General features: G+C 68.7%; 51 protein-coding genes and 1 tRNA gene. 19 read left to right on the top strand and 33 right to left on the bottom strand.

Annotated elements, in window-relative coordinates:
- Nucleotides 1-551: 551 nt before the first annotated feature.
- A complete protein-coding gene (gene murA / locus BR31_RS0122970) occupies nt 552-1,823 on the bottom strand; it encodes a UDP-N-acetylglucosamine 1-carboxyvinyltransferase (RefSeq protein WP_027503034.1) in 1,272 nt (423 codons plus the stop codon).
- 82 nt (nt 1,824-1,905) lie between these two features.
- Between murA and BR31_RS0122965 the strand changes: the two genes are divergently transcribed.
- Entirely contained in the window at nt 1,906-2,499 is a 594-nt protein-coding gene (locus BR31_RS0122965; protein ID WP_027503033.1) for a cob(I)yrinic acid a,c-diamide adenosyltransferase, read from the top strand.
- Between the two features lie 48 nt (nt 2,500-2,547).
- On the opposite strand, the gene BR31_RS0122960 is transcribed toward BR31_RS0122965, so the two are convergent.
- From BR31_RS0122960 to argS, 22 genes are all read right to left on the bottom strand, one after another.
- Nucleotides 2,548-2,970, bottom strand: a complete 423-nt coding sequence (locus BR31_RS0122960) for a DUF2550 domain-containing protein (protein ID WP_231496677.1) — start codon at nt 2,968-2,970, stop codon at nt 2,548-2,550.
- 54 nt (nt 2,971-3,024) lie between these two features.
- On the bottom strand, nt 3,025-3,393 hold the full coding sequence (locus BR31_RS0122955; protein ID WP_027503031.1) for a F0F1 ATP synthase subunit epsilon: 369 nt from the start codon (nt 3,391-3,393) through the stop codon (nt 3,025-3,027).
- Between the two features lie 6 nt (nt 3,394-3,399).
- Nucleotides 3,400-4,848, bottom strand: a complete 1,449-nt coding sequence (atpD, locus tag BR31_RS0122950; RefSeq protein ID WP_027503030.1) for a F0F1 ATP synthase subunit beta — start codon at nt 4,846-4,848, stop codon at nt 3,400-3,402.
- Between the two features lie 4 nt (nt 4,849-4,852).
- On the bottom strand, nt 4,853-5,824 hold the full coding sequence (locus tag BR31_RS0122945) for a F0F1 ATP synthase subunit gamma (protein WP_027503029.1): 972 nt from the start codon (nt 5,822-5,824) through the stop codon (nt 4,853-4,855).
- A 49-nt stretch (nt 5,825-5,873) separates the two neighbouring features.
- Nucleotides 5,874-7,517, bottom strand: coding sequence for a F0F1 ATP synthase subunit alpha (gene atpA / locus BR31_RS0122940; RefSeq protein ID WP_027503028.1), 1,644 nt, complete (start codon nt 7,515-7,517; stop codon nt 5,874-5,876).
- Between the two features lie 67 nt (nt 7,518-7,584).
- Nucleotides 7,585-8,409, bottom strand: coding sequence for a F0F1 ATP synthase subunit delta (locus tag BR31_RS0122935; protein WP_037177931.1), 825 nt, complete (start codon nt 8,407-8,409; stop codon nt 7,585-7,587).
- Nucleotides 8,410-8,414: 5 nt separating this feature from the next.
- Entirely contained in the window at nt 8,415-8,975 is a 561-nt protein-coding gene (locus tag BR31_RS0122930; RefSeq protein ID WP_027503026.1) for a F0F1 ATP synthase subunit B, read from the bottom strand.
- A gap of 7 nt (nt 8,976-8,982) precedes the next feature.
- On the bottom strand, nt 8,983-9,231 hold the full coding sequence (locus BR31_RS0122925; protein ID WP_027503025.1) for an ATP synthase F0 subunit C: 249 nt from the start codon (nt 9,229-9,231) through the stop codon (nt 8,983-8,985).
- Nucleotides 9,232-9,301: 70 nt separating this feature from the next.
- Entirely contained in the window at nt 9,302-10,027 is a 726-nt protein-coding gene (atpB, locus tag BR31_RS0122920) for a F0F1 ATP synthase subunit A (protein WP_027503024.1), read from the bottom strand.
- A 413-nt stretch (nt 10,028-10,440) separates the two neighbouring features.
- Nucleotides 10,441-10,929, bottom strand: a complete 489-nt coding sequence (locus BR31_RS0122915; protein ID WP_027503023.1) for a Cg1360 family ATP-synthase-associated protein — start codon at nt 10,927-10,929, stop codon at nt 10,441-10,443.
- A 19-nt stretch (nt 10,930-10,948) separates the two neighbouring features.
- The gene (locus tag BR31_RS0122910; protein ID WP_027503022.1) at nt 10,949-12,139 is read right to left on the bottom strand and encodes a glycosyltransferase family 4 protein; all 1,191 of its coding nucleotides are present in this window, start codon (nt 12,137-12,139) and stop codon (nt 10,949-10,951) included.
- Between the two features lie 16 nt (nt 12,140-12,155).
- Complete coding sequence (glyA, locus tag BR31_RS29795) at nt 12,156-13,508, bottom strand: serine hydroxymethyltransferase (protein WP_051637674.1); 1,353 nt, start codon at nt 13,506-13,508, stop codon at nt 12,156-12,158.
- Nucleotides 13,505-14,173 carry an L-threonylcarbamoyladenylate synthase gene (locus tag BR31_RS0122900; protein ID WP_027503021.1) on the bottom strand — a complete coding sequence of 223 codons (669 nt, stop codon included), beginning with the start codon at nt 14,171-14,173 and terminating at the stop codon, nt 13,505-13,507. The genes glyA and BR31_RS0122900 overlap by 4 nt, the downstream gene beginning before the upstream one ends.
- A gap of 73 nt (nt 14,174-14,246) precedes the next feature.
- Nucleotides 14,247-15,146: a peptide chain release factor N(5)-glutamine methyltransferase gene (gene prmC, locus BR31_RS0122895; RefSeq protein ID WP_027503020.1), complete on the bottom strand. Its 900-nt coding sequence runs from the start codon at nt 15,144-15,146 to the stop codon at nt 14,247-14,249.
- Between the two features lie 60 nt (nt 15,147-15,206).
- The gene (gene prfA, locus BR31_RS0122890) at nt 15,207-16,286 is read right to left on the bottom strand and encodes a peptide chain release factor 1 (protein WP_027503019.1); all 1,080 of its coding nucleotides are present in this window, start codon (nt 16,284-16,286) and stop codon (nt 15,207-15,209) included.
- A gap of 150 nt (nt 16,287-16,436) precedes the next feature.
- A complete protein-coding gene (rpmE, locus tag BR31_RS0122885) occupies nt 16,437-16,670 on the bottom strand; it encodes a 50S ribosomal protein L31 (protein ID WP_027503018.1) in 234 nt (77 codons plus the stop codon).
- 232 nt (nt 16,671-16,902) lie between these two features.
- The gene (gene rho, locus BR31_RS0122880; protein ID WP_027503017.1) at nt 16,903-18,981 is read right to left on the bottom strand and encodes a transcription termination factor Rho; all 2,079 of its coding nucleotides are present in this window, start codon (nt 18,979-18,981) and stop codon (nt 16,903-16,905) included.
- 365 nt (nt 18,982-19,346) lie between these two features.
- A complete protein-coding gene (thrB, locus tag BR31_RS0122875) occupies nt 19,347-20,279 on the bottom strand; it encodes a homoserine kinase (protein ID WP_027503016.1) in 933 nt (310 codons plus the stop codon).
- A gap of 29 nt (nt 20,280-20,308) precedes the next feature.
- On the bottom strand, nt 20,309-21,397 hold the full coding sequence (thrC, locus tag BR31_RS0122870; RefSeq protein WP_027503015.1) for a threonine synthase: 1,089 nt from the start codon (nt 21,395-21,397) through the stop codon (nt 20,309-20,311).
- Nucleotides 21,390-22,703 carry a homoserine dehydrogenase gene (locus BR31_RS0122865; protein WP_027503014.1) on the bottom strand — a complete coding sequence of 438 codons (1,314 nt, stop codon included), beginning with the start codon at nt 22,701-22,703 and terminating at the stop codon, nt 21,390-21,392. The genes thrC and BR31_RS0122865 overlap by 8 nt, the downstream gene beginning before the upstream one ends.
- Nucleotides 22,696-24,123, bottom strand: coding sequence for a diaminopimelate decarboxylase (gene lysA / locus BR31_RS0122860; protein WP_027503013.1), 1,428 nt, complete (start codon nt 24,121-24,123; stop codon nt 22,696-22,698). The genes BR31_RS0122865 and lysA overlap by 8 nt, the downstream gene beginning before the upstream one ends.
- Entirely contained in the window at nt 24,120-25,772 is a 1,653-nt protein-coding gene (argS, locus tag BR31_RS0122855; protein ID WP_027503012.1) for an arginine--tRNA ligase, read from the bottom strand. The genes lysA and argS overlap by 4 nt, the downstream gene beginning before the upstream one ends.
- A gap of 122 nt (nt 25,773-25,894) precedes the next feature.
- Between argS and BR31_RS0122850 the strand changes: the two genes are divergently transcribed.
- Entirely contained in the window at nt 25,895-26,809 is a 915-nt protein-coding gene (locus BR31_RS0122850) for a DUF3105 domain-containing protein (RefSeq protein ID WP_027503011.1), read from the top strand.
- 1 nt (nt 26,810) lies between these two features.
- Nucleotides 26,811-27,578: a DUF305 domain-containing protein gene (locus tag BR31_RS0122845; protein WP_027503010.1), complete on the top strand. Its 768-nt coding sequence runs from the start codon at nt 26,811-26,813 to the stop codon at nt 27,576-27,578.
- A 19-nt stretch (nt 27,579-27,597) separates the two neighbouring features.
- Here BR31_RS0122845 and BR31_RS29790 read toward each other — a convergent pair whose 3' ends face one another.
- Nucleotides 27,598-30,012, bottom strand: a complete 2,415-nt coding sequence (locus BR31_RS29790) for a phosphoketolase family protein (RefSeq protein WP_037177906.1) — start codon at nt 30,010-30,012, stop codon at nt 27,598-27,600.
- A 136-nt stretch (nt 30,013-30,148) separates the two neighbouring features.
- Between BR31_RS29790 and BR31_RS0122835 the strand changes: the two genes are divergently transcribed.
- Nucleotides 30,149-30,224, top strand: a tRNA-Arg gene (locus tag BR31_RS0122835).
- Nucleotides 30,225-30,352: 128 nt separating this feature from the next.
- Here the strand turns inward: BR31_RS0122835 and BR31_RS0122830 are convergent.
- The 6 genes from BR31_RS0122830 to BR31_RS29785 all read right to left on the bottom strand — a co-directional run bounded on the left by BR31_RS0122830 (nt 30,353) and on the right by BR31_RS29785 (nt 36,837).
- The gene (locus BR31_RS0122830; RefSeq protein WP_027503009.1) at nt 30,353-30,721 is read right to left on the bottom strand and encodes a nuclear transport factor 2 family protein; all 369 of its coding nucleotides are present in this window, start codon (nt 30,719-30,721) and stop codon (nt 30,353-30,355) included.
- A gap of 97 nt (nt 30,722-30,818) precedes the next feature.
- The gene (locus BR31_RS0122825; protein ID WP_027503008.1) at nt 30,819-31,850 is read right to left on the bottom strand and encodes a TIGR03617 family F420-dependent LLM class oxidoreductase; all 1,032 of its coding nucleotides are present in this window, start codon (nt 31,848-31,850) and stop codon (nt 30,819-30,821) included.
- A gap of 7 nt (nt 31,851-31,857) precedes the next feature.
- Nucleotides 31,858-32,985 carry a 3'(2'),5'-bisphosphate nucleotidase CysQ gene (locus tag BR31_RS0122820; protein ID WP_027503007.1) on the bottom strand — a complete coding sequence of 376 codons (1,128 nt, stop codon included), beginning with the start codon at nt 32,983-32,985 and terminating at the stop codon, nt 31,858-31,860.
- Complete coding sequence (gene cysN, locus BR31_RS0122815) at nt 32,982-34,844, bottom strand: sulfate adenylyltransferase subunit CysN (protein WP_027503006.1); 1,863 nt, start codon at nt 34,842-34,844, stop codon at nt 32,982-32,984. The genes BR31_RS0122820 and cysN overlap by 4 nt, the downstream gene beginning before the upstream one ends.
- Nucleotides 34,844-35,770: a sulfate adenylyltransferase subunit CysD gene (gene cysD / locus BR31_RS0122810; protein WP_027503005.1), complete on the bottom strand. Its 927-nt coding sequence runs from the start codon at nt 35,768-35,770 to the stop codon at nt 34,844-34,846. The genes cysN and cysD overlap by 1 nt, the downstream gene beginning before the upstream one ends.
- 95 nt (nt 35,771-35,865) lie before the next feature.
- Entirely contained in the window at nt 35,866-36,837 is a 972-nt protein-coding gene (locus tag BR31_RS29785; protein WP_051637673.1) for an IclR family transcriptional regulator, read from the bottom strand.
- A gap of 91 nt (nt 36,838-36,928) precedes the next feature.
- On the opposite strand from BR31_RS29785, the gene BR31_RS0122800 reads away from it, so the two are divergent.
- The 3 genes from BR31_RS0122800 to BR31_RS0122790 are packed head-to-tail and all read left to right on the top strand — an operon-like array spanning nt 36,929 to nt 40,085.
- Entirely contained in the window at nt 36,929-38,113 is a 1,185-nt protein-coding gene (locus BR31_RS0122800) for a hypothetical protein (protein ID WP_027503004.1), read from the top strand.
- Nucleotides 38,114-38,120: 7 nt separating this feature from the next.
- A complete protein-coding gene (locus tag BR31_RS0122795; protein WP_027503003.1) occupies nt 38,121-38,903 on the top strand; it encodes an SDR family oxidoreductase in 783 nt (260 codons plus the stop codon).
- Between the two features lie 45 nt (nt 38,904-38,948).
- Nucleotides 38,949-40,085, top strand: a complete 1,137-nt coding sequence (locus BR31_RS0122790) for a sulfotransferase family protein (RefSeq protein WP_027503002.1) — start codon at nt 38,949-38,951, stop codon at nt 40,083-40,085.
- A gap of 64 nt (nt 40,086-40,149) precedes the next feature.
- Here the strand turns inward: BR31_RS0122790 and BR31_RS29780 are convergent, their stop codons facing one another.
- The gene (locus tag BR31_RS29780) at nt 40,150-40,641 is read right to left on the bottom strand and encodes a MarR family winged helix-turn-helix transcriptional regulator (RefSeq protein ID WP_051637672.1); all 492 of its coding nucleotides are present in this window, start codon (nt 40,639-40,641) and stop codon (nt 40,150-40,152) included.
- A 108-nt stretch (nt 40,642-40,749) separates the two neighbouring features.
- On the opposite strand from BR31_RS29780, the gene BR31_RS0122780 reads away from it, so the two are divergent.
- Nucleotides 40,750-41,100: a rhodanese-like domain-containing protein gene (locus tag BR31_RS0122780; protein WP_027503001.1), complete on the top strand. Its 351-nt coding sequence runs from the start codon at nt 40,750-40,752 to the stop codon at nt 41,098-41,100.
- Between the two features lie 24 nt (nt 41,101-41,124).
- Here the strand turns inward: BR31_RS0122780 and BR31_RS29775 are convergent, their stop codons facing one another.
- Complete coding sequence (locus BR31_RS29775; RefSeq protein ID WP_081830643.1) at nt 41,125-41,673, bottom strand: arsenate reductase/protein-tyrosine-phosphatase family protein; 549 nt, start codon at nt 41,671-41,673, stop codon at nt 41,125-41,127.
- 146 nt (nt 41,674-41,819) lie between these two features.
- Nucleotides 41,820-43,916, bottom strand: coding sequence for a membrane dipeptidase (locus BR31_RS0122770; RefSeq protein WP_027503000.1), 2,097 nt, complete (start codon nt 43,914-43,916; stop codon nt 41,820-41,822).
- 754 nt (nt 43,917-44,670) lie between these two features.
- Between BR31_RS0122770 and BR31_RS0122765 the strand changes: the two genes are divergently transcribed.
- The 11 genes from BR31_RS0122765 to BR31_RS0122715 all read left to right on the top strand — a co-directional run.
- Entirely contained in the window at nt 44,671-45,909 is a 1,239-nt protein-coding gene (locus tag BR31_RS0122765) for an ATP-grasp domain-containing protein (protein WP_231496676.1), read from the top strand.
- Nucleotides 45,906-46,754 (top strand): hypothetical protein, encoded by an 849-nt coding sequence (locus BR31_RS0122760; RefSeq protein ID WP_027502998.1) that lies wholly within the window; start codon nt 45,906-45,908, stop codon nt 46,752-46,754. Before BR31_RS0122765 ends, BR31_RS0122760 begins: the two co-directional genes overlap by 4 nt.
- Nucleotides 46,751-47,824: a PLP-dependent cysteine synthase family protein gene (locus BR31_RS0122755; protein WP_027502997.1), complete on the top strand. Its 1,074-nt coding sequence runs from the start codon at nt 46,751-46,753 to the stop codon at nt 47,822-47,824. Before BR31_RS0122760 ends, BR31_RS0122755 begins: the two co-directional genes overlap by 4 nt.
- Nucleotides 47,821-48,849 (top strand): dipeptide epimerase, encoded by a 1,029-nt coding sequence (locus BR31_RS0122750; protein ID WP_027502996.1) that lies wholly within the window; start codon nt 47,821-47,823, stop codon nt 48,847-48,849. The genes BR31_RS0122755 and BR31_RS0122750 overlap by 4 nt, the downstream gene beginning before the upstream one ends.
- The gene (locus BR31_RS0122745; RefSeq protein ID WP_027502995.1) at nt 48,846-50,102 is read left to right on the top strand and encodes an MFS transporter; all 1,257 of its coding nucleotides are present in this window, start codon (nt 48,846-48,848) and stop codon (nt 50,100-50,102) included. Before BR31_RS0122750 ends, BR31_RS0122745 begins: the two co-directional genes overlap by 4 nt.
- Nucleotides 50,099-50,935 carry a class I SAM-dependent methyltransferase gene (locus BR31_RS0122740; RefSeq protein WP_027502994.1) on the top strand — a complete coding sequence of 279 codons (837 nt, stop codon included), beginning with the start codon at nt 50,099-50,101 and terminating at the stop codon, nt 50,933-50,935. The genes BR31_RS0122745 and BR31_RS0122740 overlap by 4 nt, the downstream gene beginning before the upstream one ends.
- Before the next feature lie 47 nt (nt 50,936-50,982).
- On the top strand, nt 50,983-52,572 hold the full coding sequence (locus tag BR31_RS0122735; RefSeq protein WP_027502993.1) for an ABC transporter substrate-binding protein: 1,590 nt from the start codon (nt 50,983-50,985) through the stop codon (nt 52,570-52,572).
- Nucleotides 52,560-53,519 carry an ABC transporter permease gene (locus tag BR31_RS0122730; protein ID WP_231496675.1) on the top strand — a complete coding sequence of 320 codons (960 nt, stop codon included), beginning with the start codon at nt 52,560-52,562 and terminating at the stop codon, nt 53,517-53,519. The genes BR31_RS0122735 and BR31_RS0122730 overlap by 13 nt, the downstream gene beginning before the upstream one ends.
- Nucleotides 53,516-54,325, top strand: a complete 810-nt coding sequence (locus tag BR31_RS0122725; RefSeq protein WP_027502991.1) for an ABC transporter permease — start codon at nt 53,516-53,518, stop codon at nt 54,323-54,325. Before BR31_RS0122730 ends, BR31_RS0122725 begins: the two co-directional genes overlap by 4 nt.
- The gene (locus BR31_RS0122720; RefSeq protein WP_037177901.1) at nt 54,322-55,800 is read left to right on the top strand and encodes an ABC transporter ATP-binding protein; all 1,479 of its coding nucleotides are present in this window, start codon (nt 54,322-54,324) and stop codon (nt 55,798-55,800) included. The genes BR31_RS0122725 and BR31_RS0122720 overlap by 4 nt, the downstream gene beginning before the upstream one ends.
- A gap of 122 nt (nt 55,801-55,922) precedes the next feature.
- The coding region (locus tag BR31_RS0122715) for an MspA family porin (protein WP_037177913.1) at nt 55,923-56,270 on the top strand (348 nt) is incomplete at its 3' end.

The following is a 56,270-nucleotide window of genomic DNA, read 5'->3' as shown; positions in this document are numbered from 1 at the left end:
GCGAACCTGCTAATCAGTCATAGACATCGAGTCAAATCACTAGCATTCAAAAACTCAAACTAGCTTCAAACACTGACCCCTCTCCGACGGAAGAAGGAAAAGAGCCAGCAAATACCCACACCAAATGGTGTGGAGTACCAAAATTTGGCACTGACATTCATCGGCACACTGTTGAGTTCTCAAAGAACACGCACACACCATCACCACCGAGAAACACGTTCTCGGCCGCTCCGGGGCAACTGTTCCAGCCTAGCTCATCGAAGCCTCCCGGTCAAAACCGGGCTGATTGATCAAGCAAGCTTTGGGATTGTCTGGCGCCTTCGTCCAACCTCGTGTCCCGCGCCTCTCGGCCGGGTCGGTGTCCGTGTCGCTCTGACTCGACAAAAGTTACGCGGCGGCGAACGCTGTGGCAAATCGCCATGTCGCGACCCGTTCGCCTCAGAAATTGCCAGGTCAGGGCGCTCAAGTCGGCGGACCAACCGGCACTTTCGGGGGAAATCGATCATTGTGACGCCGAACACTCTCGGCGCTCCCCCGGTGCGACGGCTCGCTCAGCCGGCCACCGCAGGGGCTGGCACCCGCTCGATCATGCCGCCGAGACCCGTCAGGTTCTCGACGAATCTCGGGTACCCACGGTCGATGTGGAAGACGTCGTGGACCTCGGTGACGCCGTCCGCCACCAGGCCGGCCAGCACCAGGCCGGCCCCGGCCCGGATGTCCGAGGACCACACCGGCGCGCTCGAGAGCCGCGGGATCCCCCTGACCACCGCGTGGTGTCCGTCTGTGCGGGCATCGGCACCGAGCCGGATCATCTCCTCGACGAACCGGAACCGCGCCTCGAAGACGTTCTCGGTGATCATCGACGTGCCGTCCGCGACAGCGGCCAGCCCGATCGCCATCGGCTGCAGGTCGGTGGGGAATCCCGGGTACGGCAGGGTCGCGTAGTTCACCGCGGTGGGGCGGCCCTCCTGCACGATCCGGAATCCGTCCGGCTCCATCGTCACCTGCGAGCCCGCGGACCGGAGCTTGTCGAGCACGAGCGAGAGGTGCTTCGGGTTGACCCCGCGCACCCGCACATCGCCCCGGGTCATGGCCGCCGCGATCCCCCACGTCGCCGCCACGATCCGATCACCGATCACCCGATGGGTGGTCGGCTGCATGGTCTTGACCCCCCGAATGGTCAGGGTCGTCGAACCCGCACCCTCGATCTGGGCACCCATCCGCCTGAGCATGTTGCACAGGTCGACGATCTCGGGTTCGCGAGCGGCGTTGTCGATGACGGTCTCGCCCTTGGCCAGCACCGCGGCCATCAGGATGTTCTCGGTGGCACCGACCGAAGGGAACGCCAGGCGGATGGTGGCGCCGTGCAGGTCGTCCGCCTCCGCCACCACGCACCCGTGCTGGATCTCGCTGCGCGCGCCGAGCAACTCCAGTCCGGACTGGTGCATGTCCAGTGGGCGCGACCCGATCGCGTCGCCCCCTGGGAGCGCGACGACGGCGCGCCTGCATCGCGCGACCAGGGGTCCGAGGACACACACCGATGCGCGGAACTGGGTCACGGCGGGGAAATCGGCGTGGTACTTCGGCTCGGCCGGTGTCGTGATGCGTGCCTCGTCCCCCTCGAGCACCACCTCGCAACCGAGTCCGCGCAGTACCTCCGCCATCAGCGGCACGTCGAGGATGTCCGGGCAGTTGGTGATGGTGGTCGTGCCCTCCGCCAGGAGGGCAGCCGCCATCAACTTCAGGACGCTGTTCTTCGCGCCGCCCACCGAGACCTCACCCGTCAGCCTGTTGCCGCCGGTGACAAGAAAGCGTTCACTCACAGTGCGACAGCCTAGTCAGCCGCGACCGGCTCCCGACCGCTAGCGGTCCCGATTCGATCAGCGCGAGCGGTACCGTGACGTCATGTCCGTACACCTGACCCGCATCTACACCCGTACCGGCGACGACGGGACCACCGGTCTCAGCGACTTCTCACGGGTGTCGAAGAACGATCCGCGGCTGATCGCGTACGCGGACTGCGACGAGGCCAACGCCAGCCTCGGCGTGGCCCTCGCGCTGGGCCGGCCGGGACCCGAATTCGTCGCGGTGCTGCGTCAGATCCAGAACGATCTCTTCGACGCGGGCGCGGACCTGTCCACCCCGGTCGTGGCGGATCCCAAGTACCCGCCGCTGCGGGTCACGGCCGGCTACATCGAGCGACTCGAGGGCTGGTGCGACGAGTACAACGAGCCGCTGACGCCGCTGAACTCCTTCATCCTCCCCGGTGGCACGGCCCTGGCGGCGCTTCTGCACGTGGCGCGGACCGTGGTGCGACGGGCCGAACGCTCCGCGTGGGCGGCGGTGGACGCCTCCCCCGAGGACACCAGCGTGCTGCCGGCCAAGTACCTGAACCGGCTCTCCGACCTGCTGTTCATCCTGAGCCGCGCGGCGAACCCCGAGGGCGACGTGCTGTGGAAGCCAGGGGCGGGCGGCACCGAATCCGCGGGCGGGCACTGAACGAAAAAGACCCCGGCGATGAGCCGGGGTCTTCGATATGGGTGCGTGTCAGGCCGGACGGCCCCGCATGGAACGTCCCGACGGCCGCGATTCCACCCAGGACAGGAACGCGGTGAGGGCGCCGGAATCGAGCGCCACCTCGTAGCCGTGATCGCCGTCCTGCACCGACAGGATCACGATCTCGTCGGTCATGATGTCGAACTCGGTGTCGCGTGGCCCGCGCCGATCCCCCACCTCGATGCCCTGCCTGCTGATCCGCGAGTCGGGTCCCGGCCGGAGGCTGGAGAGCTTGTAGAAGACGAGGTCCTCCTCGCCGTACCGGATGACACCGTGCCGCCAGCCCTGGCCCGCGGCAGCGGGGGTGGCCCGGACGATCGCCGCCGTGCCTCCGCGGCGCAGCACCCCCAACCGATACACGAAAGCCGCGACGAGCGCCGCGAGCAGGACAACCAGAACGAATAGAACTGTCACTCCGGTTGTCACTGCTCGTCGGCCTTGCTCGTCGCGGCTATCGGTTGGTACCGGTCAGGCGCGCTCTACGGCGCGGAGCTGACCCTTGGCGATCGCGATCGCCTCGAGATCCTCGGTCGTCTCGGCCAGGACCGCCTTGGCGGCCTCGACGTCGACGTCGCCCGCGAAGTCCGCGGACTCCGCCAGGATCGTGACGGTGGTGCCCGTCACCGAGAGGAAGCCACCGTGCACCGCGGCGACGACGCGCTCGCCGTCGGCGGTGGTGATGGCCACCACGCCTGCCTCGATCAGCTGTCCGAGGACCGGCTCATGTCCGTACATGATGCCGATCTCGCCCTCGGTGGTCTGAGCGCTGACGAGCGTCGCCGAACCCGACCACAGCCGCTGCTCGACGGCAACAAGCTCAACAGTCATCTCAGCCATTGTCGACTACTTCCCGGCGATCTTCTTGGCAGCGGCCTCGACGTCGTCGAGTCCACCGCAGCTGTTGAACGCCTGCTCGGGCAGGTGATCGAACTCGCCCTTGCAGACGCGGTCGAACGCCTCGATGGTGTCGCGCAGCGGCACAACCGAACCGGCCTCACCCGTGAACTTCTCGGCCACGATGAAGTTCTGGCCGAGGAACTTCTGGATACGGCGCGCGCGGCCGACGAGGATCTTGTCCTCTTCCTGCAGCTCGTCCATACCGAGGATGGCGATGATGTCCTGCAGTTCCTTGTACTTCTGCAGGATCCGCTTGACCTCGTTCGCGACGCGGAAGTGCTCCGCACCGACGATGCCGGGCTCGAGGATGCGCGAGGTCGACGTCAGCGGGTCCACAGCGGGGTAGATACCCATCTGCGAAATCGGACGCGAGAGCTCGGTCGTCGCATCGAGGTGCGCGAAGGTGGTCGCGGGCGCCGGGTCGGTGTAGTCGTCGGCGGGGACGTAGATCGCCTGCAGCGAGGTGATCGAACGGCCACGGGTCGAGGTGATGCGCTCCTGGAGCTCACCCATCTCGTCCGCCAGCGTCGGCTGGTAACCAACGGCGGAAGGCATACGACCCAGCAGGGTCGAGACCTCGGAGCCGGCCTGCGTGAAACGGAAGATGTTGTCGATGAAGAGCAACACGTCCTGGTTCTGCACATCGCGGAAGTACTCCGCCATGGTCAGCGCCGACAGGGCGACGCGCATACGCGTTCCCGGCGGCTCGTCCATCTGACCGAACACGAGCGCGGTGTCCTGGAGAACGCCCATCTCGGCCATCTCGAGGTGGAGGTCCGTGCCCTCACGGGTGCGCTCACCGACGCCTGCGAACACCGAGGTGCCGGAGAACTCGCGGGCGATACGGGTGATCATCTCCTGGATCAGAACGGTCTTGCCGACGCCGGCACCACCGAACAGACCGATCTTGCCGCCCTTGACGTACGGGGTCAGCAGGTCGATGACCTTGATGCCGGTCTCGAGGATCTCGGTCTTGCCCTCGAGCTGATCGAAGGCGGGGGGCTTGCGGTGGATGCCCCACTGCTCGCCGTCGCGACCGAGGCCCGGGGTGTCGAGGCAGTCACCGAGGGCGTTGAACACGTGGCCCTTGACGACGTCACCGACGGGAACCGAGATCGGCTTGCCGGAGTCGACGACCGCCGCGCCGCGGACCAGGCCGTCGGTCGGCTGCATCGAAATGGTGCGCACCAGGTTGTCGCCCAGGTGCTGCGCCACCTCGAGGGTCAGGGTCTTCGCGACCGTCGGCAGAGTGACCTCCGCGTTCAGCGCGTTGAACAGGGAGGGAACGGCGCCACGCGGGAACTCAACGTCCACAACGGGACCGATGACCCGCACGACCCGGCCGGACGTGGTGCCCGAGCCGTTCGCGTTGGTTTGGGTTACTGCTGCGGTCATGTGTCTAGTCACTTCCTGCGCTCGAGGCGAGCGCATTCGCGCCACCGACGATCTCGCTGATTTCCTGGGTGATCTGGGCCTGGCGAACCTGGTTGGCCTGGCGGCTCAGGGTGTTCACCAGCTCGTTTGCGTTGTCCGTCGCCGCCTTCATGGCGGTACGGCGTGAAGCCGACTCCGAGGCCGCCGCATCGAGCAGCGAGGAGTAGATACGGGTGCTGATGTACTTCGGCAGCAGCGCCGAGAGCAGCGTCGCGGCCTCCGGCTCGAAGTCGTACTGCGCCGTCGGCTGAGCACCGTTCGAATCGGAGAGCATGTCCTCCCCGAGTTCGAAGTTCTCGTCCTTGTACTCGACCTCGAGCGGAGCCATCCGCCGGACCTCGGGCGTCTGGGTCAGCATCGACACGAAGCGGGTGTAGACGATGTGCAGTTCGTCCACGCCCTCGACGGTGCCTTCACCGTTGTACGCCGCGACCTCGGAACCCGACCCGGCCATGAAGAGCTCGACCAGGTGCCGGCTCGCCCTGGCGGCGTCCGCGTAACCGGGCTGCTGAGAGAAGCCGGTCCAGGCACCCTTCAGATCGCGATCACGGAAGGTGTAGTACGTCAGGCCCTTCGCGCCCATCGCGTACAGCACCGGCTCCTTGCCCTCGGAGCGCAGCAGCTGCATCAGCTCCTCCGCCTCCTTGAGGACGTTGGAGTTGTAGCCGCCGCACATGCCGCGGTCGCTGGTGACGACCAGCACGGCAGCCCGCTTGGGCTCCGGCCGCTCGTTCAGCAGCGGGTGGTCGAGCGACCCGGAGGCGCTCGCCAGCGCGGAGAGCACCTTGGTGATCTCCTCGGCGTAGGGCTTCGACGCCGCAACCCTGGCCTGAGCCTTGGTGATGCGGGAGGTCGCGATCAGCTCCTGCGCCTTGGTGATCTTCTTGGTCGAGTTGACTGACTTGATACGTGAGCGCAGTTCGCGCAGGCTTGCCATCTACTCAGTCACACTCCCTTCCCACGAGATTCCGACACGGCCGTCACGCTCACTTGCTGACGTGCTTGCGAGTGACGGAAACCTGCTCCTGGCTGACCTCGTCCGCGCCGAGGGTCGTCGCCTCGGCCTCGTTGACAACGCGGCTGCCGTCGGAGGCGATGAAGCCTTCCTTGAACTTGTCGGTCGCAGCCTTGAGAGCGTCGATCGAGGTGTCGTCGAGGGCCTTGCCGCCCTTGATGGACTCGTAGACCGAGGTCGCGTTGCGGTGCAGGTCCTCGAGCAGCTCGGCCTCGAAGCGACGGACGTCGCCGACCGGCACCGAGTCGAACACGCCTTCGCCCGCGAGGTAGATCGAGACGATCTGGTCCTCGACGGCGATCGGGGAGTACTGGTCCTGCTTTAGCAGCTCGACGAGACGCTGTCCACGCTCGAGCTGAGCCTTGGAGGCGTCGTCCAGGTCGGAGGCGAAGGCCGAGAAGGCCTCCAGCTCACGGAACTGGGCCAGCTCGAGACGGAGCGAACCGGAGACCTTCTTCATGCCCTTGGTCTGCGCGGCGCCACCGACTCGGGAAACCGAGATGCCGACGTTGATCGCGGGGCGGATGCCCTTGTTGAACAGGTCGGACTCGAGGAAGACCTGACCGTCGGTGATGGAGATGACGTTGGTCGGGATGTACGCCGAGACGTCGTTGGCCTTGGTCTCGATGATCGGCAGGGCCGTCAGCGAACCGCCGCCGAGCTCGTCGGACAGCTTGGCCGAACGCTCCAGCAGGCGGGAGTGCAGGTAGAACACGTCACCGGGGTACGCCTCGCGGCCCGGCGGACGACGCAGCAGCAGCGAGATGGCGCGGTACGCCTCGGCCTGCTTGGTCAGGTCGTCGAACACGATGAGGACGTGCTTGCCCTGGTACATCCAGTGCTGGCCGATGGCCGAACCGGTGTACGGGGCGAGCCACTTGAAGCCGGCCGAATCGGAGGCCGGGGCAGCGACGATGGTGGTGTACTCCATCGCGCCCTGCTCCTCGAGGGCCTGCTTGACGCCCGCGATGGTGGAGCCCTTCTGGCCGATCGCGACGTAGATGCAGCGAACCTGCTGCTTCGGGTCGCCGGTCGCCCAGTTGGCCTTCTGGTTCAGGATGGCGTCGACGCAGACCGCGGTCTTGCCGGTCTTGCGGTCGCCGATCACCAGCTGGCGCTGTCCGCGGCCGATCGGGGTCATCGCGTCGATGGCCTTGATGCCGGTCTGCAGCGGCTCCTCGACGGGCTGACGCTCCAGCACGGTCGCGGCCTGCAGCTCGAGGGCACGGTTCTCGGTGCTCTCGATCTCGCCGAGGCCGTCGATGGGCTGGCCGAGCGGGTTCACGACGCGGCCCAGGAAGGCGTCGCCGACCGGCACGGACAGCACGTCGCCGGTCCGCTTGACCGGCTGGCCCTCTTCGATGTCAGCGTAGTCACCCAGGATGACGGCACCGATCTCGGTGGCCTCCAGGTTCAGCGCCACGCCCAGCACGCCGCCGGGGAACTCCAGCAGCTCGTTGGCCATCGCCGAAGGCAGGCCGGTGACGTGCGCAATGCCGTCACTGGTGTCGGACACCGCTCCGACCTCCTCGCGGGAGGCCTCCGGGGAGTAGCTCGCGGTGTAGTTCTCAATCGCGCTACGGATCTCGTCGGAGGAGATCGTCAGCTCCGCCATGTTTTTCCTGCTCTCGGTATCTGGTCTTCGAATATCTGGAGTTTGAGGTCGGGCGCGAACGCCGGGACTACTTGAGGGTCTTGCGCAGTGACGCGAGACGTCCCGCCGCACTGCCGTCGATGACCTCGTCGCCCACGCGAACGACAAGGCCGCTCAGGAGCTCGGGGTCGACCTCCACGTGCACGGTGACCGGCTTGCCGTAGGTGCGGGTCAGGATCGCGGCGAGCCGCTCCTCCTGATCAGCGGACAGCGCCGAGGCGCTGCGCACATGTGCGACCGCCTTGTCGCGTCGCGCCGCCGCCAGTTCCGACAGCTCGTTGAAGGCATCCGCCGGTGCGGTCCGCAACCGGCCTGCGGCCTGGTTGGCCAGGGCCTCGGTGATCGCGGTGACCTTGCCGTAGAGCAGCTTGGACAGCAGCTCACGCTTGGCCGCAGTGGGCGTCGCGCGATCTGACAGCGCCTGCTCGAGGCTCGAGTCGCCCGCCACGATGCGGCCGAGGCGGAAGAGCTCGTCCTCGACGGTGTCGAGCTGACCCTGATCGTCGGCCGCCTTGAGCAGCGACTCCCGACCGAGCAGCACCAGCGAGTTCCGCAGGTCGGCCGAGCTCGACCAGTCCTGGGAGACGGCCGCCTTGAGCGTCGCGAGCGCCTCGGCCGAAACCTTGGCCGAGAACACCTGCTCGGCCAAGGCCTGCCGAACCGCCGCGGGGGCCGAGGGGTCGGACAGCGACGCGCGAAGCGTGCGCTGGCCGTCGAGAACCTCGACCACCGTGAACAGCTCGGCACCGGTCTGTGCCGCAGCTGCAGTCGCCGCGCCGGCCGAAACTCCGGCCAACGCTGATTCCAGGGCGCTCCTCGTATGAGTCAGCGCCTCACGGCTTGCTGCGTACATGGTGCTCACTTTCCGGCTGCGGAGTCAGCGCTGACGGCGTCCAGTTCGCTGAGGAAACGGTCGATCGAACCCGACCGCTTGACCTCGTCGGCCAGCGACTCCCCGATGACCTTCTCGGCCAGATCGACCGCGGTCTTGCCCAGGTCGCTACGCAGTTCGGTGACGATCTGCTGACGCTGCGCGGCGAGCTGGCTGCTGCCAGCCGCCACGATGCGGTCGCTCTCTGCCTGTGCCTGGACCTTCATCTCGGCGATGATCTGCTGCCCCTGGGTCCGGGCATCCTCACGGATGGCCGCGGCCTCGGTCCGAGCCTCGGCGAGCTGGGCGCGGTACTGCTCCAGCGTCTCCTTGGCCTCGGCCTGGGCTTCCTCGGCGCGGGCGATGCCGCCCTCGATCTGCTCCGTACGGTCCGCCAGCACCTGCTGGAACTTCGGAAGGATGTACTTCCAGAAGAAGAACCCGATAACCGCGATGCAGACCGCCGACCACACGATGTCGTAGGTCTCGGGGCGGAGAGGATTGATAGCCTCGCCCTCCGCGGCCGCGATCAATGCAATGGTTGACATGGCGAGATCAGAAAATGAAGCCGGCGACGAGGCCGATCAGCGCGAGGGCCTCGGTGAATGCGATACCGAGGAACATGTTGGTACGGATCTGGCCGGCCAGCTCGGGCTGACGCGCGATGCCCTCGATGGCCTTGCCGACGACGATGCCCACACCGATGCCGGGGCCGATGGCCGCGAGGCCGTAGCCGATGGCGCCGTAGCCCTTGCCGGTGGTCGTCTGCTCAACGGCTTCCTGTGCCAGGTACGCGAGGCTCATTTGGTTTCCGTTCCCTTTCCGTTGCCCACCACCGGGATTCGGCGGATGGGTCAGTTTGTGTGTAGTGCGGTCAGTGCGAGTCGGCGTGCAGCGCGAGGTCGATGTACACGGCGGTCAGCAGGGCGAAGACGTACGCCTGCAGGAAGATCACCAGCATCTCGAAGAGGGTGAACCCGAAACCTGCTGCCAGGGAGAACACACCGAAGACCTTCATCCCGGCGGCTGCCTCGAAGAAGAAGAACTGGGTGGCGCTGAAGAACAGCACCAGCATGATGTGGCCGGCCAGCATGTTGGCCATGAGACGGACGGTCAGCGTGAACGGCCGGAGGATGAACGTCGACACGAACTCGATCGGGATCAGCAGAAAGTGCAGCGCGACCGGCACGCCGGGGACGACGATGCTGCTCTTCACGTACTTGAAGAAGCCGTACTTCTTGATGCCGACGTAGTTGAACGTGATGTACGCGAGGGCGGCCAGCACGATCGGCATCCCGATTCGGGCGTTCGAGGAGATGTTCAGGAACGGGATGATCCCGGACGCGTTCAGGAACAGCACCGCGAAGAAGATCGTGGCGATGACCGGCAGGAAGCGCTTGCCCTGCTCCTTGCCGAGCACCTCATCGGTGATCTGGTTCTTGACGAACCCCAGGCCCATCTCGGCGAGGTTCTGCGCGCCGCGCGGCACCAGCTTCGGGCTGCGCATCGCGATCGCGAAGAAGGCGAGGAGCACCACCGTCATCAGGATGCGGATCAGCATCAGCCGGTCGAGCTCGAAGGGCGTGCCCTCGAACAGCACGGCGGGAGGGAAGAAGTCTGCAAGTGACGGCGGATGGAACTCCGCGGCCAGGGTGGTGACGCTCAGCGGTCTCTCCCGTAGTCGTGGCCGCAGGCGGCATCGCCTGCGGTTCGATCGGACATTGACGATCTAACAAGTCGACAAGGTCGGCTCGCGTATTCGTCAGCTGCTGTGGCCGATTCACTCGGCCCCGCGTCTGTCGGTGTCGGCGGACTGTCGTCGACTCGGTGTTCCCCGACTCGCCACTTCCGAACACGCGGAATTGACGATCGTGGTCACCTGCGAGGATGCCTGACCCGGCGAAATGGGTGTTTCGCGTAGTTCCGGCTCTCGCTTGGCCCTGACCCTACCAATACAACTACGACGTTGTGTAGACGGGGGTCCTGCTTGACCGATTACGACAGGTCGTCGTACTACTTTTCGTCGGATTCCGTCTCACCGGATGGACCGTCCTGCTGTGCGGGAGAGCCGTCCTGCTGTGCGGGAGTGACATAGGGCACCTTCACCTTGAGCAGCCCATATGTCTCGGCGCCGAGCACGATCACCAGCGCCAGCACCATGACGATGACCAGCGCCTGCTTGCTGTAGAAGTCCATGCCCTTGAGCACGCCGAGGACCAGGATCGCCAGGATCATCTTGAGCAGCCAGCTGCCCAACAGCACCGCACCCGAGGTGGCGGGCGGGAGCTTCTCTGTGAACAGGACCGCCAGCGCGGTGCACAGGATGAAGCCACCTCCGACCGCGACGCCGATCAACGCGCCCCACAGTCCTGGCATGCCTGCCGCCACGACGGCGATGATCGAGCCGACCACGGCGAGCGCGATCAGGCCGATGACGCCATAGCGGACCGCGGCGCGCAGCGGAGCGGACTGGTCGGGCACGGGTTCCGGAGAGAAGGTCACGATGAGCCAGCCTAGCGGGCTACGGCCCGCCCACCCGATCGCGGCCGGGGACCTGCTTCAGGCGCAGCGACGGCACTGCCGTCACGACCAGTGCAAACACCAGACCACCGGCGACCAGCAGCACCACGATCCTCCGGTCGAACAGGGCCGAGCCAACGGCGCCGAACGCGAGCACCCCGACCCACAAATAGATCAGCAGGACCACGCGCCGGTGCGAGTGTCCGATCTGCAGCAGGCGGTGGTGCAGGTGCATCTTGTCGGGGCTGAACGGGCTGCGCCCGGCCCTGGTCCGCCGGACCACCGCGAGCAGCAGGTCGAGGATCGGGATGAACATCACCGCGCCGACCAGCAGCAGCGGCGAGAGCAGACCGAGGATGTCCCTTGTTCCGTAGGCACTGAGCGGGATCCGGCCGGAGGCGCTGGTGGAGATGGCCGCCAGCATCAGGCCGATCAGCATCGACCCCGAGTCCCCCATGAAGATCCTGGCCGGCTGGAAGTTGTGCGGCAGGAAGCCGAGGCACGCGCCCGCCAGCGCGGCGGCCAGCATCGCGGGCGGATACGCGCTCACGTCACCGCCCTGCTCGTGCAGCAGGCCGACCGAGAACACGCAGATCGCCAGCGCCGCGATCAGCCCGAGGCCGGCGGCGAGCCCGTCGAGGCCGTCGACGAAGTTCATGGCGTTGATCATCACGACCGCGATCAGCACGGTCACCAGGCCCGACTGCAACTGGTCCAGGACCAGTGTTGTGCCGTTGAAGGGCAGGTACAGCACGAACCAGCTGACCCCCATCACCACCAGCACGCCCGCCGCGGTGACCTGTCCGACGAACTTCGTCAGCGCGTCCAGGCCCCATCGGTCGTCGATGATCCCGACCAGCACGATGACGCCGCCGGAGACGAGCGCCGCAGGGATGTCCTTGGTGTTGTAGTCGAATCCCCTGGCCAGCGCCGGCAGTTGCTGGGCGAACAGCAGGGCGGCGACGAAGCCGACGTACATGCCGACACCGCCGAGCCGGGGCGTGGGCGTCACGTGCACGTCGCGGTCGCGCGGGACGGCAACGGCGCCGAACTTGAGGGCGAACAACCGGACGGCTCCGGTCGCAAGGAAGGTGATGACCGCCGCGGTGAAGAGCACCAGCAACAGTTCCCTGATCGGGACCCCGGCCCCCCGGCCCGACTGAGCGAGCAATGCTGAATGGGCGGCGATCACGTCGAAGAGGCTACCGTCACCGCGCGCCGTCCCCTGCCGCTGCACTCGACTGCGTCGCCTGCCGGGGATAGGCAGGCTTGCGCGCCACCAACTCCGAGACCTCACGCGCCACGTCGGCCAGCTCGGCGTCGCCTGCGGGGGTGCCGTCCTCGGCCCGCACCGCCCTGGCGATCAGCGCACCGACCGCCGCGCAGTCGTCGGTGCCGAAGCCCTGCGTGGTCACCGCTGCGGATCCGACCCGGATCCCGGACGCCACCATCGGCGGCGCCGGATCGTATGGGATCGCGTTCTTGTTCAACGTGATTCGGGCCGCATCGCATCGCCGTTCGGCCTCGGCCCCGCTCACCCCGAGCTCGCGAAGGTCCAGCAGCGCCAGGTGGGTGTCGGTGCCGCCGGACACCGCGCGCATGCCGCCCGCCTCGAGGGCCTTGGTCATCGCCGCGGCGTTGTCGACCACGCGCGACGCGTAGGCCCGGTACTCGTCGGACGCCGCTTCCTTCAGCGCGACCGCCTTGGCCGCGATCGAGTGCATGAGCGGGCCGCCCTGGCTGAAGGGGAACACCGCCTTGTCGACGGCCTTGGCGTGCTCGGCCCTGCACAGCAGCATGCCTCCGCGAGGCCCACGCAGGACCTTGTGGGTGGTCGCGGAGACGACGTCGGCATACGGCACCGGCGACGGGATCGCCCCGCCCGCCACCAACCCGATGAAATGCGCGGCGTCGACCCACAGGATGGCGCCCACCTCGTCGGCGATCTGCCGGAACTTCGCGAAGTCGATCAGTCGCGGATATGCGGTCGCGCCCGCGACGATGATCTTCGGCCGATGGGTCAGCGCGAGGTCACGGACCTCGTCGTAATCGATGAGCTCGGTCGACTTGTCCACGTGATACGGGATCGGGGTGAACCACTTGCCCGAGAAGCTCACCTTGGACCCGTGGGTGAGGTGACCGCCGTGCGGCAGGCTCATCGCCAGCACCGGGTCGCCGGGCTGTGCGAACGCGGCGTACACCGCGAGGTTGGCGTTGGCCCCCGAGTGCGGCTGCATGTTGGCGTGCTCGGCCCCGAACAGCGTCTTGGCCCGCTCGATCGCCAGGCTCTCGGCGCGGTCGACCTCGGCGCAGCCGCCGTAGTACCGGTGACCGGGGTAGCCCTCGGCGTACTTGTTGCTCAGCGTCGAGCCCAGCGCCGCCAGCACCGCGGGGCTGGTCAGGTTCTCGCTCGCGATCAGCTGCAACCCACCGCGCAGCCGGTCCAGCTCGGCGAGCGTGATCTCGGCGATCTCCGGGTCGGTCCGCTCGAGCTCGGAGAAGTCCGGACCCCAGAACGCCTGGTCGGCGGGGGCCGGTCGCGGGGATCCCGCGTCGCTCATTCCGGTACCCGGCCCGGCAGCAGGCTCTCGACGGTCACACCGAGGACCTCCGCGATGTCCGCGGCCGCGACCGCCCCCTCGCGCAGGATCCGCGGCTCGTCGGCCGTGAGATCGACGATCGTCGAGGCCACCGCGTGCTGGGCGGGGCCACCGTCCAGGTACACCGACGCGGCGCCGCCGAGCTGATCGCGGGCCTGCTCGACGGTGGCGGCGGGCGCGTGCCCGGAGATGTTCGCGCTGGACACGGCGAGGGGTCCCACCTCCCGCAGCAGTTCGAGGGCCACCGGGTGCAGCGGCATCCGCAACATCACCGTCCCCCTGGTGTCGCCCAGGTCCCACGCCAACGAGGGCGCTTGCTGCACAACGAGACTCAGCCCACCGGGCCAGAAGGCGCGGATCAACTCACGCGCCTGCGGCCGCACCGTGAAGACGAGTCCGTCGATGGTGTTCCAGGAGCCGACGAGCACCGGCACGGGCATGTCCCGTCCGCGGCCCTTGGCGCGCAGCAGCGCGGTGACGGCCTCGCCGTCGAAGGCGTTGGCCGCGAGGCCGTAGAGGGTGTCGGTCGGCACGACGACCAGGCGCCCGGCCTTGAGCGAATTCGTCGCGGCCGCGATGCCAGCCTCGCGCGAATCGGTGTTCCGGCAGTCGTAGACGATGCTCACGCCCCCATCCTTCCATCCGCGTCGATCCGTTGCAGACACCCCTCGTCGTTCCGCGGGCTCGGGCACCGGTGGGTCAGTGCCCGCGGGCCGCCTCCGCGTCCGTCGCGACCCGGCGGGCGACCACGAACCGGGGCTTGCCGGCCAGGTCCGGATGCTCGGCGACCTCGCCGAACACCCGCCGCTCGCGCAGCAGGGCCGCCACCTGACCGCCGTTGGTGTCGTCGTGCTCGATGGCCATCGCGCCGCCGATCTTCAGCCAGCGCGCGATGTTGGAGACCATCGGGGTGATCACCGACAGCCCGTCCGGGCCGCCGAACAGCGCCAGGTGCGGGTCGAAATCCGCGACCTCGGGATCGAGCTCGGCACCCTCGGGGATGTACGGCGGATTCGACACCACGACATCGACCTTGCCCTCGAGCTCGGTGAGCAGCGACCGGTCGGTGACGTCGCCCTGGTGCAGCGTGATCGGGGTGTCGCCCTCGTTCGCCCTGGCCTCGGCGTTGCGGCGGGTCCAGGCCAGTGCCGCCGGATCCAGCTCAACCGCGTGCACGATCGCGTCGGGGCGGGCGTTCGCCAGCGCCAGGGCCAGCGCCCCGGTGCCCGTGCACAGATCGAGGATCACCGGCGGATGCGCGGGATGCCCCTCCAGGAAGGCGAGCGCCCACGCGAACATCAGCTCGGTCTCCGGCCTCGGCACGAAGACCCCAGGACCGACCTGGAGGTCGATGTCTCCCATCGACGCCACACCGGTGAGGTACTGCAGCGGAACGCGTTCGGCTCGCCGGGCGATGAGCGCGCGGTACCGCTCGATCACCTCGGGGTCGACGAGCGGCACCAGCCCGAGCCTGGTCCGTTCCACCCCGACGACATGGGCGGCGAGCAGTTCCGCATCCGTGCGGGGACTGGGTACGCCCGCCTCCTCTAACAGCTTGGCGGCCTCGAGGATCGCGAGGCGGAGGGGTTGACGACTCACCCGTTCAGCCTGCCATGCGCCGCCGCCGGAACCCCGCATTACCCGACCGTGGCCCGGTGGCTACTCGGCGGCGAGCCGGGCTTCCCGGTCCGACTTGCCGAGCGCGTCCAGCAGCGCGTCCAGGTCGCCGTCGAGCACGGCGTCGAGGTTGTGCGCCTTGAACCCGATCCGGTGATCGGTGATCCGGTTCTCGGGAAAGTTGTAGGTGCGGATGCGCTCGGAGCGGTCGACGGTGCGCACCTGGCTCTGCCTGCCCGCCGAGGCCTCGTCGGCCGCGGCCTCCTCCGCCGCAGCCTGCAGCCGGGCCGCGAGCACCTGCATCGCGCGGGCCTTGTTCTGCAGCTGCGAGCGCTCGTTCTGGCAGGTCACGACGATGCCGGTGGGCAGGTGGGTGATCCGGACCGCGGAGTCGGTGGTGTTGACGCCCTGGCCACCCTTCCCCGACGAGCGGTAGACGTCGATGCGCAGGTCGGTCTCGTCGATCTGCACCTCCTCGACCTCCTCCGGCTCCGGGTAGATCAGCACGCCCGCCGCCGAGGTGTGCACGCGTCCCTGCGACTCGGTGACAGGCACCCGCTGGACGCGGTGCACACCGCCCTCGAACTTGAGCCGGGCCCAGACACCGTCGCGGGTGTCGCCCTTCGACTTGATCGACAGGGTCGCGTCCTTGTAGCCGCCGAGGTCGGAGATGTTCGCGTCGAGGACCTCGACCCGCCAGCCGTGCCGCTCGGCGTAGCGCAGGTACATCCGGGCCAGGTCCGCGGCGAACAGCGCGGACTCCTCGCCGCCCTCCCCCGACTTCACCTCGAGCACCACGTCGTCGCCGTCGTGCGGGTCCCGCGGCGCGAGCAGATCGGTGAGGGCGACGTCGAGCTCGGCCACCCTGGCCTCCAGCTCGGGGACCTCGGCGGCGAAGCTCGAGTCGTCGGCGGCCAGCTCGCGCGCGGCCTCGAGGTCCTCACGGGCGGCCTGCAGCTTGGTGTGGGTGGCCATGATCGGGGCGAGCTCGGCGAACCGCTTGCCGACCCGGCGGGCGGCCGCGGGATCGTTGTGCAGGGACGGGTCGGACAGCTGCAGCTCAAGGCCGGCGTGCTCGGCCAGGATGTCATCGATCGCCGACGGCTGGGTGGTCCCCGCCATGGTTCGCTCCTCGGTTGTCGGCACCCCCGAGGGGATGCCGGGCAGTGCAATGGGTGGATGGTCGGCGCCGGGTCCGGCGCGCGCACCACGGGTACAAAAAAACCGACGCCCGGCCTGCAATGGAACACAGGACGGGCGTCGGCGAGACAGCTAGCTGTCGGCGTCGGCCTTCTTGCCGGCGCGCTTGCCGTAGCGAGCCTCGAAGCGCGCGACGCGTCCACCGGTGTCGAGGATCTTCTGCTTGCCGGTGTAGAACGGGTGGCACTGCGAGCAGACCTCGACGTTGATGCGTCCGGACTCCTTGGTGCTGTGGGTCTCGAACGTGTTACCGCAACCGCAGACGACGGTGGTCGCCACGTAGTTGGGGTGGATTCCTGCCTTCATGGTGTCCCTTTCGGTGGTCGCCGGGTCGCCTTCGCCAATCGAAGCCGTGAACCGGAACCGGACATTGTTGTGCTCGCACGCGGCGAGTGCCACGGGCGCGATCGTTCATTCTGCCAGAACGCGTGCATCAAGTCCTAACGACCAGGTGCCGCGATCTGTTCCCGACCGGCGCGAACGCGAGACGGGCCCAGGAAACCGTGTGGTTTCCTCGGCCCGCCTCGTCGCACGAATGCTAGTCGTCGTCGCCCATCGCTCCCGGCGCGGTCTTGGAGACCTGCATCAGGAACTCGAGGTTGTTCTTGCTCTTCTTGAGCCGGTCGATCAGCAGATCGATCGCCTGGTGCGAGTCCAGGCCGGACAGCACCCGGCGCAGCTTGTGCAGCACCGCCGCCTCGTCCGGGTTGAGCAGCAGCTCGTCCTTGCGGGTGCCCGACGGGTTGACGTCGACCGCAGGGAAGACCCGACGCTCGGCGATCTTGCGATCGAGCTTGAGCTCGGCGTTGCCGGTGCCCTTGAACTCCTCGAAGATCACGGTGTCACCGGTGGAGCCGGTCTCGACCATCGCGGTGGCGATGATCGTGAGCGAGCCGCCGTTCTCGATGTTGCGGGCCGCGCCGAGGAAACGCTTCGGCGGGTACAGCGCGGTCGAGTCGACACCACCCGAGAGGATTCGTCCCGAGGCGGGCGACGAGTTGTTGTACGCGCGGCCGAGTCGGGTGATCGAGTCGAGCAGCACGACGACGTCCTTGCCCTCCTCGACCAGTCGCTTGGCCCGCTCGATGGCGAGCTCGGCGACCGAGGTGTGGTCTGACGGCGGCCGGTCGAAGGTGGAGGCGATGACCTCACCCTTCACCGAACGCTGCATGTCGGTGACCTCTTCCGGACGCTCGTCGACAAGGACGACCATCAGGTAGCACTCGGGGTTGTTGGTGGCGATGGCGTTCGCGATCGCCTGCAGCACGCTCGTCTTACCGGCCTTCGGCGGGCTGACGATCAGGGCGCGCTGGCCCTTACCGATCGGCATCACCAGGTCGATCACGCGGGTGGTGAGGATGTTCGGCGTGGTCTCGAGGCGCAGACGCTGGTTCGGGTAGAGCGGCGTCAGCTTGCCGAACTCGGGGCGCCGCTTGGCCGCCTCGACGTCGCCGCCGTTGACGGTGTCCAGCCGGACCAGCGGGTTGAACTTCTGACGCTGGCTGCCACCGCCGCCCTCACCCTCACGGGCGACGCGGACGGCACCGGTGATGGCGTCGCCACGACGAAGTCCGTTCTTGCGGATCAGGTTCATCGAGACGTACACGTCGTTCGGGCCCGCCAGGTAACCGGAGGTCCGCACGAAGGCGTAGTTGTCGAGCACGTCGAGGATGCCTGCGACCGGCTGCAGGACATCGTCCTCGCGGATCTCCAGGTCGCGGTCCGCGCCTGCGCCGCCGCCCTCGCCGCGGTCGCGTCCACGACGACGCTCACGGAACCGGCGTCCCCGCCGACCCCGGCCGTCCTCGTCCTCGCCGCCGCGGTTGTCGTTGCGACCCTCGCCACGCGGGCCGTTGCCACCCTGGTTCCGCTCGCCCTGGTTGCGCTCGCCCTGGCCACGCTCACCCTGGTTGCGCTCACCCTGGCCACGCTCACCCTGGTTGCGCTCACCCTGGCCACGCTCACCCTGGTTGCGCTCACCCTGGCCACGCTCACCCTGGTTGCGGTCGCGACGGTTGCGCTCGCCACCCTGCTCCTGGCGTGCGCCCTGTTCCTGACGAGGCTGGCGGTCGCCGCCCTGCTCGGTCGCGGGGGCCGTCGATGCCGTCGACTCACCCTGCTCGGGCGAACCGGCCTGGCGAGACGAGCCGCGGCGCTGCCGGTTTCGGCGGCCGCCCTGCTCGCCCTCGGCGGACTCGGCGGGTTGCGCGGCCGGACGCTCGGTGGTCGCGGGGGCCGACTCGGCCGCCGGAGCTACCTCGGCGACCCGCTGCGGCGCGGTCGTGGCCTCGCTCGCGGCGGCCTCGACGGGAGCCGCCTTGGGAGCCGCCGTCTTGGTGGCGGCTGAGCCGCCCTGACGCTCCTTGATGGCCGCGATCAGGTCGCCCTTGCGCAGGCCGGACGTTCCCTTGATGCCGAGCTCGGTCGCGAGTCCGCGCAGCTCGGCCAGCACCATTCCGGACAGGCCGGAACCGCGCCGGGCCTCGGCGCGCTTGGTGGAGGCTGCCACCGCGTCGCCGGTGGCCTCTGAAGTTCGTGCATTGCCGCCGGCCTGGCTCGCCGCGGAGTCAACCGGGGTGTCGAGAACAGGTGTGGCGATCAGGTCCGTATCGGTCACGGAGATCCTTTCCTTCCCTCGCTCGCGCGGCGCGTGTCGAGGGTTCGTCCCGAGATTCAGCTCACTCGCTGAACTCGGTTGTGCCGGACGTGTTCGCTGGATGGAACTATCGGCTCGTCCGCCCCCGTGGCCTCTCGAACAGGCACGTTCCGAGTCGATCACCGCGGAAATCACGCGAGGGAATCGAGCCAGGTGCGTCTACTCCTGCTTCAGCAGTCCCGGGGTACGGGAGCCAATCTTCGGAGTGAATGCCCTGGTAGAACACCGGCGTCTGATGCGCACGATGGGCGAACGACCCTCAGGATAGCCTCCAACCGAGCCGCGGGCAAGGACCGACCCGCCGGTATGCCGTCCGGATCGGCCGATCAGCCGACCTGCACGCCGTCCGCAACGCCGAGCTCGAGCACCCGCAGCCCGTCCGCTTCCGCCTTGGCGCGCAGATCGTCGGGGAACGCGATGGTCGACAGCGCCAGCACCGTTGGACCCGCGCCCGACACGGTCGCCGCGATGCCGGCCTGCCGCAGCGTCTCGATCCAACGCGTGGTCAGCGGCAATGCTGACGCCCGCTGGCTCTGGTGCAACCGGTCCTCGGTCGCGGCCATCAGGAGGTCAGGGCGACTGGTCAGGGCCACCACCGCCAGCGCTCCCCTGCTCACGTTGAAGGCGGCATCGGCGTGCGGCACCAGCTCGGGGAGCAGACCACGCGTCTGCGCGGTCGAGGAACGCTCCGACGGCACCAGCGCCACCACCCGGATGTCGGGGTGCACGTCCAGGCGCACCGCGGCGTAGGTGCGCGGCGAGTCCGCGATGCCGGTGTCCTCGGACCAGGACACCACCGCGCCACCGAGCACGCTCGCGGACGCGTTGTCCGGATGGCCCTCGAACTCGGAGGAGAGCTGGACCAGCTGCTCCTGCGTGAGCGCCAGTGCCGGGTCGAGCTTGCTCGCCAGCCCGTTCGCAACCGCGAGCCCGCCGACCGCGGCCGATGCGGACGATCCGAGTCCACGCGAATGCGGAATCGCATTGCGGCACACCACGTCCAGACCATCGGCCCAGACACCGATCGACTCGAGCCCCCGCTCGATCGCACGCACGACCAGGTGCGACGGGCCCCAGGGCACGTCCTCGGCGCCCTCGCCCTCCACCCGGATCGTCAACCCCGCATCGGTGGTCGTCACCGTGATCTCGTCGTACAGCGCCAGGGCCATGCCCAGCGTGTCGAAGCCCGGACCGAGGTTCGCCGTCGACGCGGGCACCCGTGCGGTCACGGTGAGCCCGGCGGGCAGCGTCTGAGTCATCGTGCTCCCTCCGATGCGCGGTGCGGCCACTAGACGAGCTCGAGCGCCGCGGCAACCGCCACCGGGTCGACCGGAATCGGCTGCACAGCAGGCATTCCCGCGAGCGCCGTGTCGGGATCCTTGAGGCCGTTTCCGGTCACCGTGCACACGACGGTCAGCCCGGAGTCCAGCCAGCCCTCCTTGCGCGCGGCGAGCAGGCCCGCCACGGATGCGGCCGACGCGGGCTCGACGAACACGCCCTCGGTACGGGCGATGAGCCGGTACGCCTCGAGGATCTCCTGGTCGGTGGCGGCGCGGAAGGCGCCGTTCGACTCCTCCTTGGCCGCGACGGCACCGTCCCAGGACGCGGGCGAGCCGATGCGGATGGCGGTGGCGATGGTCTCCGGGTCCTTGACCGGGGCACCGTGCACCAGCGGCGCCGCGCCCGCCGCCTGCACGCCGAGCATGCGGGGACGAACCGAGGTGATCCCGTCCGCGAAGTACTCCGAGTACCCACGCCAGTACGCGGTGATGTTGCCCGCGTTGCCGACCGGGAGGGCGTGCACGTCGGGCGCCTTGCCCAGCGCATCGCAGATCTCGAACGCCGCGGTCTTCTGCCCCTCGATGCGCACCGGGTTCACCGAGTTCACCAGGCCGATGGTCGGGAACTCCGCGGTGGTCTTGCGGGCCAGCTCGAGGCAGTCGTCGAAGTTGCCCTCGACCTGGATGATCTTCGCGCCGTGCATGACGGCCTGGGCCAGCTTGCCCATCGCGATCTTGCCCTGCGGCACCAGCACAGCACAGGTCATGCCGGCGACGGCCGCGTAGGCCGCGGCCGAGGCCGAGGTGTTGCCCGTCGAGGCGCACAGCACGGCCTTCTGGCCCCGCGCGAGCGCGTCGGTGACGGCCATCGTCATGCCGCGGTCCTTGAACGACCCGGTCGGGTTGAGACCCTCGACCTTGAGGTGGACCTCGCACCCGGTGATCTCCGACAGGTGGGCGGCGGGCAGCAGCGGGGTGCCGCCCTCGCGCAGCGTGATCGTCTTCCAGTTCGGCCCGATGGCGAGTCGATCGCGGTACGCCTCGATCAGCCCCGGCCAGGGGGTGTGAACGGGGGTGTGCAGGCGTGGGCTATTCACTGGAACCTTCCAATCGGAGAACACTGGTGACCTCGGTCACGAACTCGAGTTTGCCGAGGGCAGCAACGGTTTCGGACAGGGCCGCGTCGGTCGCCCGATGGGTGACCACGATCAGCCCGGCGCCGTTGCCGATGCCCTCCTGACGGACCGTCGAGATGCTGACGTCGTGCTTGGCGAACTCCGCCGCGACCGCCGACAGCACGCCCGCGCGATCCGCGACCTGCATGTTGACGTAGTACCGGGTGGGGATCTCGCCGATCGGCGCGATCTTGAGGTCCGCGTACTTCGACTCACGGGGCCCGCGGCCACCGTGCACCCGGTTCCTGGCCGCCATCACCAGGTCGCCCATCACGGCCGAGGCGGTCGGCGAACCGCCCGCGCCCTGCCCGTAGAACATGAGCCGTCCGGCGGCCTCGGCCTCGACCACGACCGCGTTGAACGCGCCGTTCACCGAGGCGAGCGGGTGATCGAGCGGGACGAGCGCCGGGTACACCCGGGCGGAGATCCGCTCGGAGCCGTCCGTGCCGTTGATCCGCTCACAGATCGAGAGCAGCTTGACCGTGCAGTTCAGCGACTTGGCCGCCTCGAGGTCCGCCGAGGTGATCTTCGAGATGCCCTCGCGGTAGACGTCGGCGGCGGTGACGCGGGTGTGGAACGCGATCGACGCCAGGATCGCGGCCTTCGCCGCGGCGTCGTAGCCCTCCACGTCCGCGGTCGGATCGGCCTCGGCATAGCCGAGGCGGCCCGCCTCGGCGAGCGTGTCGGCGTAGTCGGCGCCGGTCTCGTCCATCGCGGAGAGGATGAAGTTGGTGGTGCCGTTGACGATTCCGGCGACCTTGTTGACCCGGTCGCCCGCGAGCGACTGGGTGAGCGGGCGGATCACCGGGATCGCGCCCGCGACCGCAGCCTCGAAGTACAGGTCGACCCGCTTGTTCTCGGCGGCCTCGGCGAGCTCGCCGGTGTAGTCGGCCAGCAGCGCCTTGTTCGCGGTGACCACCGACTTGCCCGAGTTGAGGGCGGCGAGGATGAGCTTGCGGGGCACCTCGATGCCGCCGATCACCTCGACGACGATGTCCACGTCCGCGCGCGTGACCAGAGAGTCCGCATCGGTCGTCAGCAGCTCGGCCGGAACCCCGCGGTCACCCTCGATCCGGCGCACCGCGATACCGCGCAGCACCACCGGTGCGCCGACCCGCGCCTCGAGCTCGCGGGCGTGCTCGCGCAGAATTCGCACGACCTCACTGCCCACGTTGCCGAGGCCGAGGACCGCCACACCGATCGCGGCGTTGCCACTCGGTTCAGTCATGTTGCTGTACCTCCAAGCTGAGCAGATCTTCCACTGTTTCCCTGCGCAAGATCAGTCGGGACTGACCGTCACGCACCGCGACCACGGCGGGCCGGGTGAGCAGGTTGTAGCGGCTGGACATCGAATAGCAGTATGCGCCAGTGGCGGCCACCGCGAGCAGATCTCCCGCGTTGACGTCCTCGGGCATCCAGGTGTCCCGGATGACGATGTCGCCACTCTCGCAGTGCTTCCCCACCACGCGGGCGACCACCGGGTCGGCCACGCTGTCGCGCGAGACCAGGCGCGAGTCGTACTCGGCCTGGTACAGCGACGTGCGGATGTTATCGCTCATCCCGCCGTCCACGCTGATGTATCGCCGGGTTGCGTTGGCGCCCAGGCGAACATCCTTGACCGTGCCGACCTCGTAGAGGGTCACCGTGCCCGGTCCCGCGATCGCCCGGCCCGGCTCGACCGCGAGGGTCGGCACCGGCAGTCCGGCGAGCGCCGACTCGGTGGCGACGATGTGCCCGAGCTTGGCGGCCAGGTCGTCCACCGGCGGCGGGTCGTCGCTCTCGAGGTACGAGATCCCCATCCCGCCGCCGAGATCGACGATCGAGATCTGCGAGGACTTGTCCACCCCGAACTCGGCGACGATGGTGCGGAGCAGCCCGATCACCCGGTGCGCGGCGAGCTCGAATCCGTCGACCTCGAAGATCTGCGAGCCGATGTGGCTGTGCAGACCGACCAGCCGCAGGTTCTCGGTGGCGAACACCCGGCGGACGGCCTCCAGCGCCGACCCGTCCGAGAGCGAGAACCCGAACTTCTGGTCCTCGTGGGCGGTGGCGATGAACTCGTGGGTGTGCGCCTCGACGCCGACAGTGACCCGGATCAGCACGTCCTGCACCACGCCGTGCGCGCCCGCGACGCGGTCCAGCCGGTCGATCTCCTGGGTCGAGTCGAGCACGATGTGCCCGACGCCCGCTGCCACCCCGGCCTCGAGCTCGGCGACCGACTTGTTGTTGCCGTGCATGGCAATTCGCTCGGCCGGGAAGTTCGCGTTCAGCGCGATGGCCAGCTCGCCGCCGGAGCAGATGTCCAGCGACAGCCCCTCCTCCGCGACCCAGCGGGCGATCTCACCGCAGAGGAATGCCTTCGACGCGTAGTGCACCTTGCCGGTGGGGCCGAAGGCACGGGCCATGTCGCGGCACCGGGACCGGAAGTCGTCCTCGTCGACGACGAACAGCGGCGTGCCGTACTGCTCGGCCAGCTCCGTGACGGGCACCCCGGCCAGCCGGACCACGCCGTCCTCGCCGCGGGCGGCGTTGCGGGGCCAGACATCGACGGGCAGTGCGGTCAGCTCGGCGGCGGACTCCGGCCGCGGCGGCAGTCCGGGCGCGTGCGGGATCTCGGCGTGCTTGGGTCCCGCCGGATGCGCGCTCACATTCGCTCCGGTGCGCTGACGCCGAGCACGGCGAGTCCGTTGGCGAGCACCTGGCGGGTCGCCGCGCACAGGGCCAGCCGGGCCGTGTGCAGATCGCCTGCGGGCTCGTCACCCTGCGGCAGCACCCGGCAATCGGTGTAGAACCGGTGATAGGTGCCTGCCAGCTCCTCCATGTACCTGGCGATCCGGTGCGGCTCGCGTAGCTCGGCCGCCGCGGCCACAACCCGCGGGTACTCGCCGATGGTCCGGATGAGATCGCCCTCCCGGTCGTGGGTGAGCAGTTCCAGCTTCGGGTTCTCGGTGGAGATGCCCAGCTCGGCTGCGTTGCGGCCGAGCGAGGCGAGCCTGGCGTGCGCGTACTGCACGTAGTAGACCGGGTTCTCGCTGGTGGTGCTCGCCCACAGCTCGAGGTCGATGTCCAGGCTCGAATCGACGGACGACCGGATCATCGCGTACCGGGCTGCGTCGACGCCGATCGCCTCGACCAGGTCGTCGAGGGTGATGACGGTGCCCGCCCGCTTGCTCATCTTCACCGCGACACCGTCGCGGACCAGGTTCACCATCTGACCGATCAGCACCTCGACGGTGTCCGGGTTGTCGCCGAACGCCGCGGCCGCTGCCTTGAGCCTGCCGATGTAGCCGTGGTGGTCGGCCCCGAGCATGTAGATGCACAGGTCGAAGCCGCGCGAGCGCTTGTCCTGGAAGTAGGCGATGTCGCCGGCGATGTACGCCGCGTTGCCATCGCTCTTGATGACCACGCGGTCCTTGTCGTCACCGAAGTCGGTGCTCTTGAGCCACCAGGCGCCGTCCTCCTCGTAGAGGTTCCCGGACGCCTTGAGGGTCGCCACCGCCGTCTCGACGGCACCGGACTCGAAGAGCGAGTTCTCGTGGAAGTACACGTCGAAGTCGGTGCCGAACTCGTGCAGGGTCTTCTTGATGTGGTCGAACATCATCGCCACGCCGATGGCCCGGAACGTCTCCTGACGCTCGTCGGCGGGCAGCGTGAGCGCGTCCGGCCGCTGCCGGACGACCTCCGCGGCGATGTCGGAGATGTACGCCCCCGCGTAGCCGTCCTCTGGCGCCGGGTCGCCGTTGGCCGCGGCGATCAGCGAACGCGCGAACCGGTCGATCTGGGCGCCGTGGTCGTTGAAGTAGTACTCGCGGGTGACGGCCGCACCCTGGGCGGCGAGGATGCGTCCGAGCGCGTCGCCGACCGCGGCCCACCTGGTGCCGCCGAGGTGGATCGGGCCGGTCGGGTTCGCCGAGACGAACTCGAGGTTGATCCGCTTTCCTGCCAGCGCCTTGGACGAACCGAAGGCCTCGCCAGCGGCGATGGCGTTCGCGACGATGACGCCCTGGGCAGCCGCCGCCAGTCGGATGTTGAGGAATCCGGGACCGGCCACCTCGACGGTCTCGATGCCGTCGGTTGCGGTCAGCGCGTCGGCCAGCCAGGTCGCGAGCTCGCGCGGGTTGGCGCCGGCCTTCTTGCCGACCTGCATGGCCACGTTGCTGGCGTAGTCCCCGTGCTCGGGGTTGCGGGGGCGTTCGACGGCGAGCGTCGCCGGGAGGACGCTCACATCGAGCCCACGCTCGGCGAGGACCTTCGCGGCGGTCCCTCGGAGCAGTTCGGCAAGGTCGGCAGGAGTCACAGGTATCTATCCTATGGTCTGGCCGTTCACGGCCTGCGCTCAGGCACTGAACGTAGAGTGGGGCCCCGGCGGGACCCACCGCCGCCCTGTTGACTGTCCCACCACCGAAAGAGCACTCACCGATGCCAAGCGGTTCGGAAAATCGCGGCGCCAAGAACTCGGGCGCCAAGTCAGCCAAGGCCATCAAAGCCGCCAACAAGAGTGCCGGCGGCGCCAAGCCCAAGGCCGGGATCCCCAAACAACGCAACATCCCCTGGCTGACGATCGGCGCGGTGGTGGCCGTGCTGGCCCTGATCGGCGTGCTGGCGGTGAACCTGTTCCCGAAGTACCAGGACAAGGCCGAGGCCGACAAGTTCGCGCCGAGCTCCGAGAACAAGGATCCCTCGATCGAGATCGACGGAGTCGTGCGGAACGAGTACCCCCCGGCGCTGCATGTGAGCGCCACGCAGCGGGTGGCCTATGACAAGACCCCGCCGTACGGCGGCCCGCACGACGCGACGTGGGCCACCTGTACCGGCATCGTGTACCCGAACGCGATCCGCACGGAGAACGCCGTGCACTCGCTCGAGCACGGCGCGGTGTGGATCGCCTACAACCCGGACAAGGTCTCGGAGGATCAGCGCGACGCGCTCGCCGACCGGGTCGACGGCAAGTCCTACATGCTGATGTCGCCGTACCCGGGCCTCGACTCCCCGATCTCGCTGCAGAGCTGGGGACACCAGCTCAAGCTGGACGACGCGAACGACCCGCGGATCAGCCAGTTCATCGCCGCGCTGCGCCTGAACAACTTCGGGGTCTACCCCGAGGTCGGCGCCAGCTGCTCGACCATCCCGGGCGCGTTCGACCCGGACAACCCGCCCGCCTTCGACGGCTCGGCGCCCGGCCCCGACGCGGTGCCGATGAACGGCGAGGGCCTGGCACAGGACCAGGGTGAACTGGGTACCGGCGGGGCGCCCGGCGGACTGCCCGGCGGCATGCAGTTGCCGCCGGAGCTCCAGCTCCCGCCCGAGGCACCGGCGCCGGCGCCGGCTGGCTGACATGACCGACCAGACCGGAGCCGAACAGCACACAGACGAGCAGCAGGCGCAGGAGGGCGGCAAGCGCAGCCAGCGCACCGCACTCGCCGTGCTCGGCCTGATCGCCGCCGTCGCGATCGGGTTCGCCATCGGGTTCCTGGCGAGCCTGCCGCTGCGCGACGACGGCGCCTCCGACCCGGGCGCCGGCTCGGTGGACGTCGGGTTCGCGCAGGACATGACCGTGCACCACAACCAGGCGGTGGAGATGTCGGCGATCGCGATCGCCAACGCCACCGACCCGATGGTCCGCGACCTCGCGTACGACATCCTGACCACCCAGCAGAACCAGATCGGCCAGATGACCGGCTGGCTGTCGCTGTGGAACCAGCCGCTGCTCCCGACCGGCGACTACATGACCTGGATGAGCTCGGACGAGGCCGGACACGGTGGTAACGGGCACGGGCACGCCGAGTCCGGTGACGACATGGGCGCGATGACCTCCACCGCCGCAGCGCCCGCGTCGAAGGGGGCGATGCCCGGCATGGCCAGCTCCGAGGACATGGCCGCGCTGCGGCAGGCCCGCGGTCCGGCCGCCGACGTCCTCTACCTGCAGCTGATGCTGCGTCATCACCAGGGCGGCCTGCCGATGATGGAGTACGGCGCACAGCATGCCGAGGTTCCTGCCGTCCAGCTGCTGGCTCAGACCATGGTCAACACCCAGCAGAGCGAGGCGGACCGGATCACCACCATGCTCACCGAAAAGGGTGCGGCTCCCCTGCCGATGAACTGACCCTCCCGCCCGCCAACGGTCAACGCGCCGTTGGCCCGGCGGGGGCGGTCGACCCCCACGTCCAGTCGCGCACCTCCGGCATGTCCTCGAGGTGCGCGACGACGTGGTCGCGGTGCCGCTCGAGCTGATCCCGGCAGTACCGCGCCAGCTCGTCGCCGCGCTGGGGCACCCGGCGGGCGCGGCGCAGCGCCTCGAGCACCAGGTCGTATCGGCTCATCCGGTTGAGCACCACCATGTCGAACGGTGTTGTCGTGGTGCCTTGCTCGTTGAACCCCCGAACGTGGAATCGGTCCGCGTTCGGCCGGCCGTGCAGCAATTGGTGGACCGCTCGCGAGTACCCGTGGAAGGCGAACACCACGTCGGTGTCCTCGGTGAACAGCTCGATGAAGCTCGCGTCCGCAAACCCGTGCGGATGCACGTCCTGTGGCATCAGCGCCATGAGGTCGACGACATTGACCACCCGCACCCGCAGGTAGGGCACCCAGACGCGCAGCAGTTCGGCCGCGGCCAGGATCTCCTGGGTCGGCACGTCCCCTGCCGCAGCCAGCACGACATCCGGCTCGTCAGGACGGACGGCCCCGTCGTCCTCGGTCCCCGCCCACCGCCAGACCGAAGCGCCTGCGGCGCAATGCCGGTCGGCCTCCTCGAGACTCAGGTACTGCAGGTGCGGCTGCTTGTCGACGACGATCAGGTTGACGTGGTCGGTGCTTCGCAGGCAGTGGTCGGCGATCGAGAGCAGCGTGTTCGAGTCCGGCGGCAACCAGATCCGGACCACCTCGGGGGACAACGGGATGGCCGCGTCGATCATGCCAGGACCCTGGTGACTGAAACCGTTGTGGTCGTTGCGCCAGCAGGTGCTCGTGAGGAGCACGTTCAACGAGGAGACCGGCTCCCGCCATGGCAGTGTCCGCGCGTGTTGGAGCCACTTGGCATGCTGGATCAGCATCGAGACACTGACCATCGCGAACGCCTCGTAGCTCGCGAACATCCCGTGCCCGCCCGCGAGCAGGTATCCCTCCAGCCACCCCTGGCACAGGTGCTCGCTGAGGACCTCCATGACCCGGCCGTCGGGCCCGAGCCCGTCGTCGTATCCGGTGACGGGCAGTTGCCAGCAGCGGTCCGTCGTCTCGAACACCGCTCCGAGACGGTTGCTGGCGGTCTCGTCGGGGCAGAACAGCCGGAAGTCGCCACCGCCGTCGGACCGGGTGCCCTCCACATAGATGTCGCGCAGCAGCTCGCCGAGCACCCGCGTGGTCTCGTGGAAGGTGATCCCCGGCGCGGGTACGTCGAGGGCGTACCGCTCGAGTGGCGGGACCGGCAGCGCCCTGCGCAGCCGCCCGCCGTTCGCATACGGGGTGGATCCCATCCGCTTGTCTCCCGTCGGCGCGAGAGCCGCGAGTTCGGCTGCCAGCGTGCCGTTCTCGTCGAAGAGCTGGTCCGGCCGGTAGGACCGCATCCATCGCTCGAGCTGGGCGAGGTGGCCCGGATTGGTGCGTACGGCCGACAACGGCACCTGGTGGGCCCGGTGCGTGCCCTCGACCAGCACGCCGTCGACCGTGTGCGGACCCGTCCAGCCCTTCGGGGTGCGCAGCACGATCGCCGGCCAGCGCGGCGGGTCCGCTGCGGTGCCTGCGCGGGCCGCCCGTTGGATCGCGGTGATCGCCTCATACGCCTGGTCCACCGCAGCCGACAGCGCACGGAACACGAGTCTCGGGTCGTCGCCCTCGACGAAGACGGGCGCCCACCCCTGCCCGGAGAGGTAGGCGGCGACGTCGGTGTCGGCGCTGCGCCCGAGGACCGTCGGTCCGGCGATCTTCGCGCCGTTCAGGTGCAGGATCGGCAACACCGCACCGTCGCGGCGCGCGTTGAGGAAGGCGGGCAGCTTCCAGGAGGCGGACATCGGGCCCGTCTCGGCCTCCCCGTCCCCGATCACGCACGCGACCAGCAGGTCGGGCCGGTCGAACGCGGCTCCTGCGGCGTGCGCGAGGGCGTAGCCGAGTTCGCCGCCCTCGTGGATGCTGCCCGGGGTCTGCACGCTCACGTGGCTCGGCACCCCGCCCGGCGCCGAGAACTGCCGACACAGCCGTTCGATCCCGGCCGCATCCGCGCTGACCTGGGGATAGACCTGCGAGTAGGTGCCCTCGAGGTAGGTCGCCGCCACCAGCGCCGGGCCGCCGTGACCCGGACCGGTGACGTACAGCCAGTCCGCGTCGGTGCGGCGGATGTGCCGGTTGAGCACGGCGTAGATCGCGGACAGTCCGGGACTGGTCCCCCAGTGTCCGAGCAACCGCGGCTTGATGTGTTCGGCGCGCAGCGGCTCTCGCAGCAATGCGTTGTCCCGCAGGTAGATCTGGGCGACCGTCAGATAGTTGGCGGCCGCCCACCAGCGCAGGTCCAGGTCGAGTTCGGCATCGGGATAATACTGATCGGCCATCGACGAGCCCTTCGGTATTCGTAGCGGACACCGGGTGCGTACCAGGCACTTTACCCATCCGGGGGGTCCGAATATGGATCCGGCCAATCGTGGGTTACGCTAACCCCGCCCAATGGCACACCGGAAGTATCGGTGCGCCCCCGTAGCTCAGGGGATAGAGCGTTCGCCTCCGGAGCGAAAGGCCGCAGGTTCGAATCCTGCCGGGGGCACCACCATCACCATCGATGGACTGGTGCAGTTCTCAGCCGCGATCAGCGGAATTTCTTCACACTGTGTGACGCAAGAGCGCGGAAACCGCCATTGCGCCCACGGAATGTGAGCGCAAGGGCGGCGGTTCCGGTCAGCTGCCGAGCGCGGTCAGCGGCGTCATGTCGAAGTAGTCCCGCCAGGCCACGATCTTGCCGTCCGGTGCGATCTCGAAGACACCGACCACCGGCAGGTCGATCTGCTTGCCGTTCATGGCGAAGACGTCGGTGCGCTCGTTCATCACGATCGAGCCGTTGGCCACCTGGTGGTGCACGTTGAACGCGATGCCGCCGGACGATCCGATGAAGCTCGTGATGAAGTCCTTGATCGCGGGCTTCCCGACGATCGGTTCCATCGGAATGTTGTGGTAGACGGCATCTTCCGCGAAGAACTCGACGATCGCATCGGGATCGCCCTGCGCCCAGAGCGCGCAGAACTCGGTGACGACGGACTCCGGATTCATTGGTTCCCCTTCGATGGTGGTGTTCGTGTGCGGAAACCTTCTCACGCGGCTGCGCCGCCCGTGCGCGTGTTGTACCCCCGATGAGGGCGCAACACACTCACAGGCGGCGGAGCCGCCCCACTACCCCGGCCATCGCGCGATCGCGCGCCGGATCCGCAGGCAGCGGCAGGGTGACCGCGTCGGCCAGCCCGCCGATCCGGTCGTGGATCAGCTCGGGCAGCTCCGCGTAGCGCGCCGACGGCAACATCGCGTCGAGCACCTCGTCGGTGACCAGTTCCGGCAGCCGGCCCCAGTCGTTCGCCCTGACCATCCGTGCCAACGGTTCACGGAGTTCGCCGAGGCCGCAGTGTTCGAGCTCGCGGCGGTACTCCGGGGTCGAGTACAGGAAGGCGAACTGACGCCGGTGCCGCTCACGCTCGGCGTCGAGGTCGGCCTCCGTCTCGCCGGTGATCACCTGGAATCCGGCGACAAGCTCGCAGTCGGCGGGGTTCCTGCCCGCGGCCGCCGCGCCCGCCGCCAGCGCCGGGCGGACGTCCTGTTGCAGGAACCACGGGCTCGAGCCGGTGGGATGCGTGATCAGGCCGTCCGCCACCTCCCCCGCCACGGTGCACATCTTGCGGCCGACCCCGCCCAGGTAGATCGGTGGGCTCGGCACCTCCGCGTCGGTCGCGTCGTGCGGATTGAAGTACGGCTGCATCCGGGTGAAGCCGTAGTGCTCGCCCTCGAAGGGCGTCAGCTTCCCGGTCCGGAAGGTCTCGAACGCCGCCCGGACCACGTGGACGTACTCCGCCATCCGCGCCGCGGGCTCCGCCCACGGCATCGCGTACCGCTGCTCGATGTTCTGCCTGATCTGGCTGCCGAGCCCGAGGTGGAACCGGCCGCCGGACATCCGCGCCAGGTCCCACGCCGTGTACGCGGTGAGCAGCGGGCTCCGGACGAAGGCCAGCGCAACCGACGTCCGCACCACGATCCGGGAGGTGCTCTGCAACGCGATCAGCGCGAGCAGGAAGGGATCGTGCACCGTCTCCGAGACGTGCATGCCGTCGTATCCCGCGGCCTCGACGCGCCGGGCATACGCCGCGACGTCGCCGAGGCCCATCCGTGGATCCGCCCCGGTGAAGACCTTCACGCGGCCGTCACCCGGCCGCTGCGTGCGGCTCGATGATCGCCAGGATCGACTCGATCTCGCCGCCCGGCACCGCGAAATGCTCGGTGATGGCGACGCTGATGACGTGCTCGCCCGCACCCATGTCGAGCAGGAACCGCGCGACCACGTTCGGACCCCACTCCCGGAACTCGAGATCCCGGATTCCGGTGATCGGCTTGTACTGCTCGCCGTGCTCCAGCTCGGCGATGATCTCCGGCCCGGAATCGCCCGTCCGCTGGCCGTTCTCGACCCGGAAGCAGTCCGCCGACAGCCGTACCTTGCTCGCGTCGTGGCTGACCAGGGAGGCCAGGTACTCGCGCGCCATCGCCACCCGTGGGCTGTCGGCGGGCGCGCCGGTCAGTTCGGCGATCCCGTCGAGCAGCGGCCGGGCTAGTTCTGGCCTGCAGATGACGAGGTCGGGCAGGTAGGGGTGCGCCTCGTTGTAGATCAGCGGTGTCCCGTCGATCCGCGAGCAGTGCAGGCCCGCGGCCTGTGCCACCCCGACGGGCGCCGCCGAATCCCACTCCCACTGGCCGCCGGCGTGCACGTAGGCATCGGCCTCGCCGCGCAGCACCGCCATCGCCTTGGCACCGGCCGAGCCCATCGGCGCGACATCGGCGCCGATCCGCTCGGCCAGCGCCCCGATGAACTCGGGTGGGCGACTGTCGCTGACCAGGATTCGCGGGCGTTCCCGCCCGGCCGGATCCGCTGGTCCGGCCGACCCGCTCACATAGACCTCACCAAGCGCGGGCTGGGCGACGGCGGCCGCCGTGATCCCAACGCCGCGTTCCCACAGCGCGATGTGCACCGCCCAGTCCGGACGTCCCGGCAACCCGTACTCCCGCGAGCCGTCAAGCGGGTCGATGATCCACACCCGCGGATTGTCGAGGCGGGCACGGTCATCCGCGGACTCCTCGGACAGCACGGCGTCGGCGGGACGCTGTTCCCCGAGCAGCCCCAGCAGCAGCGTGTTCGCCTCCTTGTCGCCCCTGCGCCCGAGCTCACGCGCCTGCGTCTTCTCGAGCGGGGTCTCGCCCAGCTCGTGGTTCCTCAGCTCCAGGAGGAGTTCGCCCGCACGGGTGGCCAGTTCGCCTGCGAGCGCGGCATCGGTAGTCATCGGTTCAGATACTCCATGATCGTGGCGGCCTGTGCGACGGGATCGCCGTCCTCGGGTCGCAGCACCAGTTCGGCGTTCGTCGGCGCCTCGTACGGATCGTCGACGCCGGTGAAGCCGGTGATCTCACCCGCCCTCGCCTTGGCGTACATGCCCTTCGGGTCGCGGGCCTCGCACACCTCGACGGGGGTGTCGATGAACACCTCGATGAACGGCAGGCCTGCCGCGATGTGCTGGGCCCGCACCCGATCCCGGTCCTCCCGGTAGGGACTGATCAGCGAGGCGACCGCGACCATCCCGGCGTCGGCGAGCAGTTGGGCGACCTCACCGACGCGTCGGACGTTCTCGGCCCGGTCCGCGGCGCCGAACCCGAGGTCGGAATTGAGCCCGTGCCGCAGATTGTCCCCGTCCAGCCGGTAGGCGGGCACGCCGGAGGCCACCAGTCGTCGCTCGAGTTCGACGGCGACCGTGGACTTCCCGGACGCGGACAGCCCGGTCAGCCACACCGTCGCGCCCTTGGTGGCACGCTCGGCCCTGGAGACCGACGCGGCGTGCCAGACGACCTTCGACTCCTTGAGCGTCGGCCCGAGGATCATGCCTGCCGCGACGGTGTTGCCGGTGGACTCGTCGACCAGGATGAAGCTGCCGGTCACCCGGCTGCGCCGGTACGGGTCGAACAGCAACGGCTGCTGGGTCTTGAGCTGGATCCGGCCGATCTCGTTCAGCGACAACGACTGCGCGGATTCGTCCCGGTGCAGGGTGTTGACGTCGAGCCGGTAGTCGAGCCGGACCACCTGGGCCCGGGTCGACTTGGTGGTGTGCAGCAGTGTGTACCGGGTGTTCTCGGAGAGCGAGGACTGCTCGGTGAGCCAACACACCATCGCGTCGATCTCCTGGCCGACCTGCGGGCGGTTGTTCGGCCGGCAGAGCACGTCGCCTCGGCTGACGTCCAGGTTGTCGGCGAGCGAGATGGTCACCGCGGACGGCGCGAACGCCTCCTCGATCACCGTGCCGCCTGGGCCGAAGATGGCCTCGATCGTCGAGGTGAAGCCCGACGGCAGCGCGACGACCTCGTCGCCCGGCTTGAACACGCCGCTGGCGACGGTGCCCGCGTAGCCGCGGAAATCGTGCAGCTCGGCGTCGGTCTGGCGCTGCGGCCGGATCACGTACTGCACCGGGAACCGCGCGTCGATGAGGTTGCGGTCCGAGGCGATGTGCACGTCCTCGAGGTGATGCAGCAGCGACGAGCCCTCGTACCAGGGCATGTTCTCGGTCCTGGTGACGATGTTGTCGCCCTTGAGCGCGGAGACCGGGATGAACGTCAGGTCGTGCACGTCGAGCTTGATCGCGAACTGCCGGAACTCCTCCTTGATCTCCTCGAAGCGCTCCTGCGACCAGTCCACCAGGTCCATCTTGTTCACGCACAGCACCAGGTGCGGGATCCCGAGCAGGGTGGACAGGAAGGCATGCCTGCGGGTCTGCTCCAGCACGCCCTTGCGCGCGTCGACCAGGATCAGCGCGAGGTCCGCAGTGGAGGCCCCGGTGACCATGTTGCGGGTGTACTGCTCGTGACCCGGGGTGTCGGCGATGATGAACTTGCGGTGCGGGGTGGCGAAGTACCGGTGCGCGACATCGATGGTGATCCCCTGTTCCCGCTCGGCGCGCAGCCCGTCGGTGAGCAACGCGAGGTTCGCGTACTCGTCGCCGCGTTCGCGGCTGCTGCGCTCGACCGCCTCGAGCTGATCCTCGAAGATCGACTTGGAGTCGTAGAGCAGCCGCCCGATCAGCGTCGACTTCCCGTCGTCGACGCTGCCCGCGGTGGCGACGCGGAGCAGCTGCAGGGCGTGGTGGGACTGCGACATCAGAAGTACCCCTCCTTCTTGCGATCTTCCATCCCGGCCTCGGAGATCCGGTCGTCGGCGCGGGTGGCCCCACGCTCGGTGATGCGACTGGCCGCCACCTCGGTGACGACGGCGGCCGCTGTGGCCGCCGAGGACTCCACGCAGCCGGTGCAGGTGGCGTCGCCGACGGTCCGGAACCGGACGAGCTCCTCGTACGGCTCCTCGCCCGGGAGCAGCGTCAGGAACCTGGTGTGCGCCAGCAACATCCCATCGCGCGGCACCACCTGGCGGCGGTGTGCGTAATAGATGGCGGGCAGCTCGATCTCCTCCTCGAGGATGTACTGCCAGATGTCGAGTTCGGTCCAGTTCGACAGCGGGAACACCCGGATGTGCTCGCCCTTGCGGTGCCTGCCGTTGTAGAGGTTCCACAGCTCGGGTCGTTGCGCGCGCGGATCCCACTGCCCGAACTCGTCGCGGAAGCTGAACACCCGCTCCTTCGCACGAGCCTTCTCCTCGTCGCGGCGGGCCCCACCGAAGACCGCGTCGAACTCGTTGTCGCGGATGCCGCGCAACAGCGCGGCGGTCTGCAGCCGGTTGCGGCTGGCCCGCGGCCCCTGCTCCTCGGCGACGCGGCCCGCGTCGATGTCGTCCTGCACCCGCGCGACCACGAGGCGGAGGCCGAACTCCTCGACCACGCGGTCCCGGAACTCGATCACCTCGTCGAAGTTGTGACCGGTGTCCACGTGCATCACCGCGAACGGCAGCGGCGCGGGCCAGAACGCCTTGGCGGCGACGTGCAGCATCACCACCGAGTCCTTGCCTCCGGAGAACAGCAGGACGGGGCGCTCGAAGGTGGCGGCCACCTCACGGAAGATGTGCACCGCCTCCGCCTCGAGCGCGCCCAGGTGGGACAGCTCGTAGGCGGGTGGGGCATGTCGGGTTGTCATGTGCGGCTCCTCGACTGATCGGGGTCCGAGCCATCGGTACATTTTTGTACCGGGGCGGTTCGAATTTGAAGTCTGAGCCGACAATAGAACGCGTTCTAGATCGGGTCAATCCCTCCGCCGATCGACGACGGACCCGGATCTGCGCGCCGGTCCGGCCACCGCCCGCCCACCTCCGCCGTCACCGCGTCGGCCGCGGCGGCGAGGGCCTTCCCGCGGCGTTCGACCTCGGCGCCGCTGATCGACGAGCCCACGTCCAGGGTCAGGACCAGCGACTGATGCCCGTCGGCGTCGTAGGCGGGCGCGGCGATCAGGCTCACCGGATACTCGGCGTCGGCGGCCAACTCACGCCCCAGGTACACCCGCTCCCCCAGGCTCGAGACCATCTCGCCGAGCAGCTCGCGGATCTCGGACGGCAGGTCGTGCCCGGCGACGCCCTGCATGAGCGAGAAGAGCCTGCGCCCCATCGGGGTCAACCGCTCGACGAGGTAGCCCGCGTCCCGGCAGTCCTCGACGACCTCACGCAACAGGTCGCGGTCGAGCACCACCGGCAGCGTCGGTTCGCGACGCAGCCACGCCTCCAGGTCGTGGTCGGCGCTCCACAGCACGTACATGAGACCAACCGGGGGCGCGAACGGGTACGCCTGACCCACCTTGACGGCGGTCCGCCCGCCCTTCATGCCGGACGGAGTGGCCACCTCGAGGATCATGATCCGGTCGCCCACCACCGCGGACGCCGTGCAGACCGACCCGAACTCGGCGGCGAGCCGGTCGAGGTGGGTGCGCGCGATCGGGCCGACCGCGAAGCCACGCTGCGCCGCCCGCCCTGCCGCGATCAGCGCGGGGCCGAGCCCGTAGGTCTTCGACGCCGGATCGCGGGTGAGATAGCCGCCGGAGACCAGCGCGGAGAGGATCCCGAGGCAGGTCGGCTTGCTGATCGAGAGTGCGCGGGCGAGCTCGGAAAGGCCGAACCGCTGATCCTGGCGGGCCACCAGGTAGTCGAGCACCTGCACCACCCGCTCGGTCGGGGGCGATCGGCGCCCGGCGACGGTGTCCTGCTCTTCAGCCATTGACCACTCCTTAGAACACGTTCTATTGTCGGACCATCACCGGTCTACCACCTAGGTACATATTTGTACCACTTGAACGCGAGGAGCGGGAGTGCTGACAGAACCCCTGGCCGAGGCCATCGCCGAGGCCGAGAAGCTGGTCGAGGCCGCCCCACACATCCGGTCCGAACAGGACCTGCTCGAGGGATACCAGTACCTCGCGGGCGGCATCCTGGCCACCGTGCACGCCGCATGGGCCACCGAGAAGACGCACCCCACCTTCATCCAGGGCACCGGCCCGTACATGAAGATGGGCCTCGACAACCCGGACACCTTGTACTTCGGCGCCCGGGTCAACGACGATGCCGAGTACGTCGTCACCGGAACCCGTGGGACCACCTGCGATCTCAGCTTCCAGGTGCTCAGCGGCAACTACACCGACTCCAACGTTCCCGGCAGCGACGCCGCGTTCGACGACCGCGACATCGACATCGACGCCGACGGCCACTTCGAGGTCCGGTTCGGGCCCGCGGGAGGCGCCTGGGCCGAGAATGCGGCCGGGTGTCGCAACCACTTCACGCTCGCGCCGGGCGCGTCGCAGCTGGTGGTGCGCGAGGTCTACAGCGACTGGTCCCAGCGACGCGGCACCGTCCGGATCGAACGGGTGGACCGCCGCGGCGTCCCGTTCGACGCCCTGACGCCCGAGGAGACGGCCAAGCGGTACGCCCGCGCCGGCAAGGCCCTGGTGAGCAGGGTCAAGACGTGGCTGCAGTTCCCCGAGTGGTTCTACCTCAAGCTGCCGGTGAACACGATGACCTCGCCGCGGCTGACGCCGGGCGGCCTGGCGACGCAGTTCTCCTCGGTCGGGCACTACGAGCTCGCCGACGACCAGGCGATGATCATCACCGTCCCGAAATCCGATGCGCCGTACCAGGGTTTCCAGCTCGGCAGCATGTGGTACATCTCGCTCGACTACACCGGGCACCAGACCTCACTGAACAACACCCAGGCCCAGGCGGACCCGGACGGCATGATCCGCATGGTGGTCTCGCAGCGCAATCCCGGCGTCACCAACTGGATCGAGACCGTCGGTCACCCTCGGGGCATCCTGCAGTTCCGCTGGCAGCGCACCTCCCGGGAGTTCACCCCGGCCGACGGCCCCACCGTCGAGGTCGTCGGCATCGACGAGGTGGCCGCGAAACTTCCCTTCCACGAACAGAACAAGATCACGCCGGAGGACTGGACCGCCCGCATCGCGGCGCGTCAGGCCGCCGTCGCCGACCGGATGTTGGGGTAGTACGACCATGACAAATCTCTTGCAGGACAAAGTCGTTGTGATCTCGGGTGTCGGACCCGCACTCGGCCGCACCCTCGCGCTGCAGGCCGCAGCCGCCGGGGCCGACCTGGTGCTGGCCGCCCGCACCCAGTCCCGGCTCGACGAGGTCGCCAAGGAGGTCACCGACCTCGGCAGGCGCGCGGTGACGGTGTCCACCGACATCACCGACCAAGCCTCGGCCGAGAACCTGGTCGCCGCCAGCGTCGAGGCCTTCGGCCGGGTGGACGTGCTGGTGAACAACGCGTTCTCGATTCCGTCGATGAAGCCGCTCGCCCGCACCGACTACCAGCACATCCGCGACAGCATCGAGCTGACCGTGCTCGGGGCGCTGCGGCTGACCCAGCTGTTCACCCCCGCCCTCGAGGAGAGCAAGGGCGCGGTGGTGAACATCAACTCCATGGTGCTGCGCCACTCCCAGGAGCGCTACGGCAGCTACAAGATGGCCAAGGCCGCCCTCCTGGCGATGTCGCAGTCGCTCGCCACCGAGCTGGGCCCCAAGGGAATCCGGATCAACTCGGTAGCGCCCGGCTACATCTGGGGCGACACCCTCAAGCAGTACTTCGAGCACCAGGCGAAGAAGTTCGGGATCACCGTCGAGCAGATCTACGAGCACACCGCGGCGGCCACCGACCTCAAGCGGCTGCCGGAGACGGAGGAGATCGCCGACGCGGTGATCTTCCTGGCCTCCTCGATGGCCAGCGCCATCACCGGCCAGTGCCTCGATGTCAACTGCGGCGAGTTCCACCACTAGGAGTGCGGCCCGCGGAACGACCGGACAACACAGAGAAGGCACCACATGACTGAACGCACCACCGTCGGCACCGTCGAGGACCTGCACGCCTCCGCCACCCGAATGACCGGCATGACCGATTTCGGCACCGACGACTACACCGAGGCGCTCGGCGTCCTGCTCGACTCCTACGCAAGCGACGAGGACCTGACGCCGTTCGGCAGCAAGATCTCTCGGGTCTTCCTGCGCGGCGCCCTGGTCGCGCGACTGCTCAGCGAGGCTGCGTGGAAGCAGCACCCCGAGCACGCCGACGTGCCGATCGAGCGGCCGATCTTCGTGACCGGACTGCCTCGCACCGGCACCACCGCGCTGCACCGGCTGCTCACCGTCGATCCCGCCCACCAGGGCCTGGAGATGTGGCTGACCGAGATGCCGCAGCCACGTCCGCCGCGCGAGAGCTGGGAGTCGAACCCGGTCTTCCAGGGCATCGAGGCCCAGTTCAGCAAGCACCACATCGAGCACCCCGAGTTCATGGGCGTGCACTACATGTCGGCGGGCGAGGTCGAGGAGTGCTGGCAGCTGCTGCGCCAGACCTTCAAGTCGGTGTCCTACGAGTGCCTGGCCAACCTGCCGACCTACTCGAAGTGGCTCGAGGGGCAGGACTGGACCAATGCCTATGCGCGACACAAGAAGAACCTGCAGTTGATCGGCCTGCCGGATCAGGACCGCCGGTGGGTGCTGAAGAACCCGAGCCACCTGTTCGCGCTCGACGAACTGCTCGCGGTGTATCCGGACGCGCTGATCATCCAGACCCACCGGCCGCCTACCACGATCATCCCGTCCGTGTGCAGCCTGGCCGAGCAGGCCACCGACGGCTGGTCGAACAAGTTCAAGGGCGAGGTGATCGGGCGCAGCCAGCTCGAGCTGTGGGCACGCGGCCTCGAGCAGTTCAACGCCGCACGGGCCAAACACGATCCGGCCCAGTTCATCGACGTCGAGTACCAGGACTTCGTCGCCGACCCGCTCGGCATCGTGGAGGGGATCTACTCCCGCTTCGACATCCCGCTGACCACACAGGCACAGCAGGCCATGGAGGCGATGCACGAGGAGAGCCGGTCCGGCGACCGGCGGCCCGCACACAAGTACACCCTCGAGGAGTTCGGGCTCACCGCCGCCGAGGTCGAGGAGCGCTTCGGCGCCTGACCGGACCGGCGGTCGCGGCGTCCACCGGTGACGCCGCGACCGCCGGCTCGGACCTCGCCGACGGTCAGGCCGGCCGGGATCCCGCCCGGTCGCCGCCGTCGTCGGCCGGCTCGAGCACCCTCTGCAACGCCGCCGTGATCGCGGCGAGTTCCTCGTCGGCCAGCCGCTCCGCGAAGCGCTCCGCGATGCCACGCAAGTAGATCGGCGCGGCCTCCCGGTATCGGCGCCTGCCCGCATCGGTGATCGTCACGAAGGCCGACCGGCGATCGTCGGGGTTCGCGCCCCGCTGCACGAGCCCGTGGGTCTCCATCTCGGCGACCAGGCGGCTGACCCGGGTGCGACTGAGCACCACACGCTCCCCGAGATCGCTCATGCGCAGCGGGGTGTCGCCCGCTCCCGAGAGCTCGAGCAGCACGTCGTACCAGGCCAGCGGCAAGCCCGTCGTGCGCTTCAGGTCACCGTCGAGCTCGGGAACCAGCTGCGCATGGACCTGCAGGAGCGCGCCCCACGCGCTCGTCTCCAGGTGACGCCTCCTGGAATTCCGTGTCGCTGCCACCGGGGCAGTCTAACCGGATCCACCCCATCAGTTGCGTGCGTACGCACATTGATATTAAATGTGCGTACGCACGCACATGAGTGCGGCGACCCGATGGAAGGTGACACGATGACCGAGCTGATCACGCGCGACGAACTGGCCGCCGCGCTCCGCACCGACTCCGTGGTGCTCCTCGACACGCTCCCCGCCGATTACTACGACAAGGCACACATCCGCGGCGCGCTGAACCTCGTCGAGGCCGACGTGGAATCGATGGCACCGCAAGTCCTTCCGGACCGAGACGCGGCAATCGTGACCTACTGCGCGAACATCTCGTGCCGCAACAGCGAGATCGTGGCCGACCGACTGCGCGCGCTCGGGTACACGAATGTGCGCAAGTACCGGGAGGGCATCGCGGACTGGGAGTCCGCCGGCCTGCCGATCGACGGCTCGAGCACCAGGGAGCGCGTCACCGGGTGACCAGATGCCAGGCGACCCCGCCCGTCACGCGACCTCGGACCACCCGCCGGCGTGCAGGGCGGGGATCACCTGCAGCAGTGCCTCCGCGATCTCCTCCCCCACCCGCTCGAACGCTTCTCGGCGCAAACCCACCGGATCGCTGATCGACTCGCCACCGGGCCGGACGTTGTCGCGACCCGCGGCCATCTCGCGGACGGTCCTGGCCCCGGTCAGCCACACGATGCGGTGCGCCTCCGGCAGCGTGAAGGTCCGAGGCGCGGCCTCCGGCACCAGCCGCACCACCTCGTCGCGCACGGACTCCGACATCGCCAGCACGAGGTCGGCCCGTTCGATCAGCTCGGTCCGCAACCGACGGGCGACGAAACCCGACGGATCGCCACCGAGCCCGCGGACCACCTCGGCCGCGACCGGTTCCATCGGGAACCCGACCAGCGCCCTCGTCCCCGCGCTCTCCGCGCTGAGCGTCCTCGCACCCGGCGCGGCCGGTCCCAGTTCCGCGGCAATGGCGACCGCGAGGCGCTCGGCGATCGCCGAGCGGCACACGTTGCCGTTGCAGACGAACAAGACGTGCATGGCCGGACTGTATCGACGCCGGTCGACCCCCGCGAGCCGGGAACTCGCGCCACGGGGGCAGATCGCCGGATGTTCATTGCACGTACCCGAGGGGTTCATCGCCGCGTTCACTCGCATGGAGCGAGCAGTCCGCGGCTTCGGGTCGCCTACTTGGCGACCCGCTCCCACATCTGCAGGTAGGCCTCGGCGCCGCGGCTCATGTCGTCGATGATCTGGTCACCGTCGTCGCCTGCCGCGTTCCGCATGTCCGCGATCCAGTCCGGGATCAGTCCGTAGTGCGCGACGCCGTCCTTGTTCAGATCGAAGACCCGTTCGCCGGTGCGCTGGCGGTCCATCGTCGTGCCGCCGTCGAAGGTCTTGTACGGATACTGCAGCGGCTTGGTGTCGGCGTCCTCGCGGGGCGGGGCCTGCGGCGCGAACCCGCCGGTGTCGGCTCCGAAGCCGAAACCGAAGTAGTACTTGTCGCTGCGGTCGGCTCGGGCTTGCCGCCAGGCGTCGATGAAGTTCCCGTGGTCATCGCCGTCCTCCGAGTGACCGCCCAGTCCGGACGCGTAGCCGGCGACGAAGCCACCGAGTGCGTAGATCCGCTTGTGGTTCAGCGGGTCGGTCCAGCTGTGGGTGGAGACCACGCCGGAGTACTTGGCCTCCTCGAGGATGCGCAGGGCGTCCTCGGCGGTCTTGGCGCTCATGTGGTCGATGTCGACGATCATGCCGCGCGCCATCATGCCGCGGACCATGTGCTCGCCCAGCTTCGTCAGGCCACGGGTGTTGCACATCGGCCCGGACGGGTAGACCGGCATGGCGCTGCCGGTCGGCAGCGCCGCGAGCACCTCGGCCGAACCCTCGGCGACGGGAATCAGCGGCTGATCGTGCTCGGGGCCCTTGCACGGCTCGACCTCCCAGAACCTGCCGGTGCCTAGGAAGTTGCCCACGTTCACGGCGACGCCCGTGGTGCCGGCGTCGAACCGGGTACCACCGAACGCATTGTCGAACTTGTGGGTGACGTACATCTGCCGTACGCCCAGGGCATACACCTCGTCCAGGCCCCGATCGATGTCGGCCTCGTTGCACTGCGGCACGCCGTCGCGGAGCCCGCAGCCGAACGGCTCGGAGGTCTCGATGCCGATCGTCACCGCCAGCTTGCCCTCGCCGATCACCTTGCGAACGTCCGCTGGGTTGCTGACGATACGGAACCAGCCGCGGCCGGGGCCGCCGTACTGGGCGTCGATGTAGTCCTGCATCTCGTGCACCTGCTTGGCCTGCGCCCTGATGGTGTCCATGTCGTTGCAGGAGCGATTCTTGTACGGGTACAGGTCGCAGAGCACCCGGTTGTTCACCAGCAGGTCGTTGAACATGCGGAGTCCGCCGCGCCATGCCCGTTCGATCCACTTGTAGTAAGTCTGCTCGTGGGTGAGCGAGTCGTGGGCGGGCCAATTCTTGAAGGTCGGCCAGCCGGTGGTGTCGCGCCCATCGAGGGGTGAGCCGCCCGAGAGGATGCTCTCGAGCAGCGCCGACGTCTTGCTGGCACCCTGGTCGGGGCAGTCACGCAGCGCGACCGAAACGCCCTGCGGGTCGAAGGGCTTGCCGCAGTGCACCTGGCCGCCGATGAACAGGTTGGAGTTGAGGTGGACGTGCGCGTCGATGAACCCGCGCACCTCACCGTTCGGGCCGGTGCCGGACAGCGGCGTGCCGGTGGCGTTCACCTCGGCATCGGGGAAGTCGGCGCAGCCCGACGTGGGAACGACCCTGAACCGGCCTCCCAGGGGGTTGGTCCCCGGATCGGTCAGCCCCAGGCCGGTGCCGTCGGCAGTGAGCTGGCCGCCGTTGTCCGTCGCGGTGATCGCGTAGGTGCCGTCGGTGTGCGTCAGCGTCCAGTCGGTGGTCGGCAGCGCGTCGCGCGTCGCGACGATTGCACGCTTATCGTCGTGGGCGAGCATGTCGCCACCCTTGCCGTAGAACATGAACCGGCCCAGCTGCGCGGCGTGCATCCGGAACCCCTCGGCCGCGGCAAGGTCGGCGCCGTCCACCCGGTAGCCGCCGCCGTCGCGGCGCACGAACGTGCCGGATTGCTCGGACTTGACCGCGTAGCAGCCGTTCACCAAACCGAACACCGGGTTGTCGCCGAGCGAGGCCGGCGCGGGGGTGGCCTGCGAGGCCGCGATCCCGGTGCCGCCGACGATCAGTGCCATCGCGGCGCAAAGCGCCTGGGTGAGCCGGCGAAGGTGCGCGCCGTGTTGTGTCATGTGATGTGCACTCCCGATCAGCGTGATGTGTGACTTATGGCGTGTGGCAGATCGCCTCGGACGATCGCCATTGGGTTGACCGAGCAGCGGGTCGATCCACGACCCTCCACGGACATGCAGTTTGCGCCGAGCGGGCAACCGGCCCGTATGGGGAAATGGCCGCATGCCTATCGAGTTGGCGAGCCGGCGGAATCCGACCTCGAATCTCGAGCTGCACCTCCGCGGCGCGGGTCTCCGATCCGACCGGTGTGGACCATCAGTACCCACTGGCAGCCGCGGTCCCGAGCCGTTCTCTCTGCCTGTTGCGATCCAATACCGTCCCGAACGTGGGCGCTCCGGGAGGGTGTGGGTTCGCCGTGTGCGATGAAACCATAGAGCGCTCCGACTCAGAAGTTAAACACTTCGATCCCGCCGATTGACATGACTTTCGTTGTCAATTAGCGACCCGGTGGCGCGACCACCCCAGTCGGCGACGACGTCCGCGCACTCGCCCCACGCTTCGAGCGCGCGCACCCGCACACCATCCGTCCAGGACTTCACAACGCCAGATGGCCGCACAGGCCACCCGGAGGACGCGCCCGAGAACCGGATTTGCCAAGGAGAGGGCAACTCGGCGCGAGCAGGTTTGATCCAGCTCTTGATATTGATAACGATTCTCATTACTGTTCGCGTTCTGAATCCGAGGAAAGACGGGGAGTCACGGGTGCCACACCTACTGCTAGTGGAGAGCTGGGTCGGTGCGATGGGAACGCTGATGCCAAGGGCGGTAAACGAACTCGGTGCCGAGTTCACGTTCTTGACCAGGAACCCTGAGCACTACCCACAGCGCACGCCCGACGGCTCACCGCATCCGCTTCGACTCGGCCGCGCCGTAATCACCGCCGAGACCAACGACCCGGCCGCCGCACTCGACGCCGCGCGACGAATCCACGCCGACAACCCGATCCATGGAGTCCTCACGAGCTGCGACTACTACCTCCCGACCGCAGCGAGGATCGCCGATGCCCTTGGGCTTCCCGGCCCTACCCCGGAAGCGGTCGAGTCCGCCTGCAACAAGGCGCTGACCCGAGCGGCGTTGGACCGCGTCGGCCTACCCGGACCGCGCCACGCGACCGCGCCGGCCGATGACGCGACCCGACTTCGCGAAGCGGCAGAGATCGTGGGCTTCCCACTGGTGGTCAAGCCAACGGACTTGTGCGCCGGAATGTTCGTGCAGCGCGCCGACGATTGGGCCGCGCTCGAAACCGCAGCCCGGGACCTGCGTCGATTCGCCGTCAATGCGCGCGGACAACGACGGGATCCCGCGGTGTTGCTCGAAGAGTTCCTCGATGGACCTGAGTTCAGCGTCGAGAGCTGGATTCGACACGGCGCGATCCACACGGTCGGGGTGACCGACAAGAGCCTCGGCGGCGCAACAGGTTTCGTGGAGACCGGGCACATGTTCCCCGCCGCCGTCGAGGAGACAGTGCGCGCCCAGTTGGTGGCGACCGCGGAGACCGCGCTCTGCGCGGTCGGGCTCGATCACGGCGTGGTGCACACCGAACTGCGGCTCACCGCGGCCGGACCGCGCATCATCGAGATCAACCCTCGGCCGGCCGGCAACCAGATCACCGAATTGATCAGGCACGTCACCGGCATCGACTTGCCGACAGTCGCGGTCGAGCTCGCGCTGGGCCACACACCCCACCACCTGGCGTCCCCACCGGCCCGGCAGGCCACCCAGCGGCCACAGAGTGCGGCGGTGTGCATGTTGGTACCAACCGAGGAGGGCATCCTCACCAGCATTGACGGCACGGCGGCGTTCGCCGATCACCCAGCGGTGGTGTCCTCGTCGTTCAAGGCCGCGGGGCACAAAACGACTGTGGGAGTGGACAACAACAGCTACCTGGGTTCCGTGATCACCGTCTCGCCCGATCGGGCCGGTGCCCGGCCCCTCGCGGAGGACCTGCTGGCGTCGATCTCCCTCACCTACGGCAAGGAGTTCACCCCGTGACCACCACCGCACAGATCGGTACCGCGAAGTCGGGGCCCGTCACCGCGCTCCTCGACCGCTACCGCAGCGATCCCGACCTGATGCCCCCGGTCGACGACACGGTCTCGGTGGCATTCACCACCTCACAATGCGTGCGGCACAACGGGCGTAGCGGCGGCTACCACAATCACGTGATCAGCCTGCGGGTGGGCACGACGACGGGATCGTGTGCCGTCGAGCCCGGATCGATCGACCCAGAAGTGGTCCACGCTTGCGCGGGAAGGCCGGTCATCGAGCTACTGCACCACGACGAGCTGGCCGTTCGGGTCGCCGCGCTCGACGCCTACCTCGCGCACCTGCGCCCGCACCCGTTCGATGCCCGCGCAGTAGCCGTCCAGGTGGACGCCGGCGATTCACTGCAGCGCTCACTGACCCGGGCCAGGGCAGTGACGGGGCTGATCGACACACCTCCTGGCGGCCGGGTGCTGGTGATCGGGGTGGTCAACTCCTTGCTCGTGTGCCTGCGTGAGCGCGGCCTGCGGTACGTGCCGTGCGACCTGCAGGGCGGTACCACCGAGTGGGGTGAGCCGATCGTCACCGACTTCGCCGATGGACTCGACGGCTCTGATGCGGTGCTGGCCAGCGGAATGATGCTCGGCAACGGCACCCTCGACCCGCTGCTCGAACTGGTGGCGGCGAGCGGACGACCAGTGCCGGTCACGCTGTTTGCGCAGAGCGGGGCCGCGGTGGCCCGGGAGCTGCTCGGGCGCGGCGTCGATGCCCTCTCGGCAGAGCCGTACCCGTTCTTCTGGCTGACCGGCGACACCAGCGCGATCTATCTGTACCGGGCGGCGTGTCCGCGATGACCGTCTTCGAACCGCTCGAGCGTGTCGGACACAGCCCGCTCGTGCGCATCACCACCCCGGTGCCGCAGCCCCATCCCGGCTACTTCGCGAAGATCGAGTCACTGGGGATCGGCGGACTCAAGGCGCGCTCAGCGCAGTCGATGCTGGCAGGCGCACGCCGGCGTGGAGAGCTGCGCGACGGCGCCCGGATCGTCGAATCCACCAGCGGCACGTTGGGCGTGGGCCTGGCATACGTTGCCCAAGCACTGGGGCACCCGATAACGCTGGTGGTGGACAGCGAACTCGAGCCGGCGATGCGGAATCTGTTGCGGGCCTTGGGGGCCACCTTGGTGGTCGTGGATGAACCCCATCCCGAGGGTGGGTGGCAGCAGGCCCGACTCGACGCCCTGCACCGCATCCTGGCGGGCGACGACGCGTATTGGCCCAACCAATACGACAATCCGGACAACGCCGCGGGTTATCACGCCCTCGCCGATGAGATCGTCAGCGGATTCGCCGCCGCGGGCATCGAGCGGGCCGAGGTGCTGGTGTGCAGCGTGGGAACGGGAGGTCACAGCAGCGGAATCGGGCACCGGCTGCGACAACTGTGGCCGGACCTGCGAATCATCGGCGTAGATGCACTCGGATCGAGAATCTTCGGTCAACCCGCCACCGCCCGCGTCATGCGTGGACTGGGCAGCAGCATGCACCCACGCAATGTCCGCTACGACCTGTTCGACGAGGTCCACTGGGTCGGCCCGAACGAGGCCGTCCACGCCTGCCGCGGTTTGGCACGCGGCGGGTTCCACACCGGCGGGTGGTCGACCGGTGCGGCCGCGACCGTCGCCGGCTGGGCGGCCGCCCGGTGGCCGGGCAGCGTGATCACGATCTTCCCGGACGGCCCGGATCGTTACCTGCGCACCATCTTCGACGACGACTGGTGCCACCGCAGAGGCCTACTCGAGCCGCCGCACACGCAGCCGCACGAAATCGACGACTGCGAAGACCCCACCGGGTGCTGGACCCGGTGTGAATCGGTGCGCTCGCCGATCGGAAGCGTCACTGCCAGGACGGAGGCGACAGCGAGATGAAACTGACCTGGAATACGCACACCCTCCGGTTGACTCGCCCGTTCCGGATCAGCCGCGGCGTGATGTCCGCGCGCGAGGCGGTCACGGTGACCGTGACCGACACAGACTCCGACGTCGTCGGCCGTGGCGAGGTCGTCACCTCGGTGTACGCCGAACTGGACCGCGACCGAATCGAGGCACAGCTGCGGATGGTCCGTGACCGGTGCGCGGACGTGGACACCGGCCCGGAGTCGGCTCTCGCGGATGTGCATCCCGCGGTCGCTGCCGCACTGTGGTCCGCGATTGCCGAGCACCGCGCTCGTACGGCCGAGATGTCGGTCGCGGCGCATCTCGGACTGCCGCTGCCGACCGAGGTTCCCATCTCCCGCACCGTCGGCATCGGGTCACCCCACGAGATGGCCGCCGTGGCCACCGGCCTGGCCGAAAGCGGAATCCGGTTGCTCAAGGTCAAGACGGACGCCGACACGGCCGATTCGGTCAGGCGGCTGGCGGCGGTGACCGAAGCCGCTCCAGGGGCTGATCTGATCGTCGATCCGAACGAGTCCTGGACCGCCGCGACCGCGCTGCGGGTACTCCACGAGACCAGAGGACTGCCGTTGGTGGCGCTCGAACAACCGCTGGCGACCTGTGACCGCGACGGAACCCGGGAGTTGCGCAGCCGCACGGACATTCCGGTGATCGCGGACGAAGCCATCCACACGCTGGCCGACCTGGACGCGCTCGCCGGCCTCGCGGATGCCGTGAACGTCAAACTCTCGAAGTGCGGCGGCGTCTATCACGCCCACGAGATCGCCACCGCGGCCCGCGAACGCGGGATGGACGTCATGCTCGGCTGCCTGGTGAGCAGCTCGCTTGGTATCGCTCCCGCTGTGCATCTGGCCTCGCTGGCGCGGTGGTGCGACCTGGACGGGCACCTGCTGCTCGCATGGGATCCGTGGACCGGGCTGGGCGGTGAGGACGGGGTGTTGCGCCCAAGAGACGCCATCGGCCTCGGCGTGCACCCCCGCGCAGGAGGCGATCGGTGACCGAGACTCCCTCGGGCCCGGGGACACTTGCCCTGCTCCGCAGCTTCCCGCGGTCCGTCCAACTGCTCGTGCTCAACCAGTGCGGGGTCAACACCGGCTTCTACATGCTGGTGCCCTACCTGTCGATGCATCTGACCGGAAACCTCGGCCTGACCCTCACGGTCACCGGCCTCGTCCTCGGCGTCCGCACCCTCAGCCAACAGGGACTGTTCCTGATCGGCGGCACCGCCGCCGATCGGCTGGGACCCCATCGGGTCATCATCGCGGGCTGCGCGCTGCGATCGGTGGGCTTCGCGGTCTTCGCCTTCGGCACCAGCGTGCCGCTGCTGCTGCTCGCGTCCGCCCTCTCGGGACTGGCGGGGGCACTGTTCAATCCGGCGGTCCGCTCCTACATCGCGGTCGCCGAACCGACGCGGCGCGCGGAAGCGTTCGCGATGTTCAACGTCTTCGCGCAGGCGGGTGCACTGTCCGGGCCACTGATCGGCAGCGCCCTGCTCGCGGTGGATTTCCGCACCGTCGCCATCGCAGCGGCGGCGGTCTTCGCCGCCCTCACCCTGGCGCAACTGCGGTTCCTGCCCGCCCACGCCGTCGAACCCTCCACGACGACGGTGCTCCGCGGCTGGGGGGTGGTGCTGGCCAACCGCCGATTCGTGTTGTTCACCGTCGCCATGCTCGGCATGTTCGTCCTGCAGACCCAGATGTATCTGGTGTACCCGGCGCTGGCCGGGCGGATCACCGGCTGGCCGGGTGCGGTCGCGGTCCTCTTCCTGAGCACCACCATCTTCAGCCTGCTGTTCCAAGTGCGGCTGACCCGCTGGTTCGATGCCCGTACCAGTCGCGGCGCCGCGATCACCACAGGGTTGGCCCTGATGGGTGGCGCGTTCGCACTGCTGCTGCCCGTCCTGTGGACCGAACCCGGGCACACCGCCGGACAGGTGGCGCTCGCGATGGCGCCGCTGGTGGTCTCGGCCCTGATCCTCGAGTCCGGGATCATGATCGCCCAGCCATTTGTGATGGAACTGATTCCGGCGTATGGAGATTCCCGTATGTCGGGCACCCTGTTCGGGATGTTCTACCTGGTGTCCGGCATCGCGGCGGCAGGGGGCAACGCCTTGATCGGCTACGGCATCGAGCTGGGCAACGGGTGGCCCGGCGCCGTGGTGTGCATCGCACTCGCCGTGGGCTCCGCGGCCGGCATCTGGTTGCTGCAGCGCCGGGGCCTGCTCGCCGATCCCGCCGGGGTGAAGGCATGACGACTGCCGAGTCCCGGAACCTGCTGACCGACAACCCCGCACTGTACGAGGCGCGGTTTCCCGACCCCGACCACACCGCCGGCAGGTTCATCGACGATGTCCTCCAGGCGCACCTTCCGGACGCGACCGCGGGCTCGCGGACCGGGCCCGCCGCGGTGCTGGACCTCGGGTGCGGGACGGGCCGCGACCTGGGCTACCTGGCCCAACTCGGGTACCGCTGCCACGGACTCGACCAGTCCCCCGCGATGGTCGACTACGCACAGCAACGCTATCCAGGCGTGAGCGCGGCGGTGGGCGACCTGCGGGACTTCGAGATCGGCCAGCGGTTCGACGCGGTCATCTGTCTGGACAGCTCACTGCTGTACTGCCACACCGACACCGAGCTGGAATCGTGCCTGCGCTGCACCCGCGCCCATCTACGTCCCGGAGGCCTGCTGATCGCGGAGATGCGCAACGGCGCCTTCTTCCTCGGCAACACAGAACTGCTCGACGGCCTCTCCCACTCGTCCTTTCAATGGCAGGGCAGCACCTGGCGGGCGGAGACCGCCCTCTCGATCGACCACGCCGCCCAATTGCTGCGCCGCCGCCGTCGCTGGCGCCTCCCCGACACCACCGACGAACTCGTCCAGACCTCCGCGTGGCGGCTCCTGTTCCCGCTGGAGCTGACCGGCCACCTGCGCCGCGCCGGCTTCGCGGTGCGGGCGATGTTCGACACCCCTGGCCCCCGCACCGACGACGGCTGGCCAACCGGCACCGGACGAGCCGCCCTCGCCGACCTCGGCGAGAGCCCGATGTCCGGGGACCGACTGCACGTCGTTGCCCAGGCGATCTGACCAGCGCCCACCAGTTGCGCGCCCTTACCTCTCAAGGAGAAACCCCGATGAATCCGCTCCACCGATCGATCCAGTCCCCACTGCCGGCCCTGACACGACGGTCCTTCCTCGGCCTCGGCGCCGCCGCCACCGGAGCCGTGCTGCTCGGTGCCTGCAGCTCGGGCGAGACCGCAACCTCCGCCACCGCAACCGCCACGGCCGCTCCGCGAGACGGCGGCCGGCTGCGCGCGGTGTTCGCCGGCGGCGGCGCACAGGAGGTACTCGACCCGCACAAGGCCAACCTATACGCCGACGTCGCCCGCTCGAACGCCGTATTCGACAAGCTCGTCGAATACGGCGACGATCTCGGGCCGGTGCCGCGGCTCGCCACCGCCTGGCGACCCAACGGAGACGCCACCGCCTGGACGGTGGAGCTGCGCCCGGCGGTGTTCCACGACGGCAGGCCGGTGAGGGCCGCGGACGTGCTGTACTCCTACCAGCGCATCGTCGATCCGAAGAACGCCTTGCGCCCGCGGGCCTCCCTCGAGGTGATCGACATCGCCCGGTCCCGTCAAATCGACGACCGCACCATCGAATTCGTGTGTTCCCGGCCCTGCGGAGACCTGGCGAACGTGCTGGCGGCCTTCGGCGCCTACATCATTCCCGAGGGAACCACCGACTTCAGCCACCCGATCGGGTCCGGGCCGTTCACCTTCGTCTCGTTCGAGCCGGGCCGGTCCTTCGTCGCCGCACGGTTCGGTGACTACTGGGACGGTGCCCCGCACATCGATCAGCTCGAAATCCTCACCGCCCCGGACGAGACGGCCCGGGTCAACGCCCTGCTCGGCGGTCAGGTGGAGTACGCCGACGATCTGAGTGTGACGTCGGCGCGCACCTACGAAACCGATGCGAGGGTGCAGATCCTGCGCTCGCCGCGCAGCGCGATGTCGGGTTTCGCGATGAAGGTGGACCGCCCCCCGTTCGACAACCTGGACCTGCGCCGGGCGATGTTCGCACTGGTCGACCGCGACGAGCTGGTGTCCACCGTGCTCGGCAGCTCGGGGGTGGTCGGCAACGACCTGTTCGGCAAGGACACCAAGTACTACGCCGGTGATCTGCCGCAGCGCCGGGTCGATCTGGACGAGGCGAAGGCGCTGATCCGTAAGGCCGGCGCGCAGAATCTGGCCGTGGAGTTGCAGACCACCGGTGCCACCAACGGATTCGTCGAGGCGGCGAACATCTTCGCCGAGCAGGCCGGCCGCGCCGGACTGAAGGTCGACGTGAAGATCGGTGAAGGGTCGACCTACTGGACACGAACCCTCGACGAGGGGGTGCTGTCGAGCTTCCGCTCCGGTGCCATGCCCATCGAATCGCATACGGCGCAGCGGATGCTGTCGACCTCGTCGAAGAACTACACCCAGTGGCGGCGACCGGATTTCGACGCGCTGTTCGCCACCGCCAGCCAGAGCACGGACGACGGGGTACGCGCCCGCGCGTACCAGCAGATGCAGTCACAGCTGTACAGCGAGGGCGGCCTGCTGGTGTGGGGATTCTCCGACAGCCTGCACGGACTCGCGCCGAAGCTGGCAGGGATGGCGCAGAGCGCTCCCACCAACACCCTGGGGTACGCCCGTTTCGACAAGGCGTGGCTGGCTTGATCCTCGCCCGGTACGCCTGCGGGCGAGTCGCGCTCGGGGTGGCTCAGGTGCTGGGTGTGCTCGGCATCGTCTTCGCGGTGGCCTCGGTGCTGCCAGGGGACGCGGCGGTGGTGATCGCTGCGGACGATGCCGACCCGGAGCGAATTGCGCAGCTGCGCACCTCCCTCGGGCTCGATCGCCCGTTGCTCACCCAGTTCGGCGACTGGCTGAGCGGGCTGCTATGCGGCGATCTGGGCACGTCCGCGCTCTCCGGCCGCCCGGTGACCGACCTGCTGTCCTCTGCGCTGGCGCCCACTCTCACGCTGGCGGCACTCGCGCTGGCGGCGCTTGTTCCGCTGGCGGTCGGATTGGGCGTCGCCGCCGCGGTGCGGCGGGGCGAGCCGATCGACCGGGCGATCTCGGGGATGGCCGTGGCCCTCTACGCGGCACCCGAGTTCGCCCTCGCGATCATCCTGGTCGCTGTGTTCGCGGTGGGGCTGGGATTGTTCGCCCCCACGGCGGTCGGCGCCAGCGGGTCACTTCTGCTGCAGCCGGAACTCTGGGTGTTGCCGGTGGCGGTGCTGGTGATCCGCCCGGTGTGCTCGCTGTCGCGGTTGGTACGCGCGTCGATGATCACCACACTCGACTCCGAGCACGTCCGGCACACGCTGCGCTTGGGTGTGCCGGAGCGTCGAGTGGTGTGGCGGCACGCCCTTCCCGGGTCGCTCACCCCGGCGATCCAGCATCTCGCCCGGGTAGCCGACTGGCTGCTCGGCGGGGTCGTCGTCATCGAAGCGGTGTTCGCCATCGGCGGACTCGGACAAGTCCTGGTCGACGCCATCCGTAGCCGCGACATCCCGCTGCTGATGGGTCTGGTCGCGCTGTTCGGCCTGATCACCGTCATGGTGAACACGATCGCGGACATCATGGCGTACCGGCTCAATCCCACGGCGGGCGAGGCCGCATGAGCACACGCCCACGTTTCCTGCTCGGCGCGGTGCTCACCGCCGTGCCGCTCCTCGTCGCGCTGCTCGGTCCGCTGATAGCCGAGCAGGGTGCCCGCGGTCCCGCCTTCACTCAGGGCGAGAACTGGCTCGCCGGCACCGATTCCGAGGGCCGCGACGTACTGACGCAACTGCTTCTCGGTGGCCGCTCGCTGGTGCTGGTGGCCACAGCAGCGGTCCTGCTGACGTACCTGATCGCGGTGCCGTGGGGGGTCACGGCCGCAACATCACGGCGCCGGGTGATCGACGAGTCGTTGATGCGGCCGCTGGATCTGCTGCTCTCACTGCCCTCGATGCTGCTGCTCCTGCTGGTGGTCGCCCTCACTGAGGCCAACCCATTCGTATTGGCAGCGACGGTGGCGGTGCTGCAGTTCCCGGACTCGGCGCGCCTGATACGGGCATCGGCCCTGCACGCCGCGCACACCCCTGCCATGGAAGCGCTGCGCCTCCAGTGTGAAACCTGGTGGCGCCGAAACCTCGGCTATCTGGGGCGCGCACTGCTCCCGGTTGTCGCCGCCGACGCCGGACTGCGGTTCGTCGGCGCCATCTACCTGGTCGCCTCCGCGAGCTTCCTCGGTCTGACCGCGGACTCCACCGGCACCGACTGGGCGGTGATGATCGACCGCAACCGCAGCGGCATCGCGCTGGTTCCCTGGGGGGTCGTGTTGCCCGCAGTGACGATCATCGCGCTGGCGATGGGCGTGAATCTGCTGTTCGACGCGGGCGCCCGCGCGGCGACGCGAGAATTCTCCCCGAGGAGTTCGAGATGACCGAGACAATGACGGCAACCGTCGCCGAAACCACTCGGCGTAGCGCCATCCGGGTTCGCGGGCTCAGCGCGCGAGCCCCAGGACGGGTCCTCGTCGACAATGTCGATCTCGACATCCACGCAGGCGCGGTCACCGCGATCATCGGCAGCTCCGGCAGCGGAAAGACCACCACAGCGTTGGCCCTGATGGGCGAGCACCGACCCGGGGTGGCATTGTCGATGGACTGCCGCGACGCCGAGGGAGTGCGATTCGGCTATGTGCCACAACAACCCTCCACGGTCCTCAATCCCGCCCTACGCATCGGCACCGTGCTCCGCGACATCGAGCTCGCCGCCCACCGCGCAGGACACCGGGTGTCCGTACCCGACGCACTCTCACGGGCCGGCTTCCCGAGCGACCCGAAGATGCTGCGCCGCTATCCCCATCAACTCTCGGGCGGTCAACAGCAACGCCTGGTCATCGCGCAAACCCTGCTGACGAGCCCGACCTGCCTGATCATGGACGAACCGACCACCGGGCAGGACCCCGCCAACAGGGCGGCCATCCTCCGAGAGATCACCAGGCTGTCGGAACAGGGCCTGACCGTCGTGCTCCTCACCCACGACCTCGAGGCCGTCCACTCGGTCGCCCGCCACGTGATCGTCATGGCCCACGGGCAGGTCATCGAGACCGGTACCACCGGGATGCTGCTGACGACGACGCAGACGCAGACCCGCGCACTGGTCGCGGCGCACTCCCGAACGGGGCGCAAGGACACCACCGACCGCACCACGGCGCGGATCATCGCGCCGACCACCGACCGGGTGACCATGGAGAACATCACCGCAGGGTTCCGCAACACCGCTGTGTTGCAGAACTTCTCGCTCTCGATCAAGCCAGGTGAATGCGTGGCGGTGGTGGGTCCGTCCGGCTGCGGTAAGACCACCGCGGCGCGGGTCCTCGCCGGGCTGCACCCGCCGACCGCGGGCCGCGTCTTCCTCGACGGCCGACCGCTGGCCGGCACGACGCGGCGGCGAACGCGGGAGCAGTCCGCCGCCATCGGATACGTGTTCCAGGACGCCAAAGCCGCCTTCGACCCCTACCGCACCGTGTGGGAACAGATCCTGCGCGGCCCCGTCCGACTCCGCGGCGCCACCGGCAGGGAGGCGGCAGCGGCCGCCCGGACCGCGCTGGAACAGGTGGGACTCGACGAGCAGATCACGCGGGAACGACCCTCCGCGCTCTCAGGCGGCGAGGCGCAACGCGCCGCCATCGCACGCGCCATCGCCGCGGCACCGTCGATGCTGATCTGCGACGAAATGTCCACCGGTCTCGACCCCGTCGCACAACAGCGCGTGCTCGAGATCCTGCAGAGCCTCACCCGAACCCAGGACCTGTCCCTGCTCGTCATCAGCCACGATGCCACCATCGTGAACACGCTCGCGGACGATGTCGTCGACATTGATCGAGGGGCACTTCACAATGTTTATCGATAACGGTTACCATTAACGGGTCGCTGTCCCCGCGCGGCGCCCGGAGTCCACGACCGTGGAGCGCTGTTTGGCCACCACCCAGTCCCCCGTCGGCCGGTCCTCGGCCCTCACCAAAAGGAAAATCCATGAACACCAACAACTCTGGTCCGCGCCGTGGCGCCCGCATCGCAGGCGCAGGCGCCGCCGCGGCGATGGCGATCGGCCTGATGTCCACCGGTGCGGCCCACGCCGACACCTTCGTGCCGCTGCCCGACGGGCAGAAGGCCGGACCGGGAGCGGTCGTCTCCCGCACCGGCGAGAGCGCCCTGATCTCCCCGTCGCTGGCCGCCAACGGTGCCGGCCGCACGGCGTGGGTCTCGGGCACGGTCACCGCCGATGTCACCGGCATCACCAAGGAAGGCGAGGCCGGGCCGTTCAACGGCGCCACCAACGACAAGGGCACCAACAACTCCTCCACGCACGGGATCTCGCGG

The organism is Rhodococcus sp. UNC363MFTsu5.1 (genome assembly GCF_000686785.1).
In the GTDB taxonomy this organism is placed as follows: domain Bacteria; phylum Actinomycetota; class Actinomycetes; order Mycobacteriales; family Mycobacteriaceae; genus Rhodococcus_G; species Rhodococcus_G maanshanensis.
The sequence above is the reverse complement of the archived record's forward strand: the minus strand, read 5'-3'. Positions and strand labels throughout refer to the sequence as shown.

Excerpts from the sequence above, each read along its gene's own strand:
- BR31_RS0122965 (WP_027503033.1), top strand. The coding sequence starts at position 1,906 with ATGTCCGTACACCTGACCCGCATCTACACCCGTACCGGCGACGACGGG.
- BR31_RS0122955 (WP_027503031.1), bottom strand. The coding sequence starts at position 3,393 with ATGGCTGAGATGACTGTTGAGCTTGTTGCCGTCGAGCAGCGGCTGTGG.
- atpD (WP_027503030.1), bottom strand. The coding sequence starts at position 4,848 with ATGACCGCAGCAGTAACCCAAACCAACGCGAACGGCTCGGGCACCACG.
- BR31_RS0122945 (WP_027503029.1), bottom strand. The coding sequence starts at position 5,824 with ATGGCAAGCCTGCGCGAACTGCGCTCACGTATCAAGTCAGTCAACTCG.
- atpA (WP_027503028.1), bottom strand. The coding sequence starts at position 7,517 with ATGGCGGAGCTGACGATCTCCTCCGACGAGATCCGTAGCGCGATTGAG.
- BR31_RS0122935 (WP_037177931.1), bottom strand. The coding sequence starts at position 8,409 with ATGTACGCAGCAAGCCGTGAGGCGCTGACTCATACGAGGAGCGCCCTG.
- BR31_RS0122930 (WP_027503026.1), bottom strand. The coding sequence starts at position 8,975 with ATGTCAACCATTGCATTGATCGCGGCCGCGGAGGGCGAGGCTATCAAT.
- BR31_RS0122925 (WP_027503025.1), bottom strand. The coding sequence starts at position 9,231 with ATGAGCCTCGCGTACCTGGCACAGGAAGCCGTTGAGCAGACGACCACC.
- glyA (WP_051637674.1), bottom strand. The coding sequence starts at position 13,508 with ATGAGCGACGCGGGATCCCCGCGACCGGCCCCCGCCGACCAGGCGTTC.
- prfA (WP_027503019.1), bottom strand. The coding sequence starts at position 16,286 with ATGGCGGGGACCACCCAGCCGTCGGCGATCGATGACATCCTGGCCGAG.
- rpmE (WP_027503018.1), bottom strand. The coding sequence starts at position 16,670 with ATGAAGGCAGGAATCCACCCCAACTACGTGGCGACCACCGTCGTCTGC.
- thrB (WP_027503016.1), bottom strand. The coding sequence starts at position 20,279 with ATGACTCAGACGCTGCCCGCCGGGCTCACCGTGACCGCACGGGTGCCC.
- BR31_RS0122865 (WP_027503014.1), bottom strand. The coding sequence starts at position 22,703 with ATGACTGAACCGAGTGGCAACGCCGCGATCGGTGTGGCGGTCCTCGGC.
- BR31_RS0122850 (WP_027503011.1), top strand. The coding sequence starts at position 25,895 with ATGCCAAGCGGTTCGGAAAATCGCGGCGCCAAGAACTCGGGCGCCAAG.
- BR31_RS0122845 (WP_027503010.1), top strand. The coding sequence starts at position 26,811 with ATGACCGACCAGACCGGAGCCGAACAGCACACAGACGAGCAGCAGGCG.
- BR31_RS29790 (WP_037177906.1), bottom strand. The coding sequence starts at position 30,012 with ATGGCCGATCAGTATTATCCCGATGCCGAACTCGACCTGGACCTGCGC.
- BR31_RS0122830 (WP_027503009.1), bottom strand. The coding sequence starts at position 30,721 with ATGAATCCGGAGTCCGTCGTCACCGAGTTCTGCGCGCTCTGGGCGCAG.
- BR31_RS0122820 (WP_027503007.1), bottom strand. The coding sequence starts at position 32,985 with ATGACTACCGATGCCGCGCTCGCAGGCGAACTGGCCACCCGTGCGGGC.
- cysN (WP_027503006.1), bottom strand. The coding sequence starts at position 34,844 with ATGTCGCAGTCCCACCACGCCCTGCAGCTGCTCCGCGTCGCCACCGCG.
- cysD (WP_027503005.1), bottom strand. The coding sequence starts at position 35,770 with ATGACAACCCGACATGCCCCACCCGCCTACGAGCTGTCCCACCTGGGC.
- BR31_RS29785 (WP_051637673.1), bottom strand. The coding sequence starts at position 36,837 with ATGGCTGAAGAGCAGGACACCGTCGCCGGGCGCCGATCGCCCCCGACC.
- BR31_RS0122795 (WP_027503003.1), top strand. The coding sequence starts at position 38,121 with ATGACAAATCTCTTGCAGGACAAAGTCGTTGTGATCTCGGGTGTCGGA.
- BR31_RS0122790 (WP_027503002.1), top strand. The coding sequence starts at position 38,949 with ATGACTGAACGCACCACCGTCGGCACCGTCGAGGACCTGCACGCCTCC.
- BR31_RS0122780 (WP_027503001.1), top strand. The coding sequence starts at position 40,750 with ATGACCGAGCTGATCACGCGCGACGAACTGGCCGCCGCGCTCCGCACC.
- BR31_RS29775 (WP_081830643.1), bottom strand. The coding sequence starts at position 41,673 with ATGCACGTCTTGTTCGTCTGCAACGGCAACGTGTGCCGCTCGGCGATC.
- BR31_RS0122770 (WP_027503000.1), bottom strand. The coding sequence starts at position 43,916 with ATGACACAACACGGCGCGCACCTTCGCCGGCTCACCCAGGCGCTTTGC.
- BR31_RS0122765 (WP_231496676.1), top strand. The coding sequence starts at position 44,671 with ATGCCAAGGGCGGTAAACGAACTCGGTGCCGAGTTCACGTTCTTGACC.
- BR31_RS0122755 (WP_027502997.1), top strand. The coding sequence starts at position 46,751 with ATGACCGTCTTCGAACCGCTCGAGCGTGTCGGACACAGCCCGCTCGTG.
- BR31_RS0122750 (WP_027502996.1), top strand. The coding sequence starts at position 47,821 with ATGAAACTGACCTGGAATACGCACACCCTCCGGTTGACTCGCCCGTTC.
- BR31_RS0122740 (WP_027502994.1), top strand. The coding sequence starts at position 50,099 with ATGACGACTGCCGAGTCCCGGAACCTGCTGACCGACAACCCCGCACTG.
- BR31_RS0122735 (WP_027502993.1), top strand. The coding sequence starts at position 50,983 with ATGAATCCGCTCCACCGATCGATCCAGTCCCCACTGCCGGCCCTGACA.
- BR31_RS0122725 (WP_027502991.1), top strand. The coding sequence starts at position 53,516 with ATGAGCACACGCCCACGTTTCCTGCTCGGCGCGGTGCTCACCGCCGTG.
- BR31_RS0122720 (WP_037177901.1), top strand. The coding sequence starts at position 54,322 with ATGACCGAGACAATGACGGCAACCGTCGCCGAAACCACTCGGCGTAGC.